The organism is Halorubrum sp. AD140, assembly GCF_034497445.1.
GTDB lineage: Archaea > Halobacteriota > Halobacteria > Halobacteriales > Haloferacaceae > Halorubrum.
Genome location: NZ_JAXRUU010000008.1, coordinates 1 through 53,615 on the forward strand (window position 1 = coordinate 1; position 53,615 = coordinate 53,615).

59 protein-coding genes, 1 other RNA gene and 1 pseudogene (1 of these 61 running past the window's edge) are annotated in these 53,615 nt (G+C 71.0%); 24 read left to right on the top strand and 37 right to left on the bottom strand.

Going from position 1 to position 53,615, the window contains the following annotated elements; all coding sequences use genetic code 11:
• Positions 1–391, top strand: a 391-nt coding sequence (locus U4E84_RS03400) for a hypothetical protein (RefSeq protein WP_322530694.1), incomplete at its 5' end; no start/stop codon positions are given.
• Between the two features lie 40 nt (positions 392–431).
• Here the strand turns inward: U4E84_RS03400 and U4E84_RS03405 are convergent.
• The 3 genes from U4E84_RS03405 to U4E84_RS03415 form a co-directional block, all read right to left on the bottom strand.
• A complete protein-coding gene (locus U4E84_RS03405; protein ID WP_322530695.1) occupies positions 432–2,282 on the bottom strand; it encodes an acyl-CoA carboxylase subunit beta in 1,851 nt (616 codons plus the stop codon).
• A gap of 75 nt (positions 2,283–2,357) precedes the next feature.
• Complete coding sequence (locus tag U4E84_RS03410) at positions 2,358–3,278, bottom strand: class 1 fructose-bisphosphatase (protein ID WP_322530696.1); 921 nt, start codon at positions 3,276–3,278, stop codon at positions 2,358–2,360.
• Positions 3,278–4,081, bottom strand: a complete 804-nt coding sequence (locus U4E84_RS03415; RefSeq protein WP_322530697.1) for an aldolase — start codon at positions 4,079–4,081, stop codon at positions 3,278–3,280. The genes U4E84_RS03410 and U4E84_RS03415 overlap by 1 nt, the downstream gene beginning before the upstream one ends.
• Before the next feature lie 233 nt (positions 4,082–4,314).
• On the opposite strand from U4E84_RS03415, the gene U4E84_RS03420 reads away from it, so the two are divergent.
• On the top strand, positions 4,315–5,178 hold the full coding sequence (locus U4E84_RS03420) for a 3-hydroxyacyl-CoA dehydrogenase NAD-binding domain-containing protein (RefSeq protein WP_322530698.1): 864 nt from the start codon (positions 4,315–4,317) through the stop codon (positions 5,176–5,178).
• A gap of 23 nt (positions 5,179–5,201) precedes the next feature.
• On the opposite strand, the gene U4E84_RS03425 is transcribed toward U4E84_RS03420, so the two are convergent.
• From U4E84_RS03425 to U4E84_RS03440, 4 genes are all read right to left on the bottom strand, one after another.
• Positions 5,202–5,876, bottom strand: a complete 675-nt coding sequence (locus U4E84_RS03425; RefSeq protein ID WP_322530699.1) for a phosphate ABC transporter permease — start codon at positions 5,874–5,876, stop codon at positions 5,202–5,204.
• Positions 5,877–5,942: 66 nt separating this feature from the next.
• Positions 5,943–6,221, bottom strand: a complete 279-nt coding sequence (locus tag U4E84_RS03430; protein ID WP_322530700.1) for a zinc ribbon domain-containing protein — start codon at positions 6,219–6,221, stop codon at positions 5,943–5,945.
• A gap of 32 nt (positions 6,222–6,253) precedes the next feature.
• Positions 6,254–7,567 (bottom strand): MFS transporter, encoded by a 1,314-nt coding sequence (locus tag U4E84_RS03435; RefSeq protein WP_322530701.1) that lies wholly within the window; start codon positions 7,565–7,567, stop codon positions 6,254–6,256.
• Positions 7,568–7,689: 122 nt separating this feature from the next.
• Positions 7,690–9,504, bottom strand: coding sequence for a PAS domain-containing protein (locus tag U4E84_RS03440; protein ID WP_322530702.1), 1,815 nt, complete (start codon positions 9,502–9,504; stop codon positions 7,690–7,692).
• 146 nt (positions 9,505–9,650) lie between these two features.
• On the opposite strand from U4E84_RS03440, the gene U4E84_RS03445 reads away from it, so the two are divergent.
• From U4E84_RS03445 to U4E84_RS03455, 3 genes are all read left to right on the top strand, one after another.
• Positions 9,651–11,057 carry a DNA polymerase IV gene (locus tag U4E84_RS03445; RefSeq protein ID WP_322530703.1) on the top strand — a complete coding sequence of 469 codons (1,407 nt, stop codon included), beginning with the start codon at positions 9,651–9,653 and terminating at the stop codon, positions 11,055–11,057.
• 73 nt (positions 11,058–11,130) lie between these two features.
• The gene (locus U4E84_RS03450) at positions 11,131–11,676 is read left to right on the top strand and encodes an NUDIX hydrolase (protein WP_322530704.1); all 546 of its coding nucleotides are present in this window, start codon (positions 11,131–11,133) and stop codon (positions 11,674–11,676) included.
• A gap of 91 nt (positions 11,677–11,767) precedes the next feature.
• Complete coding sequence (locus U4E84_RS03455; protein WP_322530705.1) at positions 11,768–12,697, top strand: lysostaphin resistance A-like protein; 930 nt, start codon at positions 11,768–11,770, stop codon at positions 12,695–12,697.
• Between the two features lie 41 nt (positions 12,698–12,738).
• On the opposite strand, the gene U4E84_RS03460 is transcribed toward U4E84_RS03455, so the two are convergent.
• The 4 genes from U4E84_RS03460 to U4E84_RS03475 all read right to left on the bottom strand — a co-directional run bounded on the left by U4E84_RS03460 (position 12,739) and on the right by U4E84_RS03475 (position 14,144).
• A complete protein-coding gene (locus U4E84_RS03460) occupies positions 12,739–12,939 on the bottom strand; it encodes a dodecin (RefSeq protein WP_322530706.1) in 201 nt (66 codons plus the stop codon).
• A gap of 63 nt (positions 12,940–13,002) precedes the next feature.
• A complete protein-coding gene (locus tag U4E84_RS03465) occupies positions 13,003–13,341 on the bottom strand; it encodes a hypothetical protein (RefSeq protein WP_322530707.1) in 339 nt (112 codons plus the stop codon).
• Positions 13,342–13,451: 110 nt separating this feature from the next.
• Positions 13,452–13,697: a DUF5816 domain-containing protein gene (locus tag U4E84_RS03470; protein ID WP_322530708.1), complete on the bottom strand. Its 246-nt coding sequence runs from the start codon at positions 13,695–13,697 to the stop codon at positions 13,452–13,454.
• Between the two features lie 81 nt (positions 13,698–13,778).
• Positions 13,779–14,144, bottom strand: a complete 366-nt coding sequence (locus U4E84_RS03475; RefSeq protein ID WP_322530709.1) for an iron-sulfur cluster assembly accessory protein — start codon at positions 14,142–14,144, stop codon at positions 13,779–13,781.
• Positions 14,145–14,291: 147 nt separating this feature from the next.
• Between U4E84_RS03475 and U4E84_RS03480 the strand changes: the two genes are divergently transcribed.
• Complete coding sequence (locus U4E84_RS03480) at positions 14,292–16,661, top strand: glycoside hydrolase family 32 protein (protein WP_322530710.1); 2,370 nt, start codon at positions 14,292–14,294, stop codon at positions 16,659–16,661.
• A gap of 4 nt (positions 16,662–16,665) precedes the next feature.
• Here the strand turns inward: U4E84_RS03480 and U4E84_RS03485 are convergent, their stop codons facing one another.
• A complete protein-coding gene (locus U4E84_RS03485) occupies positions 16,666–18,051 on the bottom strand; it encodes a glycoside hydrolase family 68 protein (protein ID WP_322530711.1) in 1,386 nt (461 codons plus the stop codon).
• Between the two features lie 124 nt (positions 18,052–18,175).
• Between U4E84_RS03485 and U4E84_RS03490 the strand changes: the two genes are divergently transcribed.
• Both U4E84_RS03490 and U4E84_RS03495 read left to right on the top strand, forming a co-directional pair.
• Complete coding sequence (locus U4E84_RS03490) at positions 18,176–18,307, top strand: hypothetical protein (protein ID WP_322530712.1); 132 nt, start codon at positions 18,176–18,178, stop codon at positions 18,305–18,307.
• On the top strand, positions 18,304–19,383 hold the full coding sequence (locus U4E84_RS03495; RefSeq protein ID WP_322530713.1) for a TrmB family transcriptional regulator: 1,080 nt from the start codon (positions 18,304–18,306) through the stop codon (positions 19,381–19,383). Before U4E84_RS03490 ends, U4E84_RS03495 begins: the two co-directional genes overlap by 4 nt.
• A 152-nt stretch (positions 19,384–19,535) precedes the next feature.
• On the opposite strand, the gene U4E84_RS03500 is transcribed toward U4E84_RS03495, so the two are convergent.
• From U4E84_RS03500 to U4E84_RS03515, 4 genes are read right to left on the bottom strand one after another with little or no spacing between them, the layout of a single operon-like run.
• Positions 19,536–20,663 carry an ABC transporter ATP-binding protein gene (locus tag U4E84_RS03500; RefSeq protein ID WP_322530714.1) on the bottom strand — a complete coding sequence of 376 codons (1,128 nt, stop codon included), beginning with the start codon at positions 20,661–20,663 and terminating at the stop codon, positions 19,536–19,538.
• Between the two features lie 2 nt (positions 20,664–20,665).
• The gene (locus U4E84_RS03505) at positions 20,666–21,607 is read right to left on the bottom strand and encodes a carbohydrate ABC transporter permease (RefSeq protein WP_322530765.1); all 942 of its coding nucleotides are present in this window, start codon (positions 21,605–21,607) and stop codon (positions 20,666–20,668) included.
• 56 nt (positions 21,608–21,663) lie between these two features.
• Positions 21,664–22,677 carry a sugar ABC transporter permease gene (locus U4E84_RS03510; protein ID WP_322530715.1) on the bottom strand — a complete coding sequence of 338 codons (1,014 nt, stop codon included), beginning with the start codon at positions 22,675–22,677 and terminating at the stop codon, positions 21,664–21,666.
• A gap of 13 nt (positions 22,678–22,690) precedes the next feature.
• Entirely contained in the window at positions 22,691–24,172 is a 1,482-nt protein-coding gene (locus U4E84_RS03515; RefSeq protein ID WP_322530716.1) for an extracellular solute-binding protein, read from the bottom strand.
• 132 nt (positions 24,173–24,304) lie between these two features.
• Here U4E84_RS03515 and U4E84_RS03520 point away from each other — a divergent pair, with 132 nt between their 5' ends.
• From U4E84_RS03520 to U4E84_RS03530, 3 genes are all read left to right on the top strand, one after another.
• Entirely contained in the window at positions 24,305–24,763 is a 459-nt protein-coding gene (locus tag U4E84_RS03520; protein WP_322530717.1) for a hypothetical protein, read from the top strand.
• Positions 24,760–25,761 (top strand): hypothetical protein, encoded by a 1,002-nt coding sequence (locus U4E84_RS03525; protein ID WP_322530718.1) that lies wholly within the window; start codon positions 24,760–24,762, stop codon positions 25,759–25,761. The genes U4E84_RS03520 and U4E84_RS03525 overlap by 4 nt, the downstream gene beginning before the upstream one ends.
• Positions 25,762–25,826: 65 nt before the next feature.
• The gene (locus U4E84_RS03530; RefSeq protein WP_322530719.1) at positions 25,827–26,132 is read left to right on the top strand and encodes a hypothetical protein; all 306 of its coding nucleotides are present in this window, start codon (positions 25,827–25,829) and stop codon (positions 26,130–26,132) included.
• Between the two features lie 13 nt (positions 26,133–26,145).
• Here the strand turns inward: U4E84_RS03530 and U4E84_RS03535 are convergent, their stop codons facing one another.
• From U4E84_RS03535 to U4E84_RS03585, 11 genes and pseudogenes are all read right to left on the bottom strand, one after another.
• Positions 26,146–26,832 (bottom strand): HAD-IA family hydrolase, encoded by a 687-nt coding sequence (locus tag U4E84_RS03535; RefSeq protein ID WP_322530720.1) that lies wholly within the window; start codon positions 26,830–26,832, stop codon positions 26,146–26,148.
• Complete coding sequence (gene phnE / locus U4E84_RS03540) at positions 26,829–27,629, bottom strand: phosphonate ABC transporter, permease protein PhnE (RefSeq protein WP_322530721.1); 801 nt, start codon at positions 27,627–27,629, stop codon at positions 26,829–26,831. The genes U4E84_RS03535 and phnE (U4E84_RS03540) overlap by 4 nt, the downstream gene beginning before the upstream one ends.
• Positions 27,629–28,429 (bottom strand): phosphonate ABC transporter, permease protein PhnE, encoded by an 801-nt coding sequence (phnE, locus tag U4E84_RS03545; protein WP_322530722.1) that lies wholly within the window; start codon positions 28,427–28,429, stop codon positions 27,629–27,631. Before phnE (U4E84_RS03545) ends, phnE (U4E84_RS03540) begins: the two co-directional genes overlap by 1 nt.
• A gap of 1 nt (position 28,430) precedes the next feature.
• Complete coding sequence (phnC, locus tag U4E84_RS03550; protein WP_322530723.1) at positions 28,431–29,303, bottom strand: phosphonate ABC transporter ATP-binding protein; 873 nt, start codon at positions 29,301–29,303, stop codon at positions 28,431–28,433.
• A gap of 7 nt (positions 29,304–29,310) precedes the next feature.
• The gene (gene phnD, locus U4E84_RS03555) at positions 29,311–30,492 is read right to left on the bottom strand and encodes a phosphate/phosphite/phosphonate ABC transporter substrate-binding protein (RefSeq protein WP_322530724.1); all 1,182 of its coding nucleotides are present in this window, start codon (positions 30,490–30,492) and stop codon (positions 29,311–29,313) included.
• Between the two features lie 257 nt (positions 30,493–30,749).
• Positions 30,750–32,027, bottom strand: a complete 1,278-nt coding sequence (gene hisD / locus U4E84_RS03560; protein ID WP_322530725.1) for a histidinol dehydrogenase — start codon at positions 32,025–32,027, stop codon at positions 30,750–30,752.
• A 102-nt stretch (positions 32,028–32,129) separates the two neighbouring features.
• Positions 32,130–32,339: a hypothetical protein gene (locus U4E84_RS03565; protein WP_322530726.1), complete on the bottom strand. Its 210-nt coding sequence runs from the start codon at positions 32,337–32,339 to the stop codon at positions 32,130–32,132.
• Between the two features lie 20 nt (positions 32,340–32,359).
• On the bottom strand, positions 32,360–33,325 hold the full coding sequence (locus tag U4E84_RS03570; RefSeq protein ID WP_322530727.1) for a phytoene/squalene synthase family protein: 966 nt from the start codon (positions 33,323–33,325) through the stop codon (positions 32,360–32,362).
• A 125-nt stretch (positions 33,326–33,450) separates the two neighbouring features.
• Positions 33,451–33,555: pseudogene (locus tag U4E84_RS03575) on the bottom strand (HVO_2523 family zinc finger protein); the annotation flags it as partial.
• Between the two features lie 166 nt (positions 33,556–33,721).
• A complete protein-coding gene (locus U4E84_RS03580; protein WP_322530728.1) occupies positions 33,722–34,288 on the bottom strand; it encodes a hypothetical protein in 567 nt (188 codons plus the stop codon).
• Positions 34,289–34,372: 84 nt separating this feature from the next.
• Positions 34,373–34,951, bottom strand: coding sequence for an isochorismatase family cysteine hydrolase (locus U4E84_RS03585; RefSeq protein ID WP_322530729.1), 579 nt, complete (start codon positions 34,949–34,951; stop codon positions 34,373–34,375).
• 101 nt (positions 34,952–35,052) lie between these two features.
• Here U4E84_RS03585 and U4E84_RS03590 point away from each other — a divergent pair, with 101 nt between their 5' ends.
• On the top strand, positions 35,053–36,795 hold the full coding sequence (locus U4E84_RS03590) for an Hvo_1808 family surface protein (RefSeq protein WP_322530730.1): 1,743 nt from the start codon (positions 35,053–35,055) through the stop codon (positions 36,793–36,795).
• A 112-nt stretch (positions 36,796–36,907) separates the two neighbouring features.
• Positions 36,908–38,068, top strand: a complete 1,161-nt coding sequence (locus U4E84_RS03595; protein ID WP_322530731.1) for a nicotinate phosphoribosyltransferase — start codon at positions 36,908–36,910, stop codon at positions 38,066–38,068.
• A 31-nt stretch (positions 38,069–38,099) separates the two neighbouring features.
• Here the strand turns inward: U4E84_RS03595 and U4E84_RS03600 are convergent, their stop codons facing one another.
• A complete protein-coding gene (locus U4E84_RS03600) occupies positions 38,100–38,702 on the bottom strand; it encodes a TIGR00296 family protein (protein WP_322530732.1) in 603 nt (200 codons plus the stop codon).
• 332 nt (positions 38,703–39,034) lie between these two features.
• Between U4E84_RS03600 and rnpB the strand changes: the two genes are divergently transcribed.
• The 9 genes from rnpB to U4E84_RS03645 all read left to right on the top strand — a co-directional run bounded on the left by rnpB (position 39,035) and on the right by U4E84_RS03645 (position 45,180).
• Positions 39,035–39,347: RNase P RNA component (rnpB, locus tag U4E84_RS03605), an RNA gene on the top strand.
• Between the two features lie 109 nt (positions 39,348–39,456).
• Positions 39,457–40,503, top strand: coding sequence for a 2-phospho-L-lactate transferase (gene cofD / locus U4E84_RS03610; RefSeq protein ID WP_322530733.1), 1,047 nt, complete (start codon positions 39,457–39,459; stop codon positions 40,501–40,503).
• Positions 40,500–41,339, top strand: a complete 840-nt coding sequence (locus U4E84_RS03615; RefSeq protein ID WP_322530734.1) for a tRNA-dihydrouridine synthase — start codon at positions 40,500–40,502, stop codon at positions 41,337–41,339. Before cofD ends, U4E84_RS03615 begins: the two co-directional genes overlap by 4 nt.
• Entirely contained in the window at positions 41,336–42,367 is a 1,032-nt protein-coding gene (locus U4E84_RS03620; protein ID WP_322530735.1) for a triphosphoribosyl-dephospho-CoA synthase, read from the top strand. The genes U4E84_RS03615 and U4E84_RS03620 overlap by 4 nt, the downstream gene beginning before the upstream one ends.
• Positions 42,364–43,035 carry a DUF447 domain-containing protein gene (locus tag U4E84_RS03625; RefSeq protein ID WP_322530736.1) on the top strand — a complete coding sequence of 224 codons (672 nt, stop codon included), beginning with the start codon at positions 42,364–42,366 and terminating at the stop codon, positions 43,033–43,035. Before U4E84_RS03620 ends, U4E84_RS03625 begins: the two co-directional genes overlap by 4 nt.
• 95 nt (positions 43,036–43,130) lie before the next feature.
• Positions 43,131–43,325 carry a 30S ribosomal protein S17e gene (locus U4E84_RS03630; protein WP_322530737.1) on the top strand — a complete coding sequence of 65 codons (195 nt, stop codon included), beginning with the start codon at positions 43,131–43,133 and terminating at the stop codon, positions 43,323–43,325.
• Positions 43,326–43,428: 103 nt separating this feature from the next.
• Entirely contained in the window at positions 43,429–44,622 is a 1,194-nt protein-coding gene (locus tag U4E84_RS03635; protein ID WP_322530738.1) for a tripartite tricarboxylate transporter permease, read from the top strand.
• Between the two features lie 110 nt (positions 44,623–44,732).
• Positions 44,733–44,912: an HVO_2753 family zinc finger protein gene (locus U4E84_RS03640; RefSeq protein WP_092565370.1), complete on the top strand. Its 180-nt coding sequence runs from the start codon at positions 44,733–44,735 to the stop codon at positions 44,910–44,912.
• Between the two features lies 1 nt (position 44,913).
• On the top strand, positions 44,914–45,180 hold the full coding sequence (locus tag U4E84_RS03645; RefSeq protein ID WP_322530739.1) for an elongation factor 1-beta: 267 nt from the start codon (positions 44,914–44,916) through the stop codon (positions 45,178–45,180).
• 125 nt (positions 45,181–45,305) lie between these two features.
• On the opposite strand, the gene U4E84_RS03650 is transcribed toward U4E84_RS03645, so the two are convergent.
• The 7 genes from U4E84_RS03650 to U4E84_RS03680 all read right to left on the bottom strand — a co-directional run bounded on the left by U4E84_RS03650 (position 45,306) and on the right by U4E84_RS03680 (position 49,848).
• Positions 45,306–45,677 (bottom strand): thioredoxin family protein, encoded by a 372-nt coding sequence (locus tag U4E84_RS03650; protein ID WP_322530740.1) that lies wholly within the window; start codon positions 45,675–45,677, stop codon positions 45,306–45,308.
• Between the two features lie 85 nt (positions 45,678–45,762).
• The gene (locus tag U4E84_RS03655) at positions 45,763–46,761 is read right to left on the bottom strand and encodes a Gfo/Idh/MocA family oxidoreductase (protein ID WP_322530741.1); all 999 of its coding nucleotides are present in this window, start codon (positions 46,759–46,761) and stop codon (positions 45,763–45,765) included.
• An 82-nt stretch (positions 46,762–46,843) separates the two neighbouring features.
• The gene (locus U4E84_RS03660; protein ID WP_322530742.1) at positions 46,844–47,089 is read right to left on the bottom strand and encodes a hypothetical protein; all 246 of its coding nucleotides are present in this window, start codon (positions 47,087–47,089) and stop codon (positions 46,844–46,846) included.
• Positions 47,090–47,153: 64 nt separating this feature from the next.
• Positions 47,154–47,369 carry a CbaC protein gene (locus U4E84_RS03665; protein ID WP_322530743.1) on the bottom strand — a complete coding sequence of 72 codons (216 nt, stop codon included), beginning with the start codon at positions 47,367–47,369 and terminating at the stop codon, positions 47,154–47,156.
• Positions 47,366–49,159: a b(o/a)3-type cytochrome-c oxidase subunit 1 gene (locus U4E84_RS03670; protein WP_322530744.1), complete on the bottom strand. Its 1,794-nt coding sequence runs from the start codon at positions 49,157–49,159 to the stop codon at positions 47,366–47,368. The genes U4E84_RS03665 and U4E84_RS03670 overlap by 4 nt, the downstream gene beginning before the upstream one ends.
• Entirely contained in the window at positions 49,156–49,668 is a 513-nt protein-coding gene (locus tag U4E84_RS03675; RefSeq protein ID WP_322530745.1) for a cytochrome c oxidase subunit II, read from the bottom strand. Before U4E84_RS03675 ends, U4E84_RS03670 begins: the two co-directional genes overlap by 4 nt.
• A 6-nt stretch (positions 49,669–49,674) precedes the next feature.
• Positions 49,675–49,848, bottom strand: a complete 174-nt coding sequence (locus U4E84_RS03680) for a hypothetical protein (RefSeq protein WP_322530746.1) — start codon at positions 49,846–49,848, stop codon at positions 49,675–49,677.
• A 97-nt stretch (positions 49,849–49,945) separates the two neighbouring features.
• Here U4E84_RS03680 and U4E84_RS03685 point away from each other — a divergent pair, with 97 nt between their 5' ends.
• Positions 49,946–50,152, top strand: coding sequence for a hypothetical protein (locus U4E84_RS03685; RefSeq protein WP_322530747.1), 207 nt, complete (start codon positions 49,946–49,948; stop codon positions 50,150–50,152).
• 30 nt (positions 50,153–50,182) lie between these two features.
• Positions 50,183–52,627, top strand: coding sequence for a cation-translocating P-type ATPase (locus U4E84_RS03690; RefSeq protein WP_322530748.1), 2,445 nt, complete (start codon positions 50,183–50,185; stop codon positions 52,625–52,627).
• Between the two features lie 32 nt (positions 52,628–52,659).
• Here U4E84_RS03690 and U4E84_RS03695 read toward each other — a convergent pair whose 3' ends face one another.
• Positions 52,660–52,902 (bottom strand): Rdx family protein, encoded by a 243-nt coding sequence (locus tag U4E84_RS03695; protein WP_322530749.1) that lies wholly within the window; start codon positions 52,900–52,902, stop codon positions 52,660–52,662.
• Between the two features lie 60 nt (positions 52,903–52,962).
• Positions 52,963–53,615 carry the 3' portion of a heme o synthase gene (locus U4E84_RS03700; RefSeq protein WP_322530750.1) on the bottom strand. Its footprint extends 748 nt past the window's final position, so 653 of the gene's 1,401 nt are visible here — the last part of the coding sequence; the start codon falls outside the window, past its right edge — the gene reads right to left on this strand; it ends in the stop codon at positions 52,963–52,965.

Below are 53,615 nucleotides of genomic sequence, written 5' to 3' on the forward strand. Positions count from 1 at the left end.
GGTCGCGGTCCTGCCGGTGTTCGCCGCCGCGGTGGTCGGCGCGACCGTCGGCCAGTCGGTCGTCTTCGCCGCCGTCCGTCGGTTCGACGTGGACCCCACGTCGCTCCCCCTCGTTCCGGTCGGCGACGACGCGATCGACGGCGCCGGCCGCTGGTTCGACCGGTGGGGGCTCCCCGCGGTGGCGGCCTCGAACGCGGTCCCCGGCACGCGCGGCTGGCTCGCCCTCCCCACCGCCAACGCCTCGTCCGTCTCCGCGCCGCGGTTCGCCGCCGCGTCGATGGTCGGATCCGCCGCGTACGTCGGCGCGCTGCTGGCGGTCGGCGTCGCGGTCGCGCTCGGATTCGGGAGCGCGACCGACCTCCTCGGCGCCGAGTGGGTCGCGGCGCTGTAACGGCGCGGTCGACAGCGCGCCCGCACGCCCGTGCGTCTCGTCAGATGACCGTCCCGTGCTTCTTGTCCGGCAGGTCCTTCGTCACGTCCTCGTAGAACGCGAAGCGGGCGGCGAGCTCCTCGCGGAGCGTCGACGGGGGGACGATCTCGTCGATGACGACTTCGCTGGCCATCCGATGGATGTCGATGTCCTCGCGGTACTCCTCGCGCAGCCGCGCCTCGGTCTCGGCGCGCTCTTCGGGGTCGTCGATCGCGGCGAGCTTCCGGGCGTACACGGCGTTTATCGCGGCCTCGGGCCCCATGATCCCTATCTCGCCGGAGGGGAGCCCGATCACGCTCTCGGGGTCGTAGGCCGGGCCGCCCATCGCGTAGATGCCCGCGCCGTACGCCTTCCGGACGACGACGGTCTGTTTCGGCACCGTCGCGGAGGAGGTGGCGTAGATCATCTTCTTGCCCTTCTCCAGTATCGCGTCCTTCTCCACCTGCGAGCCGGCCATGAAGCCGGGCGTGTCACAGAGGTACAGCAGGGGGACCTCGTAGGCGTCGCAGGTCCAGATGAACTCGGCCGCCTTCTCGGCCGCGTCCGGGAAGATGGCGCCCGACCGCTCCGTCGGCTGGTTGGCGACGACGCCGACGGGGCGGCCGTCGATCCGACAGAACGCCGTGAGTATCTCCGGACCGTACCCCTCCTTCAGCTCGAAGACCGACTCGGCGTCGGCGATCCGGTCGAGCAGGTCGCGGGCGTCGTACGCGCGGTTCGGCGACTCCGGGATGAGCTCGTCGATGCCGTCGGGCGAGTACTTGGGCGGCTTCGTCTCTCGCTTCGGGGGCTTCTCGCCCGCGCTGTCGGGGAGGTAGCCGATCAGGTCGGCGACGAGCTCCCGGGCGTGCTCCTCGTCGCGGGCGACGAGGTCGGCCGATCCGGACTCCTCGGCGTGGACGCGCGGGCCGCCGAGGTCCTCCATCTCGATCTCCTCGCCGGTGACCATCTTCACCATCCGCGGCGAGGCGATCGCCATCGCGGACATCCCCTCCACCATCACGGTGAAGTCGGCGAAGACGGGGGTGTAGGCGGCGCCGGCGATACAGGGGCCGTACAGCACGCAGATCTGCGGGACCGCGCCCGAGAGCATCGAGTGGTTGTAGTAGTACTTCCCGATCCCCTCGCGGTTGGCGAAGAAGCCGGTCTGCTGGTCGATCCGTCCGCCCGAGGAGTCCATCAGGTAGAGGACGGGCTTGCCCGTCTTCAGGGCGCGCTGTTGCATCCGGAGGAACTTCTCGACGCCCTTCGCCGCCATCGACCCCGCCTTCACGGTGAAGTCGTTGGCCATGAAGTGCACGTCGCGTCCCTCGAACTCGGCCGCCCCGGTGAGCAGACCGTCGGCTGGGAGGCGGTCGCCGCCGGCCTCGGTGCCCTCGTCGCCTCCGCTTTCCCCGTTTCTGTCGTCCTCGCCGTCCCCGCCGGCCCGTCCGGGCGCGTTCGGGTGCCAGTCGTCGAAGGCCGCGAACTTCCCGTCCTCGAAGTGGATCCCGGCGGGGTCGCTCTCGGTCGCGCTCGCGTCGCCGGCGCCACCGGTTCCGCCCTCCCCGCCGAACCAGAGGTCGAGCCGGTCGCGGACGAACAGCTTCCCCCGCTCGGGCAGTCGCTCGCGGTACTTCTCCGGACCGCCCTCCAGGATGTCGTCGATCTCCGCCCGGAGGTCGCGCTCTCGGTCAGTGGGTCCGCGGTCGTCGTCGAGGGGGTACGCCGTCTCCGGCGGCTCGGCGCTCGCGGCCGGCGCGTCGCTCCCGCCGACGTGGACGTCGACGTCGACGCCGAGGTGCTCCGCGAGCGACTTCGCGATCGCCTCGGCCTCCTCCGGCGTCGCCGCCGCGCCGACGTGGACTTTCATGGACGCAAGATTTGCGGTAGATCCTAAACAGTTTTCCATGCGGGTTCGACCGGCGCCGGACGAGACGCGGCGGGGTCACGCCAGCGCCGCCTGCAGCCGCTCGACCAGCTCCTCGTTGCCGACGTAGAGGGGCACGCGGTCGTGGACGCCCTCGGGTTTGACGTCGAGGATGTCGATCTCGCCGTCGGTCGCGGCGCCGCCCGCGCGCTCGACGATGTAGGCGATCGGGTTCGCCTCGAAGGAGAGCCGGAGCTTCCCCTCGGGCGTGCCGACGAGCGCGGGGTACGCGAAGATCCCGCCGTAGGTGAGCACCTGGTTCACGTCGCCGACCATGGCGCCGCCGTACCGGAGCTTCAGCTCGTCTTCGATCTCGCGGGCGTAGGCCGTGAAGTCGTCCGGCCAGTCGGGGACGCGTCCGCCGAATCCGTAGACGAGGGGGTCCGGTGGGAGCCGCAGGTCGTCCTCGACGACCGAGCGGGAGACGCCGCCGTCGTCACCCGCGGTCTCGCGCTCCACCACCTCCTCGCGGACGCCCGACGCGTCGGCGACGACCATCGTCGTGATGGGGCCGTAGAGGACGTAGCCGGCGGCGACCAGGTCGCGTCCGGTGGCGGGCAGGGGGGCGTCGTACACCCCGACCACGGTGCCCATCGCGTTGTTCGACCGGAGGTTCGAGGAGCCGTCGAGGGGGTCGATCGCGACCGCGTAGGCGCCCTCGCCGACCGCGCCGCCGGCGTCGACGGCGGCCTCGCGCTCCTCGCTGACGAACGAGCCGACGCCGTCGACCGCGGTGATCGCCTCGGCGAGCAGCTCGTCGGCGTACAGGTCGCCGGCCATGACGCGCTCGCCGGACGGATTGCCCGTCCCGCTCTCGACGCGGCGACCGGGGAGCGCGGCCCGGATCTCGGGGGCGGTGGCCGCGACCGCGTCGAAGACGGCCTCGACGGTCGGGTCGGCGCGGTCGCCGCTGTCCGCGACGGGAGTTGGGTCGGTCATCAGTCGTCGCTCTCGGCGACGGCGAGCGCCTCCGCGGGGTCGGCCTCCTCGAAGACCACGGCCTCCAGCGCGTCGAGGATGCGCTCGGGGTCGTCGCGTTGGAAGACGTTCCGCCCGACGGCAAGCCCGGTCGCCCCCGCGTCGATCGCGTCCGAGACGTTCCGGAGGAACGCCTTGTCGTCGCGCATCGTGCCGCCGGACATCACGACCTTCGTGGGGCCGGCCATCCTGACGGCCTCGCCCATCGCCTCGGCGGAGCCGGGGTACTTCACCTTCACCACGTCGGCGCCGAGCTCCAACCCGAGTCGGGCCGCGTAGGAGATGGTGTCCGGGCTCGTGTCGTTCTTGACGCCCTGTCCGCGCGGGTACGACCACATGACGACGCCCATGTCGTGTTCGCGGGCGCCCTCCTGTGCGCGCCGGAACTCCTCGGCCATCTCGACCTCGTGGTTCGACCCGCCGTAGAGGGTGAACCCGATCGCGTCGGCGCCGAGCCCGGCCGCGTACTCGGCGGTGCAATTGACCGGACTGTCGGGCTCTCCCATCCAGAGGTTCGAGGTGCCGTTCAGCTTCAACAGGAGGTTCACGTCCTCCTCGTAGTCGGGGTAGTACGCCTCGGCGACCCCCTTCTGTACGGCGAGCGCGGTGACCGCGTCGTGGCTGGCGAGCTCGAACAGCCGCTCCGGGTCCGCGGTCGCCGGGTTCGGGTCGAAGTCGACCGGGCCGTGTTCGAGCCCGTGGTCGTACGCGAGGATGAGCGACTTGCCGTCCCGCGAGATAGCGTCGTCGGCGTGAGGAAGCATCGGTTCATACTCCCGTTACATCAGTAAAAAACACTGCGGTCGTTTCGATGGACGTAAAGAAACGAATTCGGCGCTCTCCGCGCCGCTCACTCACCTCTGCGACGAATCTCTACTCGTTAAAATAACTACTCAAATAGTTAATTATCAGGCGTTCGTAACGAACGCCGTCGGAGCGCGTCGCCGCCGACCCCGAAGCCGCAATACTTACCAGCCGCGACGCGGCAGCGATTCCCATGCGGGAGCTATCCGATATCGACGTCGTCGGCGTGGTGGGGGCCGGCACGATGGGCAACGGGATCGCGCAGGTCGCCGCGACCGCGGGCTACGAGGTCGTGATGCGCGACGTCGAGGACGAGTACGTCGAGCGCGGGCTCGACAGCGTCGCGAACAGCCTCGACCGGCTGGCGTCGAAGGGCGCCCTCGACGAGGAGCCTGCGGCGATCCGCGGCCGGATCGCGGGCACGACCGACCTCGAGGACCTCGCGGCCGCGGACGTCGTCGTCGAGGCCGCGGTCGAAGACATGGACGTGAAACGCGAGATATTCGCCGATCTCGACGAGGTGACGGACGACGACGTCGTCCTCGCTACCAACACCTCGACGCTGTCGATCACGACCGTCGCGAGCGCCACGGACCGCGCGGGCGACGTGGTCGGCCTCCACTTCATGAACCCGGTCCCGATCATGGACGGCGTGGAGGTCGTCGTCGGGGAACACACCGCGGCGGCGGTGGTCGAGTTCGCGCACGCCTTCGCCGCGGACTTGGGCAAGGAGACGTGGGAGTCCGACGACAAGCCCGGCTTCGTCACCAACCGGATCCTGATGCCGTGGATCAACGAGGGCGTCCGCGCCTTCGACGAGGGCGTCGCCGACAAGGCCGACATCGACCGCGGGATGACGCTCGGGACGAACGTTCCGATGGGGCCGCTCGAACTCGCCGACCACATCGGGCTCGACGTGGTCCTCGACGCCAGCGAGACGCTCCACGCCGAGCTCGGCGACCGGTACACGCCGGCGTACCTGATCAAGCGCAAGGTGGCGGCCGGCGACCTCGGGAAGAAGACGGGGCGCGGGTTCTACGAGTACGGGGACGAGTAGGACGAGCGCGAGGCCGGCCCGGCTCAGGCGCCCTTCGCGTTCCGGTCGTCGTTCGCGGTCCACCGCCGCGCGCCGGGCAGGAGCCCGACCAGCCTCGTCACGTAGCCGAATCGGAACAGCCCGATCTGCGAGAGCGCGCCGAGGACGAAGACGGCGAGGAACGCCGGGGCGCTGACGTCGAACAGGAGCGGCTCGACCGACGGCCCGGCGGCGGCCGCGTTCAGCGTCGCCGGGGTGAGAGACCGCGAGGCGAACGCCGCGCCGAGAAACGCCGTCGAGACGACCAGCGTCGTCCGGCTCAGGACGAAGCCGAACAGCGCGCCGACCGCGACGCCGGCGAGCGTCGCGCCGACCAGCAGGAGCGTCCCCTCGATCCCGGCCGCGTCGGCCGCGTAGAGCGGTCCGACCGCGAACCGGCCGGCGAAGCCGCCGACCAGCCCGCCGATGGCGACGACGGCGAAGGAGAGGCCGGCGTACGCGAGGAAGCCGCCGACCGCGGCGCCGAGGGCTACCGCCGTGCCGGTGAGCACCAGCCCGTCGACCGCGACCACCCCGGCGAGGTTGGGCGCGGCGAGGTAGCCGGCCCCGCCCCCGACGAGCACCCCGGTCAGCGTGACGGCGTAGACGGAGACCGCGGCGCCGACGAACGCGAGGAGCAGTCCCGCGCCGACGAGGCCCGCGTCGAGTACGGTGAACATACCGCCGACTTCTCGTCGGTGATATTTAAAATCCGCTGGACCGGTCGGGGACGGAGACGAGGGGTCTCACCGCGCTCGCCGCCCCGCCTGCCGGTCGACGTGGCGTGTGTACCCGCCGACGGCGAGGCCGAAGCCGACGACGAGCAGCAGGAAACCGAGCAGCCGGCTCGTCCCGATCGTCAGCATCGCGAGGAGCAGGCCGAAGGCGAACGCGAAGACGCCGCCGACGATCACTCCGACGTCGACGAGCGGCGACGGCTGGACCGCCTCGCAGTGGGGACAGAGCCGGGCGTCGCTGGGGATCGGCTCCCGGCAGTCGACGCAGTGGACGCGGTCGCGCGACACGACCTGCCGTTCGGGCGCCGGTCATATATACGTCAGTCCGCCGCGACCGCCCCGGCGTCGTCGCTCGCGCCGAGCGTCTCCTCGACCTGCGTGACGACCGCCGCGAACGCGACGACCGCGAGCGCCGCGCCGACCGCGAAAGGGACGACGAACCCGAAGCCGACGAGCCAGCCGGACGCGAGGGGTCCGAGCGCGATTCCGAAGCCGAACCCCATCGTGAGCACCGACAGCGTCGTGCCGGACTCGCCCTCCCGAGCGAGGTCGCCGGCGAGCGCGAGCGAGGGCGCGAAGACGCACGCGACCGCGACCCCCTGCGCCAGCCGGACGATCGTCATCGCGATCGGGTCGGTGACGATCCCCTGCAGCAGCGTCGTCGGCACGAGGAGCACGAACCCGGCGAGCAGGAACGGGCGTCGACCGATCCGGTCGCTGGCCTGCCCCACGGGCACCTGCAGGAGCACGTTCGCGATCGTCACCGCGGCGAACTGGAGCCCGAACCACACCGGCGCCTGGTCGAGCCGGACGTTCACCTGGTTCTGGAGCGTCGCGAACAGCGCGATACACAGCCCCATCGCGACCGTCGCCAGGCCGAGCGCGAACACGGGGTCGAGCAGGCGGTCCTCGCCGCGCACGCGGACCGAGAGGTCGTCGCTCGCCTCGCTGGACTCGGCGGCGTCCCGGACCAGGAGGAAGACGAGGGCGAAGCTGAGGTACGCCCCGCCGCAGGCGGCGGCGAACGCCGCGTCGAATCCGTTGACGACGGGGAGCCCGATCGGCGAGAGGTCGTACGGCCCGGCCTCGACGACGGCGCCGGCCAGCACCGGTCCGAAGCCGAAACCGATCAGCCGGAAGGTGTTGTACACGCCGAAGTTGCCGCCGCGGTCGGTGTCGGCCGACGCGTACTCGTTGACCAGCGCGACCGTCGCGGGGATGATGAGCGCCGCGCCGAGCCCCTGTATCGCCCGCAGGACGACCAGCTGCCAGTAGGCGCCCGCGACCGTGTAGAGCCCGCTCGCGGTGCCCAGAAGGAGGATCCCGACCAGCACGAACGGCCGACGGACGCCGGTCCGGTCCGAGAGCCGTCCGGTCACCGGCTGCGAGAGGCTGTTGAGGAAGCCGAAAAGCGAGAGCACGAGGCCGATGAGCAGCGGCTCGGTCACCGTGACGGACGCCGCGCCGACGCCGACCTCGGTCCCGAGGAGCGCGCCGACGTCGATCAGGTCGCTCGCGATGTACAGCGGCAGCACGACGATGAGGAAGGAGTTGCCGGCCGCCCCGACCATCCGGGCGAGCGCGAGCACGATGACTCGCCGATCGGTGTCGACGACGCCGGAGCGCAGTCCCATCTCTCTCCGCTTCGGTCGGGGTCACAAAGGCGTTTGCGAACGGCGGGAGTCGATCCGGTTCTCGGCGGCGACGCACGCTCCCGCCGCGGCGGACCGCTCTCCGACCCGAAACGCGACGCCGGCTACGAGGGGCGTCGGACGCCGCGGATCTCGAACCGCGCGCCGCCGTCGTCGGCGTCGACCGCCTCGACGGTCCACCCGTGGGCGGTGGCGATCTCCTGGACGATCGCCAGCCCGAAACCGGTGTTGCCGGCGACCCCACTCTCACCGGGCTCGAAGAGGGCACCGCGAACGGACTCGGGGATCCCGGGCCCGTCGTCTTCGACGTAGAAGCCGTCCTCGAGGTCGCCGACGCGGATCCGCACCCCGTCGCCGGCGTGTTCGACCGCGTCGGGCTCCGCCCGACTGCCAGTCGAGCCGTGCTCGACGCTGTTGCGGACGAGGTTCTCGAACAGGTTGCGGAGCCGGTCCGGGTCGGCCAGCACCTCGCCGTCGGCCTCGTTCGACAGCGACGCCGAGCCGGTGTCGACCGTCTCCCAGCTGTCGGCGGCCACCTCCGCGAGCGCGACCGGCTCCGGATCGCCGACCGTCTCCCCCTCGCGGGCGAGCGTGAGGGTGTGCTCGACGATCGACTCTATCCGGTCGAGCGCGTCGACCGCGGCGTCGAGATGCGACGGGTCGTCGGTCGCGTCTCGCGCCAGCTCGACGCGTCCCTGCGCGACGTTGAGCGGGTTCCGGAGGTCGTGCGAGACGATGCCCGCGAAGGCGTCGAGCCGCTCGTTCTGCCGTTTGAGCGCCGCCTCGCGCTCCTTGAACGCCGTGATGTCCTCCTGGAAGCCGACCCACTCGGAGACCGACCCCTCGCCGTCGCGGATCGGCGCGACGCTGACGCGGTTCCAGAACGGCGTGCCGTCCTTCCGGTAGTTCAACAGCTCGACGCTCGCCGGCTCCCAGGCGTCGATCGCCTCGCGGAGCCGGGCGACCGGCTCCTCGTCGGTGTCCTCCCCCTGCAGGAACCGGCAGTTGACGCCCACCGCGTCCTCGCGGTCGTAGCCGGTCATCTCGACGAACCGGTCGTTGACGTACACCATCGGGTTGTCCGGGAGGTCCGGGTCGGTGATCGCGATGCCGACCGGGGCCTCGTCGAGCGCCCGGTTCTTCGTCTCCAGCTCCTCGCGGCGCTCGCGCTCGTCGGAGACGTCTCGGAGGATGCCGACGCTCCCCTCGAACGACTCGCCCTCGTACGGGAGCGCGGCCATGTGGTCCCGGCAGGAGATCGGCTCGCCCTCCTTCGGGGCGATGTCGACCGAGAAGCGCTCCACGTCGGGGCCGGAGCTCGAGAGGACACGTCCGAGCCGGCCCTCGGCCTCCGCGACGGCGTCGTCGTCCTTGATGAGCCCCGGCGTGCTGCCGACAATCTCCTCGCGGTCGTAGCCGGTCAGCTCCGTGAACGGCTCGTTGACGAACCGGAAGACGCCGGTCTCGTCGACGACGTAGACCGGGTAGCCGAGCGCGTCGATGACCGTCGAGTAGCGGTCGGCGATCTCGCGGGTCCGGTGCTCCGCGACCGCCTGCTCGACCCGGTTCGAGAGCCGCCGGAGCTGCTCGGGACCTCCCTTCTGGAAGTAGCCGGTGACGCCCGCGTTGAGCGCCCGGCTGGCGATCTCCTCCGATCCCTTCCCGGTGTAGAGGACGAACGGGAGCCGAGGGTGCTCCGTGCGGATCGCCTCGAAGAGCTCCAGCCCGTCCGTGCCGGGCATCTCGTAGTCGCTGACGACGCAGTCGAACTCCCCGTCGTCGAGCCGGTCGAGCGCGGCCGACGGCTCCGCGACGCTCGTCACCGCGACGGACTCCAGCTCGCGTTCGAGGTACGCCTCCGTGAGGTCCAGCACGGACGGATCGTCGTCGACGTGTAACACGTCGATCCGTTCGGACATGGCACGGGCTTCGGACGCTCCCGGTAAACGAATGTCGACTCACATGTCAGTTATGAGGACGCCGGTATGCCGCCAGGGTCGCCGCCCGTTCCACTACCGCCGCGCGTGGCTGATTCTTAAGGCGGCGCGGCGCGGAGCCTTCGGCGATGGTGGGCGGAACGCTCCCCGGGACGGCGACCGACGAGGCGGACGGGAGCGACCGCGTCGTGTTCCACGTGGACATGGACTGCTTTTACGCCTCCTGCGAGCGCCTCCGTCGGCCCGAACTCGCGGGCGAGCCCGTGGTCGTCGGGATGGGGTACGAGGACGGGGAGTCGATCGGCGCGGTCGCGACCGCGAGCTACGAGGCCCGCGCGTTCGGCGTCGAGAGCGCGATGCCGATATCGGAGGCGCTCGACCTGCTCCCCCGACGGACCGACGCCGACCCCGACGACCCGAACGCGCCCGACCCCGAGGAGACGGGCCGGTACCTGCCCGTCGACCTCGACTGGTACAAGGAGGTCGCGAGCGACGTGAAGGCCGTCCTCCGCGACTGCGCCGACACGCTCCGCGAGGTGAGCATCGACGAGGCGTACCTCGACGTCACCGACCGGACCGCGTGGGACGTCGCCGAGGGGGAGAGCGCCGCGGCCGGCCCCGCCGAGGCGCGGACCCTCGCGGAGGGGTACGCTCGGCACGTCAAACAGCGCATCGAGCGCGAGGCCGGGGTGCCGGCGAGCGTCGGCGTGGCGCCGAACATGTCGACCGCGAAGGTCGCCAGCGACGCCGACAAGCCCGACGGGCTCGTGGTCGTCCCGCCCGGCTCGGTCGAGTCGTTCCTCGCGCCGCTGTCGACCGCCGAGATCCACGGGGTCGGTCCGGTGACGGAGCGGACGCTCGCCGAGATGGGGGTCGAGATCGCCGCCGACCTCGCCGCCGCCGACCCCGACCGCCTCGCCGACGAGCTGGGCGAGCGCGGCCCCGAACTCCGTCGGCGCGCGCGGGGCGACGACGACCGCGAGGTGACCCCGACCGGACTCCCCAAGAGCCTCTCGCGGGAGTCGTCGCTGCCGCCGACCGCCGACCGGGAGACGAAGCGGGAGACCGTGGCGGCGCTCTCGGCCGACGTGGCCCGCCGCGCCCGCGAGCGCGGGTGTCTGTACCGAACCATCGGGATCAAGGCGGTCGAGCCCCCCTACGACGTCAACACCCGCGCCCGGAGCCTCCCGGGGCCCGTGGACGACCCGGAGCTCGTCGAGGAGGTGGCGCTCGACCTCCTCGACGAGTTCGCCGAGGACCGGGTCCGCAAGCTCGGCGTTCGGGTCTCCAAGCTCGACTTCGCCGAGAGCGACCAGACGACGCTCGGCGGGTTCGAGTCGAGCGACGGGGCGGTGAGCGACCGCGCCGGCTCGTCGGGTTCCCGGGCGACCACCGCGGACGGCGACGGCGGTAAGCTCACCGACTGGGTCGGCGGCGAGCCGACCGCCCGGGACGGAGGCGAGTCCGACGCGGAGCGGAACGCCGCCGACCGCCGGACCGACGACGGTCAGGCGTCGCTCGGCGACTGGTCGTGAGGGACGGGGATCGGCGCCGCGGGGGCGGCGTCCGAGTGAGGGGATTTAGGTTCCCGAGCGCCGACCCGGAGGCATGGACGACCTCTCGTGGGAGACGCTCGACACCGACATCGACTACCGCTGTCCCGGCTTCGACGTGCGCCGGGACGAGGTGCGCTTCCCGGACGGGGAGACGGACGGGTTCCACTACGTCGAGGAGCCGCCCGCGGTCGTGGTACTCCCGTTCACGCCGGCGGGCGACGTGGTCGTCATCGACGAGTGGCGACAGGCGGTGGGACGCGTCAACCACGGGCTCCCCGCGGGATCGGTGGAGCCGGAGGACGCGGACGACCTCGAGCGCGCCGCCGCCCGCGAGCTCGCCGAGGAGACGGGGTACGAGGCCGACTCCTTCGAGCGACTGACGACGGTGGAGCCGACGAACGGGATCGCGAACTCGGTCCATCACCACCTCCTCGCGACGGGCTGCGAGCCGACGGCCGAGCGCGACCTCGACCACAACGAGTCGATCGCGGTCGAGACGGTCCCGTACGACGACCTGCTCGCGGCCGTCGTCGACGACGGGCTCCGAGACGGCCGGGCCGTGACCGCCGTGCTGTGGTACGAGCTGCTGTACCGGTGACACGGCGGTCGTCGCGCCGACGAGATCTGACCGCCCACGCCGAAGGCGAGACACGAACAGCCCTATTATGGGTCGGCTCGTAGACGGGACGATGTCAGACCCCGCTAGCGACGACGCGAACCGACCGGGCCGCGTGTCCTCCGACGGCGGCGAGCCGAGCGACGGCTCGACCGCGACGGCCGGGACCGACGACCCGCCGTCGACCGCCGCCGCGACCGACGACGCAACGACGGCCGACGGTTCGGACGGCCGAAGCGTCGCCGTGGCCGTCGCCACGGCCCTGCTCTTGGGGCTTCTCGGCCCGGCGATAGCGATCCTCAGCGGGGGCGTGGTGCTCGGCGTCAACGCCCTGACCGGGGGACTCCCGCTCGCCGCGGCCCTCGCGCTCACGCTCGTGTTGGGGCAGTACGTCGCGTTCGGCGGGCTGGCGGTCGTCTATCTCACGTGGCGGGGGTTCGACCGGGCCGGGATCGTCTCGTACCTCGGCGTGCGGCGCCCGAGCCTGAGGGACCTCGGCCTGATCCTCGGCAGCTGGGTGCTGATCCTGATCACGATCATGGTCGTCTCGGTCGTGATCCAGCTGCTGGGGACCGAGGCGGCCTCGAACCAGAGCGCGGAGCTCGCGATGCAGAACCCCGCGGTCATCCCGCTCCTCGTCGCGGCGTCGTTCCTCGTGATCGCCCCCTCCGAGGAGATCCTGTACCGCGGCGTCGTGCAGGGGCGGCTCCGGGAGACGCTGCCGGCGGCGCCCGCAATCGTCATCGCCTCGGCCATCTTCGCGTTCGTCCACGTGATGGCGCTGACCGGCGGCGCGTCCGCGCGGCTCACCACCGTTTCCATCCTCTTCCTCCCCAGTCTCGTCTTCGGCGCGGTGTACGAGTACACCGAGAACCTCGTCGTCCCGATCCTTCTCCACGGGCTCCACAACGCCGTCATCTTCACGCTGCTGTACGTCTCCATCGCGTACGCCGACGAGATTCAGCGGGCCGCGGAGGGGGGCGCGACGCTGCTGCCCCTGTAAAGCGGGTCGCGATTCCCCCGCGACGGTTCCCGGTCGGCGCCTCAGTCGGACAGCTCGAACGCGACCTCGACCTCGGCCTGATACTCCCGGTCGGCCGCGCTCTGTAGCTCGACGCCGAACTCCCGTACCTCCGCCCAGTAGACGTTCTCCAGCGTGTCCTCGGCGCGGTCGATCGCGTCGTCGGCGGCCGCGTCGAAGCTCTCCTCGCTCGTCCCGATCAGCGTGATCTTCTTGAACACCATGTCACGTGTCAGTTCGACGCACGCTACCATAAAAGATGGCGGTGGAGTCGACGCGAACCGCCGTCAGGGACTGCCCGGCGCGCCTTCCATCACGGCGAAGTCCGAGCCGTCGGCCTCGATGCCGATGACCGCCCAGTCGTACGGGGGCTTCCTGGAGACGAGGCGGTCGCGCAGGTCGCCCGCGCGGTCGCGCCACGTGACGAAACAGCGGAGCCGCGGGGTGTCGCCGCCGTCCGCGAGATACGGGTCCAGATCGTCGTCCTCCATACACAACACCGTCACGAGCACGCGTCGCCACTTCCGCTCTGCGACGAACTCCTGTCCGCCCTCGGAGACGGTGTATCCGAGTTCACGAAAGACGTCTCTGGCCTCCGTCGTCGGTGGGATGCTCGCAGTGGCCATCTGTATCGACGTTCGCCGGCTTCCGTGATAAAGTTTCTCACGATTCTGTAAGACCGGCCATTCGTGGGGTCACGCGGCCGTTCGCTCGCAGTGTCCTCGCGCGAGTCCGATCACTCGTGTGCCGCGTCCCACTCGTCGGGCTTCCGGAGGTTGCCGCACGCCGTACACTGGATCCGACCCATGGTGTCCATCGCGGTGTCGAACGACCCGCAGTTGCCGCAGCGGAACCCCCATCGGGTCGATCCGTCGGCGTCGGCGAAGACGACGTAGAAGGGGCCCTCGGCTCCGCGCTCGACCATCGTCCGGTCGGTGTACACCCGCTCGCCGTCGGTCGTCGTCGACGCGTCGAGACTCATGCGCGCCACTACCGGTCGGAGGCGGTTAAAAACGTGCGTCGCCGGCGACGTGGGGAGGGTCGGGGCGACCGGCGCGTCGCCCTAGGTCCGGAACGACTCGCCGCAGCCGCACTCGGAGACGACGTTCGGGTTCTCGACCTCGAAGCCGGCCGCCTGCAGGCCGCGCTCGTAGTCGAGCCTGCTCCCGCCGATGTAGTTCCGGCTCGCGGGGTCGACGAACACCCGCAGCCCGTGGTGCTCGACGACCAGATCGTCCTCTTCCGGCTCCGTGTCGAACCGCATCCCGTACGACAGGCCCGCACAGCCGCCCTGCTGGACGAACAATCGGAGTCCGGCCTCCTCCGTGTCGAGGCCCTCACCCTCTAGCAGGGCGAGCGCCTCCTCCGCGGCGTCGGGGGTCACCTCGATCGCCGGGTCGCTCCCCGTCTCGACCGTTTCGGTGCTCATGCGAACCAGTTCCCGTCGCAGGATAAAAACCCTGCCGGCGGATCGCCCTCCGCCGTGGCCGCCGACGGTTACGTTCCCGGCCGGTCGTTCGATCGTCGCCGGCGGTCGGACGACACGGTTTTGACTCGGTACCGAGTGAGCACGCGTATGACGGAATCGCCGTTCCGCGTCGGCGTGCTCGCCGCGGGGGACCTCTCCGACGAACAGCGCGCCGCGGTCGACTGGCTCGACGCCCTCGACGGGGTCGCCGCGGAGGTCGTCCCCTTCGCCGCTCTCGAGGCGGCGCTGTCGAACGGAACCGACGGGTCGGCCGCTCCCCGCGCGAACGGGTCCGGCGTGGCCGCCCCGAGCGACCCCTCCGGATCCGGCGGGGTCGCCGCTGCCGCGGACAACAGCGAACCGCTGGCCGGGTCGTACCCCGGTCCCGGCGTCGGCGACAGCGACGCGCCAGTCCGGCGGTTCGACGTCCTCTGGTGGCACCGGGCGGCGCCGCGTCCCGACGCGGACCCCCTCGGCGACGCGGCGGCCGCGATCGACGCCTTCCTCGCCGACGGCGGCGGGCTCCTCCTGACGCTCCGCGCGATGGCCTCGGTCGACCGGCTCTCGGTCGAGTCGGTTGCTCCCGACCGCGTCGGCGAGGAGGCGCTCGCCGAGCCGACCGGCGTCCTGTGGCGGTCGACGTACGCCGACCACCCGGCGCTGGCGTCGCTGGAGGGGCTCCGTCACCCGCTCCGCGCCCGCGGCGCGGTCCCGGCGGTCCGCTACGAGCGGGTCCTCCCCGAGCGCGGCGAGGTGCTCGCCTCGACCGTCCGCGGCGACGCGGACGTCCCCGACGAGATGACCGCGGTCTCGTGGACCGTCGGCGACGGCGCGGTCCTCGGGCTCGGCGCGCCGGTGCTGTTCGGCGCCCCGCCCGCGGCGGACGACGAACCGACGGCCGACGCGCTCGCAGCGACCCGCGACCGGCTCGTCGCCGGGTGCCTTCGGAGCCTGGCGGTCGACGGGGGGACGCCCGGACGACCGACCGACGCGGGCGACGTGCGCCGCCTCCGCGACCGCGTCGCTGCCGCCGGCGAGGACGGCCCCGGCGGGCGACCGAAGTACCACCTCACGCCGCCGGCGAACTGGCTGAACGACCCCAACGGACTGATCCGGTGGAACGGCCGGTACCACGTCTTCTACCAGTACAACCCCGCCGGGCCGTTCCACAACACCATCCACTGGGGACACGCCGTCAGCGACGACCTGGTGACGTGGCGCGACGAGCCGGTCGCGCTCTCGCCGTCGCCCGACGGTCCCGACCGCGACGGCTGCTGGTCGGGCTGTGCCGTCGACGACGACGGCACCCCGACGCTGCTGTACACCGGCGGCAACGGCCGGGACCAGCTCCCCTGTCTCGCGACGACCGACGACCCCGGACTCCGGACGTGGGAGAAGTACGAGGGGAACCCCGTGATCGAGGCGCCGCCGGCCGACCTCGACGTCCTCGAGACCGACCACTGGCGCGCCGAGTTCCGCGACCACAACGTCTGGCGGGAGGACGGCCGCTGGCACCACCTCGTCGGCACCGGGCTCGCCGACGGCGGCGGTGCCGCCCTCCTGTACACCGGCGAGACGCTCACGGAGTGGACCTACGAGGGCCCCCTGCTCGCGGGCGGCCCCGACGCCGGCGCGGTGTGGGAGTGCCCCGAGCTGCTGGACCTGGGCGACCGCCGGCTCCTCCACGTCTCCGACTACGAGGACGTGGTCTACTTCCTCGGCGACGTCGAGGACGGGGAGTTCGTCGTCGAGTCCGAGGGGGTACTCGACCACGGCGACTTCTACGCGCCGCAGTCGCTGACGGACGCGGCCGGGGGAGGAAACGGCGGCGGCGACGAGGGGAACCGAACGCTCACGTGGGGGTGGCTGCCCGAGGCCCGTGACGTCGAGGCGCAGTGGGACGCCGGCTGGTCCGGCGCGCTCTCGCTCCCGCGCGTCATCGAGACCGGTCCCGACGGCGGGCTCCGGCAGCGCCCCGCCGACGAGGTGACCGAGCTCCGAACCGACCGGCTCGCCGCCGACGAGACGGTCGAACTCGCGGCGGGCGACCGACGACGGCTCGACGTCGCGGGCGCGGCGATCGAGCTCCAGGCGGAGATCGCGCTGGACGACGCCGAGGCGGTCGAGCTGTCGGTGTTCGAGACGCCCGACCGCGCCGAGCGCACGCCGGTTCGCTACGAGCGGGACGGCACGCTGACCGTCGACCGCGCGCCGTCGAGCGGGGACGGCCGCGCGTTCGCCGACGCGCAGTCGATGTCGGTGCCGCCGTACGACGAGCCAATCTCGCTGCGCGTCTTCCTCGACCGCTCCGTGGTCGAGATCTACGCGAACGACCGCCGCTGCCTGACGAGCCGAGCGTACCCGACCCGCGAGGACGCGGTCGGGATCTCGGTCGCCGCCGAGGGCGGACGCGCGTCGATCTCGTCGCTGTCGGCGTGGGAGATGGGCGAGGCGATGCCGACCGACGGCTCGGACTGACAGGTCAGTTCGCGTCGTCGCCGTCGTCGGTCGCGTCCATTCCGCCGCTCGCGCCGCCGAGGAACGCCGCGTACTCACCGACGCCGCCGCCCTCGCGGATCTCGCCGGGTAGTTCGTCGCCGCCCGGGAGGCCCGACCCGTCGGCGGGCGGGAGCGGCTCGTCCGGAGTCGGGATCCGCCACGCGCCGAGGGTCCCGAGCAGCCGGGTGCGGTCGCCGTCGACCGCTAGCCGAAGCGTCGGCGCGAGGGTCCCGCCGAAGCGGTCGCGCTGGTCGGCCTCCGGGAGGTCCGCGATCGCGTCCAGCGAGTCGCCGTCGAAGTCGTAGTAGTTGAGGAAGCTCTGGACCAGCACCTCCTCGTCGTGTGCGAACGCCATCCACGAGTACGCCTGGAACGGCGCGTCCGGCGGGTTCGTGGCGACGAGCCCGGAGCCGTTCAGGGGCCGGTACCCCCCCTCGAAGGCGTCAGCGACGAAGCCGTACAGGGCGTCGGGTCCCGTCACGCCCGGCGCGAACGTGTGGACGTGACTGCAGACGAACAGGTAGTAGCGCCCGTCGCGGACGACGACGTGCGGGCGCTCCAGCTCCTGGTTCACCTCCACCGCGTCGAGCAGCGGCGGCCGGAGCTCCCACGACAGCGGGTCGCCGGACTCCGAGACGGCGACGCCGACGCAGCCGTTGAACTCCCGTCGATGGGTCGTCTCCGCGTCGTCGCCCGGGCGCTCGGGCGCGGGTGCGTTCGCCTCGAACAGGAGGTACGTCACGCCCGTCGCCGGGTCCTCGAAGAACCACGGGTCGCGGAACGTGTAGATCATCCCCCGCGACTCGTCCTCCGTCTCGTACCACTCGCCGTCGGGCCTCAGCAGGGTCTCGTGGGTCCAGGGGCCCGCCAGCTCGACGCCGTCGGCCGACGCGGTCACCGTCCCGCCGTGCGCGACCGCGATCCGCTGGGTGTACGTCATCTCGTCCGCCGTCTCGTCGCCGGCGGCGGTGTAGTAGAGGTAGCAGTCGCCGCCGTCGTACAGCGCGGAGCCGGCCCACTGCCGCTGACCGAGCGCGCCGCCGTCGAAGACGGGCCCCGCGTCGTGCCACGTCTCTCCGTCTCCCGAGTAGAAACACCGGATCTCGGCCACGTCGTGTCGCTTCCCCGGGAGCAGGTCGGCGGGGGCCGTCAGCGAGAAGGCGAGGCGCCACCCGTTCACGTCGGCGATCTCGCCGTGGCGGTCGCGGAGCAGCCACGTGTCCCAGACGTGGAGGTCCGGAAACGGATCGACGGTCGGCGGGCCGGCCGACGGCGCGACGTTCCCGTGGCGGCGCCCGATCGACGCGGCCTGCTCTCTGGTCCATCGCGACCGGGAGGCCCCGCCGTCGCTCCCCGACGTCTCGTGCATACGCTCCCTCCACGACGAACCGAATAAAGCCTTTTCAGTCGGAACGGTCGAGCGCGGCTCCGCCGGAGGCCGGCGCTCGGTCGCGGAAATAAAACGTTTTATCACGGCCGTGGTAGTCTAGTTCATGGTAGAACGACGCATCGCCTGGGGCTGCCGAATCCGTGACCCCGACGAAGGAGTGATTCCGGTCCGGGTCGCCGTCGATCGCGTGGGGGCGATCGCCACGGACCGACGTCGAAACGGGGACGGAGGATGAACGTGGATCGCACCGAACTCACCGAAACGCTGGAGGACGCGGGGCTCTCGCCGTACCAGGCCGACGCCTACGTGACCGTCTTGGAGCTCGGCGCGGCGCCGGTCACCCGCGTCGCCGACGCCAGCGGCGTCCCGGACCCGCGGATCTACGACGTGTTGCGCGACTTAGAGAGCGCCGGCTACATCGAGACGTACGAGCAGGAGTCGCTGTACGCCCGCGCGAACAGCCTCGACGCGATCATCGAGGACCTTCGAACGCGAGCGAGTCGCTTCACCGCGGCGACCGAGGAGATCGAGCGACGCTGGAACGAGCCCTCCGTCGAGCAGTCGACCGTCAGCATCGTCACGCGGTTCGAGACGGTGATCAAGAACGCCGACGAGTTCATCCGCAACGCCGAGACGCAGGTGAACGTCTCGCTCGGCGTCGAGCACTTCGAGCGGCTGCGCCCGGCGCTGCGGGACGCGACCGACCGCGGCGTGCGCGTCAACCTCTCGATCCACACGCCGAACGGGGACACGGCGGACCTGCCGCCCGCCGAGGACCTCGCCGACGTCTGTTCGGAAGCCCGGCATCGCCGGCTTCCGTCCCCGTTCGTGGCCATCGTCGACCGGACGAAGACCTGCTTCGCGCCCCACGCGGGGTCGACGAACGAGTACGGCGTCCTCGTCGACGACCGCACCCACACGTACGTGTTCCACTGGTACTTCCTCACGACACAGTGGGACACGTGGGAGACGATCTACACGGCCCTCGACGACGAGCCGCCGATCGATTACATCGACATCCGGTACTGCATCCGCGACGTGGCGCCGCTCCTCCGCGACGGCGCGACGGTCCGGGTCCGGATCGAGGGCGCCGACACCGAGAGCGGCGTCGACCGCGTCGTTGAGGGCGTCCTCTCCGACGTCGTGGTCACCGGCGACGACGAGGCGGTCGGCGCGGACACCGTCGCCAGCTACGGCGGCCGGGTCGGGCTCGTCGTCGACACCGAGGACGGCCCCGTCGAGGTCGGCGGGTGGGGCGCGATGGTCGAGGCCGTCGAGGCCCACCGGATCACGGTCGTCGGCGTCGACTGACCTCACGGAAGCGACGCTCGTCGCCATCGCAGACTCCGAAGCGACGCTCGTCGAAGCGCGTCGGTCGGAGGAGGGGACGGGGGGAACGAGAGGATCGAATCGCTCGCGAGAGCGGGCGGCGCGACGCTTACTCTAGCGCGTGACCGCGTCGCTCACTCCAGCGAGTGAGTGATCGCGTCGCCGCTCGCCCGGTCGAACAGGTGGACGTTCTCGCGGTCCATCACGATCTGTACGTCGTCGCCCTCCTCGACGTCGGTGTCCGGCGTGAGGTTGATGAGCAGCTGCCCCTCGCCGCGTCCCTCGGCGCTCGCCTCGACGTCGCGGTCGAACAGCAGGTAGGCGTTCACCTCCTTGCCCATCGGCTCGATGACGTCGACGACCGCGTCGAACGCCTTCGTCGGCGAGTCCGCCTTCCGGGAGTTCCGCTCCAAGAAGACGTCCTCCGGGCGAACCCCGGCCGTGATATCCTGTCCCGGCGTGACTCCGTGGGCCTCCGGATCGAAGTCGATCTGCGTGTACTCGGACTCGAACCCGCCGTCGACGGCCTCCCCTTCGATGAAGTTCATCGCGGGCGACCCGATGAAGCCGGCGACGAACCGGTTCTTCGGCTCGTTGTAACACTCGAGCGGCGGCGCCAGCTGCTGGAGCACGCCGCCGTTGATGACGGCGATGCGATCGGACATCGTCATCGCCTGCGCCTGGTCGTGGGTGACGTAGATGATCGTCGTGTCCAGCTCCCGGTGGAGCCGCTGGAGCTGGGTGCGCATGTGGACCCGCAGCTCCGCGTCGAGGTTCGCCAGCGGCTCGTCCATCAGGAACGCGTCCGGGTTGCGGACGATGGCGCGCGCGATGGCGACGCGCTGGCGCTGCCCGCCGGACATCTCCTTTGGCATCCGGTCCATCATCCCCTCGAGCTGGACGATGTCGGCCGCCTCCTCGACGCGCCGATCGACCTCCTCCTGCTCGTACTTCCGGAGCCGGAGCCCGAAGGAGATGTTGTCGTACACGTCCATGTGCGGGAACAGCGCGATGTTCTGGAACACCATGGAGATCCCCCGGTCCTTCGGCGGGAGGTCGGTGACGTCGCGCCCGCCGATGCTCACCGTCCCCTCCGTGGGGAGCGTGAGCCCGGCGATCGTCTCCATCGTGGTCGACTTCCCGCAGCCGGAGGGACCGACGAAGGTGACGAACTCGCCATCTTCGATCTCCAGGCTCAGGTCGTCGACTGCCGTTACGTCCTCGTACCGCTTCGTGACTCCCTCTAGTTTGACTGATGCCATTGTTACTCTTTCACCGCCCCGGTCGTTAGTCCGCTCACGATCTTCTCCTGTGCGACGACGACGAGTATCGCCACCGGTAGCACCGCGACGATGCTGGCGGCCGCCATGAGGTTGTACAGCACCTCGAACTCGCCCTGGAACCGCAGTATCCCTTCGAGCATCGGCGCCCAGCTCCCCGGCTGCCCGTCGGTCATCAGCGAGCTGAAGAAGTACTCGTTGTACACCGAGATGAACGTCAACACCCCCGCGGTCGCGACGCCGGGCGCGGAGAGTGGAACGATGACGCGGAACAGCGCGCCGAGCCGGGTGGTTCCCTCCACACGGGCCGCGTCCTCCAACCCGTCCGGAATCTGCGAGTAGAACGTCATCAGGATGAATATCGACAGCGGCAGGAAGATCGCCGACAGCGGGATGAAGATCGCGTACGGGGTGTTGTACAGCGACCCGGCCGACAGTAGCGGCCGCAACACGTCGAAGTTGGTGTTGAACAGCCGGTTCAGCGGGATGAAGAACGCCGCCGGCGGGAAGAAGGACGTGACGAGCACCAACAGCAGCAGCGGGTTGCGCCCCCGGAACCGGAGCCGGCCGAACACGTAGCCGGCGAGGCTCCCGACGAGCAGCACCGCTACGGTGGCGATCGTCGCGATCAGGAAGCTGTTGAACACGTACCGGTGGAACGGCAGCGTGGTGAATATCTCGATGAACGCCGCCGGATTGAACCCGGCTGGCAGGAGCACGCCGACGTCGGAGAGGTTCCCGCGCGGCGTCACCGCGACGACGAACAGCCAGTAGAACGGGAACAGCGTCGTGACGAGGAAGAAGATCGTCGCCACGTAGAACGCCGCTCGGTACGCCCGCTCCGGGTTGGTGATCATCTTCGCCGCCCACGCCTCAATGATCCCGCGGTCGAGTTCCGGCTCGTCACGGCCAGCCTGCTCGGCCATCTCGACGGTCGGGTCGGTCCCGTCGGCCGACTCGCCGTCGGTGGGGCCCGTCGCGCTCATGCGACACCCCCCTCGCTGTTGCGCAGCGCGAGCAGATACAGCAGGACGAACCCGCTGATGACGATGGCCGTCATGAACGCCACCGCGGAGGCCGTCGCCCAGCGCCGGCTCTCTTGGAGCGCGATGATGACCAGACACGTCAGCGACGGCACGGTCTCACAGCCTGCCGTGGAGTCGATGAGCCCGTAGATCCGCATCGCGTCCATCGTTCGGAACAGCATCGCGACCAGCAGCGCCGGCGCGACGAGCGGCAGGGTGATGTACCGGAACCGCTGCCACGGCGAGGCGCCCGACACCTTCGCGACGTCGTAGAGCCCGCGGTCGATGCTCTGGAGCCCCGCCAGGATGAGGAGCGCCATGAACGCGGTCGTCTTCCAGATGTCGGCGACCAACACGATCAGGAAGGAGTCCGTGCTGCTCGACAGCGGGTTGCTCCCGAACACGCCGAGCCACTGCATGAACTCGGTCCCGAACCCGATGGTCGGGTTGAATATCAGGAAGAAGATCATCCCCTGGATGACGATCGGTATGGCCCACGGGATGATGATCGACACCCGGACCCACCGGCGACCGTAGAAGTCCTGGTCGAGCACGAGCGCCTGCCCGAAGCCGATCAGCGTCTCGAAGAAGACGCTGACGACCGCGAACGCCAGCGTGACGAAGATCGCCTGCTGGAGGAACGGTGCGCCGAACCCGACGAACGGGAACGAGTCGGAGAGTTCCAACGAGATGAACTGCTGCGTGAACGGCGTGTCGCCGGTCAGCAGGTCGACGTAGTTCTCGACCCCGACGAACTCGCCGAAGGGGTCGGCCGCACCGAGCGCGTTCGCGAGCAGCGAGAACCGGAACGTCTCGATCAGGGGGTAGAACGCCACGAGCGCGAGCAGCGCGAACGCCGGGAGCAACAGGACGTACGCGTACACCTCCTCGCTCTGCGTTTCCAGCCAGTTGAGCGGGCGGGCGAGCACCGATCCCCCGCCCCCGCCGTCCGATCGCGTGTCGGTTGACATGCTCGTTTCCTCGTTATTCGGCCAGGTCCGACTCGAGGTCTTCGAGCGAGCTCTCCAAGTCGGACATGGCGTCTTCGGGCGACTTCTCGGCCTGATAGGCGGCCGAGACCTCGGAGGCGACCTGCGGGCTCTGGTCGGGCCACGCCACCGTGACGGGTCGCGGCACCGTGTTCTCGCCGGTCACCGCGAGCGTGTCGAGGAAGTCGCCGAGCGCCCCGACGTCGTCGGGGTCGGCGTTCTCGGTCACGGACGGGTCCGGCGGGAGATACCCGCCCTCGGCGAAGTTCGACTCCATGACCTCCTCGTTGGCGAACGCCTCGAGCACCTGTACGGCGTCGTCGAGCCGCTCGCTGTTCGGGTTGATCGTGAGGTGCCAGCCGCCGAGCGCCCCGGCGGGGCCGCCCGTGCCCTCGTACTCGCCCTCGCCCGCTTCGACGCCGTACGGAAGCGGCATCACGTCGTAGTCCTCCGCGTCGAAGTCCTCGGAGTCGAGGTTCAGCGGGATCGCGTACGGCCAGTTCCGGTGGAAGATCGCGTTCCCGGACGTGAACGGTTCACGCGACGGCTCCTCGGTGAACGAGAGGAGGTCCGTCGTGCTGATCTGCGGGAAGTCGGGGTGCGCGTACTCCGCGTCCGGTCCCTCCATGAACGACCGCATCATGCGGATCGTGTCGAGGACCGGTTCCTCGTTGACCGTGATCGGCCGGTCGCCGATCGGTCCGAAGAGGTTCTCGTGGTCGCCGAAGTACGCGCCGCCGAAGGACGTGATCGTTTCGCTGAACGTACAGCAGGCGAGCCCGACGTAGTTGTCGGCCTGCGTGGTGAACGCGTACTCGTAGTCGCCGTCCTCGCCGTCGTTCTGCTCCCAGACGTCGGCGGCCATCTCGGCGAACTCCTGCCAGCTCATCGGCTCCGTCGCCCAGTTCTCGCCCTCGGGGTCGTAGCCCGCCTCCTCGACGAGGTCCTTTCGGTAGTGCATCACCGGGTAGTCCGGGAACAGCGGGAGTCCGTAGAGGTCGCCGCTCTCCGGGTCGCTCGCGGTGTTCACCGCACTCGGGAGGTAGTCGTTCTCGACGTAGTCCAGCGTCTCGGAGGAGAGCTCCTCGCTCAGGTTCACCAGCTGCCCGCGCGCGATGAACGGGATCGTCCAGCCCGAGTCCATCATGAAGATGTCGGGGCTCGACCGTCCGGCGTCCAGCGCAGAGGTGAACTCCGACTGGCGCGCGCCGGACTCGAAGTCGCCCGGCAGGATCTCGACTTCGATATCCTCGTCGAGCCCCGCCTCGTACAGGCTGTCGGTGACCGTGTCGGCGATCCCCTCCCACTCGCCGTCCATCGTGATCTGGATGGGATCGTCGCCGTCGCCACCGCCGCCGCCCCCGCCCGAACAGCCGGCGAGCCCGACCGCCGCGCCCGCCGCCCCGGTCGCTTCGATGAACCGCCGTCGCGATACCCCCACGCGATCGCCCTCGTGCTCCGTGCCTGTGTCGACCATTACAGCTGTTGTTACAAAATACACCCGTATATAATTATTGATGCCAATAGAGAGATCACCGATGAGCGGCCGCGCGCTCGCGACGGTCCAGCGGAACGGCTATGGGTCCCGAGCGTCGAGTGGGTGGCATCCATGGGCACCACCGGAACGGTCGCGAGGCGCATACGAGACGGGACGATCCAGTGGCTAGAGCGGGTGTTCTTCGGCGGCGCCGAGCTGTCGGTGCTGTCGACGCCGGCGTTCGTCGCCGTGCTCGTCCTCCAGACGCGCTACCCCGACGCGATCCCGATCGCCGGGCTGCTCGCGATCGGTACCGGGAGCGTCGCTATCGCGCTGTTCCGGGCCCGTGCCGTCGACGTCGGCGCGTGGCCGCGCCGGGGCGAGCTGTCGTCGGCGCCGCTCCGAGTCGGCTACTTCAGCGCGCTCTTCGCGGCCGCGACCGTCGGGGTCGGGGCGGCCGCGGGCGCGGTCGGCTCGCTGTGGCTCGCGCTGCTCGGGGGCGTCGTCCAGCCGCTCGGACTCGCGGCGTTCCCGCGCGTCTACCGCGCCGTCCACGGCGAACCGCTCCAGCACGCGGCGGCAGAGCTATGAGCGGCGACTCGTCTCTCAGCGAGGCGCTCCGCGACGCCCTGGCGGCCGTCTCTGTGCCGGAACACACCGGCGAGAACCGCTGTCTCCCGTGCACGCTCGTCAACGCGGTCGGCGTTGCCGTCGTCGCCGCGCTGCTCTCCCGCCGCCGCCGCTCGCTCGGGCTCCTCGCGGCCCTGCTCGGCGGGGCGGCGATCTGGCTCCGCGGCTACGTCCTCCCCGGCACCCCGCGTTTCGCCCCGCGGATCGTCGCGCCGCTCCCGTTCGACATCGGCCCCGACCACCCGGACGGCCTCGACTCGGACTCGCTTTCGAGCGCCGGCGGCACGTCGACCGAGGACGACCCCGAACCCGCAGCGGCGGACGACTCCGCGTCCGGTGCCGAGGACGACTCCGCGTCCGGGGCCGAGGACGACTCCGCGTCCGGGGCCGAGGACGACCCCGCGTCCGGTGCCGGGGACGACCCCGCGCCCGCCGTCGACTCCGGCGGGGTCGGCGACGGCGACCAGACCGATCCCGAGGCCATGATGGCGGCGCTCCTCGACGCCGGCGCGCTCGTCGAGGAGGAGGAAACGCTCGTGCTCGACGAGTCGTTCCGCTCGGCGACGTACGACCGGATCCGCGAGCTCCGCGAGGGGCCCGAGGAGGACCTCGCCGAGCGCGCGGCCGCGATCGCGGGTCCCGACGTCGAGGGACAGGTCCACGACGGACGGATCCTGCTCGCCGGGCGGCGCGACGCGTGGCTGAGCCGACCGACGGCCCTCGCCGAGACGGCCGCCGCGGAGGTCCTCCGCGAGCGCGGCGTCGACGACGCGGTCGCCCGGACCGTGGCGCGGCCGCTGTGTGCGTTCCTCGACACGTGTCCCGCCTGTGACGGCCCGGTCAGGGAGACGACGCTGCGACACTGCTGTGGCGGCCCCGGCGGCGTCAGCGGCAACCCGGAGCGGCCCGTCCGCGCCTGTGCCGACTGCGACGCCGTCGTCTTCACCGACTTCTCCTGAGCGCGCCGCGCTCCCCGTGGGAGCGCCGCCGACAGCTACAATTCGCTCCGCCCCGATCGCTACGTGTGAGTGGCGTTACCACGGTCGAGCTCGCCTTGCGGGTCGTGGTCGCGGCGGTCGCCATCGTCGGGCCGACCGTCCTCTACCTCGGGCTCTGGCGCTTCCTCGCGTGGCTCCGGGACGACGCGCTCGTCGACCGCCTCGCGGCCCGCGGCGCGGTCGAGGAGCCCCGGCCCGCCGCTGTCGACGTGCTCGCGTCCGCGACCGCCGGGATCGACGGGCGGCGCTGTCCGGCTTGCGGCGCTCCGGTCGTCGCGGGCGCGACGCGGTGTCGGAGATGTCGGGCCGAGATCCACGGGAAGGACGGGTAGCCGTCGATCGGTGTCAGCCTCCGTCGACGAGCGAAACGAGCTCGTGGAGGCTCTCGATCTCGTGGTCGGGTTCGACGTGGAGGTCGAGGGCGGCGTTGTGGGTCCGGCGGAGGAAGACCGCCTCGAGGCCGGCGCGCTCGGCGGCGATCACGTCGGTGGCGCGGTCGCCGACGTAGAGCCCGCCGGAGGCGTCCAGCGCGTCGAGCGCCTCGTTCAGGTAGAAGGGATCGGGCTTACGCCGGCGGAACCCGTCCGGCCCGAGGTCGCGGCCGCGGACGAACTCGAACGTGTTGAGCTGGAAGTGGTCGACGACGAACTCGACGGTCGGGTGGTAGTTGTTGCTCACCAGCCCGATGGGCGTCCGGTCGGCCAGCTCATCGAGCGCGTCGACGTCGGGACAGAGGCGTCTGGCTCCGGCCGCGAGCCGCTCGACGGCGCGCTTCGCGCTGCGCTCTTCGCGCGCCCGATAGAGCGTCGCGGAGTCGACGCCGAGCTCCTCGCAGGCGGCGCGGAAATCGTCGTCGTACTCGTACGTTTCGAGCGAGCGTCGGAGGTCGCCGGTCACCCCCATCTCCCGTTGCTCGAGGACGTCCTCGAGCGCGCGACTGTGAACCGCGTCGTCGGTCCCCCAGCCGTCGAGGACCACGCCGTCCATGTCGAAGAGCAGCGCGTCGGACGCGCCCGAGCGGAGTCCGTTCATCGGGTGAGCCTCCGGGTGTACGCCGAGAGCGCCTCGCTCACGAAGACGACACCGAGGATGATGATCAGTATCATCGCGACGGACTGCCAGGCGAACGCGTTCACCGCGCGGAACAGCTCGACGCCGATGCCGCCGGCGCCGACGAACCCGAGGATCGTCGACTCGCGAACGTTTATGTCCCAGCGATACACGCTGAGCCCGACGAGCGCCGGCTTGACCTGAGGGAGGATCCCGTAGGTCAACACCTGCGCCGGGGAGGCGCCCGCGGCGCGGACGGCCTCGACCTGTCCGAAGTCGATCTCCTCTATCTCCTCGCCGAGCAGCTTGCCGAGGAATCCGATCGACCGGAACGCGATGGCGACGGCGCCCGCGAGCGGGCCACTCCCGAACACGACGACGAAGATCAGCGCCCAGATGATCGTGTTCACCGACCGGCTCACCGTCACGATCAGCTTCCCGAGCCAGTAAGTCGCCGCGTTCGGCGTCGTGTTCTCGGCGGCGAGCAGCGCGACGGGAATCGTGAGCACGAGCGCGCCGACGGTGCCGAGCGCGGCGATGTGGACGGTCTCGATCAGCGGTCCGACGATCTCGGGAGCGTACGCCACGTCCGGCGGGTACATCCGGGTGAGCAGGTCGCCGACCTCGCGGGGGACGGTCCCGACGTTGGTGATCCCCATGTCGAGGAACTCCCACGACGCGACGAAAACGACGAGTGCCACGAGCACGCCGAGGAACCGTCCGATCCGTCGCCGCCGGTCGAACCGGCCCCACGTCGGCTCGGCGTCGATCCCGGCCATCACTGGTACCTCCGTCTGACGACCGCGCTCACTCCCTCGGCGACGAGGACGACCGCGATGATCGCGACGAGGATGGCGGTGACGTACTGGTAGGAGTACCGGTTGAACGCGGTGAGGAGGACCGAGCCGATCCCTCCCGCGCCGACGATCCCGACGACGGTCGACGCCCGGATGTTGATGTCCCAGCGGTAGACGCTGAGCCCCGCGAACCGCGGGATGATCTGGGGGACGACGCCGTAGATCAGCGTCTGGACCGGCGACGCACCCGTCGCGCGCACCGCCTCAACGCTCCCCATGTCGATGTCCTCGATGTCCTCGGCGAGCAGCTTCGCGAAGAAGCCGACCGTCTTGAACGTGATCGTGATGATGCCGGCCAGCGGGCCGAGCCCGACTGCCTTCACGACGAGGATGGCGACGATGATGACGTTGAGCGCCCGCGAGAGGGAGATGAACCCGCGGTTGAGGTAGTACAGCGGCCGCGGCGAGAGGTTCTCCGCGGCCATGAACGCGACGGGGATGCTGAGGGCGATCCCGGTCACGGTCGACACCATCGCCATGGCGACGCTCTCGAACATCTTGTCGACGATCCGCTGGGACTGTCGCGGCGTCGCCTCCGGCGGGAAGAAGTCACCGAGCAGCGTCAGCCCACTGCCGATCCCCTGGGCGATCCGGGCGGGATCGGCGCCGATCCCCCACGCGGACCAGAGGAAGAAGGCGACGAGTCCGACGTACGTGGCCCACTTGAACTCCCGGCGGCCGAACGCCGTCGGTCGTCGCCAGCTGCGACGTTCCGTCGCCATCTCAGGGGCCCCTCGACGCCGGCCCGTCCAGCGGCCGGCCGTCCCCCACCGCGCCGTCTCGGTCGACGCGGTCGGCGACTCCTCCGCCATCATCCGCTTCGGACGTCGAGCGCGACGCGTTCGACCCGGGTGATTCGCCGCCGCGGTAGACGCGGTCGAGCGCCGCGTCGTCGAGCTCGTCAGTCGGCCCGTCGAAGACGAGCTCGCCGTCGTGGAGCCCGACGATGCGGTCGGCGTGTTCGATCGCGAGGTCGACCTCGTGGATGTTTATTAACACGGGGACCTCGCGCTCGGCCGCGATGTCGGTGAGCAGTCGCATCACGGTGCTCGACGTCTCTGGGTCGAGACTCGAGGTCGGCTCGTCGACCAAGAGGATCTTCGGCTGCTGGACGACCGCGCGGGCGATGCCGACCCGCTGGCGCTGCCCGCCCGACAGCGCGTCGACGCGCTTGTTCTCCATGTCGCCCAGCCCGACGCGCTCCAGAAGCTCGTACGCGCGTTCGATGTCCTCCGGAGGGAACGACCGCCGAAACGCTCGCCAGGCGGAGACGTACCCCAGCCGCCCGGTGAGGACGTTCTCCATCACGGTGAGCCGTTCGACTAGGTTGTACTCCTGGAAGATCATCCCGATGTCGCGACGGGCCTCGCGGAGCCCGTCGTCGTCGAGCGCGGTCAGGTCGGTCCCGTCCAGTTCGACCGTCCCTCCGGTGGGCTCCGTGAGCCGGTTGACACACCGGATGAACGTGCTCTTCCCGGCCCCGCTCGGACCGATCATCGCGGTCGTCTCGCTGCCGTCGACCGCGAGATCGACGCCTTTCAGCGCCTCGTCGCCGGTCGGGTACGTCTTCCGAAGGTCGGTCACGTCCAGGGTCATCGACTGGTCACTCGCTCAGCGATCCTTCGGTGTACTCGACGCCGTTGTACTCCTGGATGACCATGATGTCGTACCAGTGACGCCGGTACTCGATGGGTTCGAACACCGCGTACCCGGTGCGGTCGGCGTACGCGGTCCCCTCGAAGTCCGAGTCGAGCCAGGCCGCCTGGATCCCCTCGGCGATATCGGGGTGGAGGTTGTACCGGTACGCGATCGGTCCGTTGGGGAACGGGTCGGACGCCCAGACCACCTTGAAGTCGTCGAAGCTGAGGTCGCTCTCCGCCTCGACGGTGTCGAGGAAACAGGTCGAACAGATCGGCCCGGCGTCGTAGTCGCCGGCCGCGATGCCCCGGGTGGTCGCGGAGTGGTCGCCGGAGAAGTTGACCTCGTAGTCCTCGTGGGCGGTCACGTCGAAGTACTGATCGAAGAGCGCCGACGGCGCCTGGTGGCCGGAGTTCGACGCCTCCTCGGCGTGGGCGATGCGGACGTCGTCGTTCGCGAAGTCCTCGACGCTCTGGATGTCGTCCGCGTCGGCCCGGGTCGTCGCGAACAGGCGGTAGCCGAACGCGTCCCCGTCGATGCCGGCCGCGAACGGAACCGCGCCACAGAGGTTCACCGCGAACGCGGTGGTCCCCGTCGAGAAGTTCGCGATGTGGGCCCGCTCCGAGCGCATCGCCTCGACGGAGGCGGCGTAGTTGTCCACCCGGTTGTACTCGACCGGCAGTCCGGTCTCCTCTTCGATCCGCTCGAAGACCGCCTCGAAGTCCTCCTCGTAGCGCCCCTGAACGTCCTCGCTCGGACTCTCGGTGAAGACGAGCGTCTCCGGCTCGAGCCACTCGCTCTCGTCTTCCGGCGCCTCGCGGACGGGTTCGCCGTGCGGGACCTCGTCGACGTCGCGGTCCCCCATGCTCTCTAAGTCCGTGCGGCTGCCGCGCTCGTACCCCTCGTCGATGAGGAGCGAAGAGAGGTAGTTGTTCTCCTCCCAGTTCGGCTCTTCTGGGTCGAAGGAATCGGAGAGCATCGAGTCGCCGGAGCCGCCGCCTCCGCCGTCCTCCGAGCCGCCATCGGAGTCATCCTCACTCGCCCCGCCGGAACAGCCGGCCAGCCCCGCGATCGCCGCCGCTCCGCCGATGCTGAGGAACCGCCGCCTCGAACTCGACCCAGATCGTTCACCGGTGTTTTCCACCATGTGTCCTAACCATCCGAATTCAGCCTCAATAAGCCTGCTATGAGCTATATAGCGCCGATCCGTCCAGTCTATTCCCGACCGTTGTTCTCTTGATACTCGGTCCCACTCGTGCGTCCTATGGGCCCGAACGTTCGGAGAGTACCGCTATATAGTGCAACGTCGTCCGACCGCGGAAGGAGACGACCCTGGAAGGAGGCGATCACGGAGGAAAGCGAGCACGAAGGGAAGCGACCGCGGACCGGGTCCGTTCGGGCCCCTCACTCGAACCGCTTCCGGACGCTCTCGGCGTGCGCCTCCAGCCCCTCGGCCTCCGCGAGGGTCGTGATCGTGTCGGCGAGGTCGTCGAGCGCGTCGCGGTCGAGCCGCTGGACGGTCGAGGACCGCAGGAAGGTGTCCACCGAGAGCCCGCCGTAGCGCTTCGCGCCGCCGTTCGTCGGCAGCACGTGGTTCGTCCCCGTCGCGTAGTCGCCGGCGGCCACGGGCGAGTACGGCCCGAGGAAGACGGAGCCGGCGTTCGCGATCCGGTCCAACAGCGCCTCGTCGTCGTCGGCGACGATCGAGAGGTGCTCGGCCGCGTACTCCTCGGCGAACAGCACCGCCTCGGGCATCGACCGCGCGTGGAGGACGCCGGAGGCGTCGTTGTCGAGGGCGGCGCGAATCGTCTCCTCGCGCTCGCGCCCGGCCGCCTGCGCGTCGACCGCGTCCGCCACCGCCTCGGCGAGCTCGGCGTCCGCGGTGACCGCCACCACGGAGGCGTTCGGGTCGTGTTCCGCCTGCGCGACCAGGTCGCTCGCGACGAGGTCGGGGTCGGCGGTCCCGTCGGCGAGCACGAGCACCTCGCTCGGTCCCGCGAGGAAGTCGATCTCGACGTCTCCCTGGACGACCGCCTTCGCGGCGGTGACCCACTTGTTGCCGGGGCCGACCACCTTCTGCGCGCGCGTCACCGTCTCCGTGCCGTACGCGAGCGCGGCGATCGCCTGCGCGCCGCCGACCTGGTACACCGCGTCGGCGCCCGCCTCGTGGATCGCCGCGAGCGTGACCCGGTTGAGGTCCTCGGCCGGGGGCGTCGCGACGGCGACGTGGTCGACGCCCGCGACCGTCGCGGGGACGACTCCCATCAGCGCGCTGGAGGGGTACGCGGCCGCGCCGCCGGGCACGTACACCCCCGCGCGGTCGATCGGGCGGAACCGGCGCCCGAGCTCTCGGCCGCCGAAGTCGTCGCGCCAATCCTCGGGGCGCTGCCGCTCGTGGAACTCGCGGACGTTGGCGGCGGCCTCGCGCACCGCGTCGAGGACCGGGTCGTTCGCGTCGTCGAGCTCGGCGTGCGCGCGCTCGGCGTCGTCGGTCACGTCGATGTTGCCGACGGTCACGCCGTCGAACTTCTCGGCGAACTCCCGAAGCGCGACGTCGCCCTCCTCGCGCACGCTGTCGACGATCTCGGTCACGTCGTCGCGGACCGCGTCGACGCCGGCGTCGCGCTCGAAGAAGGCGCGCCGCTCGGCCGGCGAGAGGTCGGCGACGGTTCGTACGTCCATGCGCCCCCTCCGAGCCGCGGTCAAAAGGGCGTTCCGACTCGGCGCACCCGTGAGTGCGAGGGGCGGGAGCGGATCCCGGTCACTCCAGTCGCCGAACCCCGGTCACTCCAGTCGCCGAACCCCGGTCACGTCCAGCGTCGCGAGGGCGACGAGGACCGCCAGCAACCCGGCGGCGGCGAAGAGGATCGGCGCCGACAGCGCCACGGCCAGCTCGTAGGACGCGACGAGCCGGGTCGTGCCGCGGACGACGAACGACAGGAACACGAGCCCGAACGCGAACAGCGCGAGGCCGACGAAGCGGGATCGGTTCACTCGGTTCTCCCGGCCCCCGCTCAGTCGGAGTGCGCGACGCGGGGACCGTGCGAGCCGTGCTCGCGACGCTCGCGACCGCCGCCGAAGCCGTGACACACCTCGTAGAACACCGCCTCGGGGTCCCTGTTCCACTGCCACTTCCAGCGCGTCCGGACGAGCAGCGAGAGCTTGCGGGCGAACGAGAGCTCGGGCGTCGTCGACACCGTATCGTAGCCGAGGTCGCGGACGAGCCGGTGGTGGTCCGCGTACAGCACCGCCGCGAGCAACACCGCCAGCTGGCAGTCCGCGGGGAGGTACTTGATCCCCGCGACGCCCTCCTCGTAGAGCCGCTCGGTCCGAACGAGCTCTTCGCGGATCGCGGCCGCGACGTTCTCGTCGAACTCCAGCCTGAGGAGCTGCTCCGCGCTCGCCCCGTGGCGTCGAAGGGTCTCGAGCGGGAGGTAGATCCGGTCGCGCTCGACGACGTCCTCGCGGACGTCCCGGATGAAGTTCGTCATCTGGAACGCCTCGCCGAGCCTGGTCGCGTGCGGGAGCGCCGCCGCCTCGGTCTCGGGGTCGAGGTCCATGATCGCCGTCATCATCCGTCCGACGGCGGCCGCGGAGCCGTCCATGTACGCCTCCAGCCGGTCGTACGTCTCGTACCGGTCGGTGTCGACGTCGCTCGCCATCGCGTCGACGAACGAGTCGACGTCCTCGCCCGGAATCCCGTGTTCCTCCCGGACCGCGGCGAACGCGTCCAACACGGGATCGTCCGTCGGCTCCTCCCCGAGGGCGGCCCGCCGAAGCCGGTCGAGCTCCGCCCGCTGTTCGGCCGGCGGTGCGGTGTCCTCGGCGTCGACGATCTCGTCGGCGATCCGGAAGAATCCGTACAGCACGTACGTCGGGTGGCGGATCCGCTTCGGGAGCAGCCGGGTCGCGACGTGGAACGTCTTCCCGGTTCGACGCTGGATCCGCTTCCCGCGGGCAACCTGTGTCTGCTCTACCATGCTGACCCCTGACGGCCGGCGAGGAGGGTCGAGAGCGGGTCGCCGATCATAGAATACAGGTCGGACTCCAAGAACATAACAGTTGGCACAGCCCCGATGGACGTCCGACAGTCGCTCGAAGTCGGTCAGTAGAACGTGTCGCTGCAGTCGTAGACGACACCGTGCGCCGGGCAGACGTACTTGCAGTGACGGTGATACATCGGCGTCGAACACAGCGGACACGGGCGACCGGCGACCTCGGCGGTCTCCGTCGACTCGTCGTCCGTCTCGCCGCCGCTCGCCTCGTCGCCGCTCGTCTCGCCGCCGACGTCGTCCGCCGCGTCTCCGACGTCGCTCATGGCTCTCGGGAGGGTCGCGAGGGGCATAACCGTGTTCCCCCGACGGCGCCGGCGCCGCTCAGGCGTCGGCCAGCGACTCGTACACCGACTCCGCGACCCGTCGCTCGTCGAACGGGAGCGTCAACACGCCGCCCCACTCCTCGTCGGTGAGCGCCGCCACCGTCGACTCGTCCAGCTCGACCCGCCTGACTTCGGTCCCGTCGAGGGCCATCGACACGACGAACCGCCCCGGTTCGTCGGCCACGCCGGAGGCCTCGAGTTCCCCCTGGAACGCGTCGACGCCGTCGTCCCCGAGCGCCGCGTACACGAGGTGCTCGTCGCCCTCCTCGCGGACGCCCTCCACCCGGTCGAGGTCGCTCGCGTCGAACAGCCCCCTGTCGTCGTCGCCGTCGCGAAGCAGGCGCGCCTCGAACGGGGCGTCCGGGTCCGCGTCGACGGCACCGTCCGCTTCGTCCCCGTCGTCCGCCTCGCCGACCGCCTCGTCGCCCGGTCCGCCGCCGTCCGATCCGGGGCCGCCGTCGAGGGCGTCGCCGTCCGCCACCGCCGTCGCTCCAGCGAACCCGACGGCGCCGACGGCCAGCGCGGCCCCGACCCCGCCGAGTATGCCGCGTCGAGAGAGCTCCATGCGCGACCGTTCCCGGCGGGGGTGAAAAGGGTTACACGCCGATTCACGCGGCTGATAACGACACGGAGGTGGAGTGCCCGCGAACTACGCCCCCTCGAACGCGACGGCCTCGCGGGCCGTCGTCTCGCCGAACAGCCAGTCCGCGTGGTCGACGGCGTACTCCCGGTGCTCCTCGGTGAGGTAGCCGAGCGCGTCCTCGACGACGACGGGCCGGTAGTCGCGGAGCCCGGCGCTGCCGGCCGTGTGAAGGACGCAGACGTTCGCGAGCGTCCCGCAGATCAGGAGGTCGCGGATTCCGTGGGCGTCGAGGTGGCCCTCCAGGTCCGTTCGGTAGAACGCGTCGTACGTGTGCTTTACGACGACGTGGTCGTCCTCGCGCACGTCGAGCCCCTCGACGATCTCGGCGTCCCACGTCCCCTCGACGACGTGCTCGCCCCAGCGGTCGAACTCGTCGTAGTAGTGCGTCTCCGCGAACTGCTCCGGCGGGTGGACGTCGCGAGTGTAGACGACGCTCGCGCCGGCGTCGCGGGCCCGCTCGACCAGCGACGCCACCGGCTCGATCGCCGCTTCGCTCGGCTCGGCGTACAGGCTCCCGTCGGGATGACAGAATCCGTTCTGCATGTCGACGACGATCACCGCGGTCTCGCTCGGATCGTACGGCATGGCCGGACCTTGGACGTCGAGGGACAAAAGCGGAACCCGGACTCGGGGCCCGTCGCCCCCAGAGCGACAAACTACTTACCGGACCGGGCGTAATCGACCCTATGCGACGGGTTCTCACCCTCTCGGTCGTCGCCGCGATCGCCCTCCTCGCGCTCTCCGCCGGCGGCGTCGCCGCCGGACCGACCGGACCCGCCGACGTCGCCGACGGGGGCAACGCACACAGCGCCACCGCCGAGGAGTGCGAGACGGGCAACGACACCGAGCTCGTCGGCTGCTGGAACGGCACCCACTACGAGGAGGAGCTCTCGTTCAACCAGAGCGACGGGCTGAACGAGTCGGAGCTGGAGGCGCTGACGCACCTCACGATGGCGCGCGTCGAACACCTCCGCGAGCGGCCGTTCCGGGAGGACGTGCCGGTCGAGACGGTGACGCGGTCCGAGTTCTCGAACGAGTCCACCGGCGTCACCGACGAGAACGACTCGTCCGGCGAGGAGTTCCGGCGCTGGAACGACCAGGTGTGGGAGGCGCTGTTCGTCGTCGGCGAGGACGAGGACGCGAACGACGAGATCGACTCCGTGTTCGGCGGCGCCGTCTCCGGGTTCTACTCGCCGTCCGAGGACCGCATCGTCCTCGTCGTCGCCGACGGCGAGGAGGACGAGGTGCAGGTCGACTCCTCGACGCTCGCACACGAGCTCGTCCACGCGATGCAAGACCAGTACTACGACCTCACGCGACCCCGCTACGTGGGCACCACGCAGGACGGCGACCTCGCGGTCGACGGGATCGTCGAGGGGGAGGCCGTTCACGTCGAGGAGCTGTACGCCGCCCGCTGTGCCGACGACGACTGGCGCTGTCTCGACGGGCCCGACGACGGCGGTGGAGGCGGGTCGGGCGCCGACTACAACTTCGGCATCCTCCAGACCGTGCTCCAGCCGTACTCCGACGGCGCGCTGTACGTCGAGGAGCTCGTCGACGAGGAGGGCTGGGACGCGGTCGACGAGGCGATGACCGAACCGCCGGAGAGCACCGCCGAGGTGATCCACCGGAACCCCGACTACGAGACCCGCGAGGTGGAGTTCGAGGACGCGGCGACCGGCGACTGGGAGACGTACCCGGACCAGGGCGCCGACGGCGCCGAGACGGCGGGCGAGGCCTCGATGTTCGTCATGTTCTGGTACCAGAGCCTCGAGTACGGCCACCCGGTGCTCGAACCCGGGGAGAGCGCCCAGGAGAACGTCCGGATCCACACGCAGCCGGACGAGGAGCTCCGGACCCGCGCGAACTACAACTACGCCCACGAGTCGACGGACGGCTGGGCCGGCGACGAGCTCTACCCGTACCGCGACGGCGACGGCGAGGACGCCCGCGACGGCTACGTGTGGGTGACGGAGTGGCAGACCGACGCCGACGCCGCGGACTTCCGCGAGACGTACCTGGAGATGCTGACCGCCCACGGCGACGCCGCCCACGACGAGGGCGAGGTGTACGAGATCGACGACGGCGACTTCCCCGGCGCCTACGGCGTCGAGCGGGACGGCACCACCGTGACGATCACCCACGCGCCCGAGCCCGCCGGCGTGCTCGAACTGCGCCCCGACGCCGACCTCGAACTCCCCTCGACCGACGACAGAAACGACGGGGACGACGGGAGCGACGGTGACGGGAGCGACGGGGACGACGGCGACGAAGGGAGCGACGGGGACGACGGCGACGACGGCGCAGACGGAGACGACGTGTCGTCCGAGCCGGACGGCTCGACCGACGACGGAGTTCCCGGGTTCGGCGTCGTCGCCGCCCTTCTCGGCGTGCTGGCGGCGGTGTCGCTCCTCGCGCCGCGGGACTGAGTCGGCGTCGGCGGCGGCGGACGCGCGGACGGGGACGCCGGACGCCTCGGGTCGCCGCCGGGTCGGCGCGGGAGCCGGACCGTTTTTCCTCCCTCGCGGGCGTACTTCGCGTATGACCGAGTTCGACATCGTCGACGCGGCCGCGATCCGCGAGGGCCGGGCGACGGACGCGTACTTCGAGCGGACCGAGGCCGCGCTGGCGCACGCGGGGCGAAACCCGCGGGTCGTCGCCGAGGTGACCGCCGACCAGTTCCCCGACGGCGACTTCGAGCTGTTCGCGGGGCTGAAAGACGCCGTCGCGCTGCTCTCGGGCCGCGACGTCGACGTCGACGCGATCCCGGAGGGGCGGCTGTTCGACGGCGGCCCAGTGATGCGGATCGAGGGCCCGTACCTGACGTTCGCGCGGCTGGAGACGTCGCTCCTGGGGTTCCTCTCGCACGCCTCCGGGATGGCGACCGCCGCGCTCGACTGCCGGGTCGCCGCGCCGGACGCGTCGGTGTTCTCGTTCGGCGCGCGCCACGTCCACCCCGCGATGACGGCGGCGGTGGAGCGCTCCGCGCTCGTCGGCGGGTTCGACGGCTTCTCGCACGTCGCGGCCGGCGACCTGCTCGGCCGCGAGGCCTCGGGGACGATGCCGCACGCCCTCGCGATCTGCTTCGGCCGCGGCGAGCAGGAGGCCGCGTGGCGCGCCTTCGACGAGGCCGTCGACGAGGCGGTCCCGCGGATCGCCCTGTGTGACACCTACTCCGACGAGGTCGACGAGACGCTCCGGGCGGTCGCGGCGCTCGGCGACCGGCTCGACGGAATTCGGCTCGACACCACCGGCTCGCGTCGCGGCGACTTCAGACACATCGTCCGCGAGGTGACGTGGGAGCTGAACGCCCGCGGCCACGCCGACGTCGACGTGTACGTCTCCGGCGGGCTCGACCCGACCGACCTCCGCGAGCTGCGGGACGTCGTCGACGGGTTCGGCGTGGGCGGCTACGTCTCGAACGCCGACCCGGTCGACTTCGCGCTCGACGTGGTCACCGTCGAGGGCGAGCCGGCCGCCAAGCGTGGCAAGCTCTCGGGGGCGAAGGCGGTGTACCGCACCGCCGACGGCGCGCACGCGGTCGGGCTCGCCGACCGCTCGGGTCCCGCGGACGCGGAGTCGCTCATGGAGCCGGTGATCCGCGACGGCGAGGTCGTCGCCGACGACGCGTTCGACCTCGCGGCCGCGGCGGAGCGGGCGCTCGCGGACGCGCAGGCGGTCGGTTACGGGACGGACGAGTAGGAACGGAAACTGACGGGTCGGCCTCGGGCGGTTACAGCTCCTCGACCGCGCCGCCGTCGGCGCGCTCTCGGAACACCTGTCCCTCGATGAGCGTCACCATCGTCTCGTCGTCGTCCCAGGCGTTCGGGGCGAGCTTCGCCTTCCGGCAGGCGCGCGAGAGGAACTCGGCGCCCGACCAGCTGTTCTCGACGGGGACCGTGGGGTAGAGCCAGCCGTGCGAGTTGCCGCCGTCGACGGCGACGCCGTGGGTGCCGATCTTAAGGTCGGCGAGGGGGTCGTTGGTGAGCACGGTGTTCGAGACGACGAACACGGAGACGGTGATGTTGTCGAGCTCCTTGGGTTCGACCTCGGAGCCGCAGGAGTCGTCGGAGGCGGCCTTGATCGCGGCCTCGACGATGGCGTGACCGAGCTGGTCCGACGTCTCCCACGCGCCGGCACAGCCGCGGAGCCGACCGCGGCCCCGGGTGGATTCGAGTCTGACGAATGCGCCGGTGCGGGCGTAGAACGCCTCGCGCATGCTTCCGGGCTGTTCGCGTTGTCCGTGTCGGACGAACGACTCGACCGCCTCCCGCGCGAGTTCGACCGCTCGAGCGCCGTCGTCGTACGACAGCTGAACGGTCTGAGCCTCAGACATGAGTGTCCATTACGCTCGTGACGACTTGAACGCTTCCCTTGCGAATTTGTCGCACGGTAGCCCACGGATTCGCCTCGGCTTCTGCCGACGTGGCCGGCGTAACGGGGCGTGATCGCCGTCGATTAGGTTGCAATTACTGCAGGTTGGGACGCGGCTACCACGGATTGGGTCGCGGCTACTGCAGGTTGGGTCCCGGCTACCACGGATCGGGTCGCCGTCATTCCGGATCGAGCGGCGGTGGTCTCTCCGGATCGCCGTCGCCTTCGCCCGGCCGCGGTCTCTCGACCGTCCGACCGGATCCCTTATTCGCGACCGGGAGCAACGTCGGATCGGACAGAGGGAGCCCGACTCCCGTGCCTCTGGCATGAGGAAAGTCCCCCCACCGGCCGGACGGGCGACCGGGCACACGCCCGGAGTCGGAGACGGCTGGCTCTGGAACAGCAACGACACCCCCCGCCCCGACCGATGAGTCGAGCGAACCGACCCGTGAGGGAAGGGAGTTAACCCGACGAGGGTCGACGGGCGGGAACGGATGGAACGGCGAATCCTCGCCGGTGCAAGTCCGCGCCACAAGGTAGTCCGGCCACGGCGCGGACGCTCAGCCGAATGTCGGGACGAACCGAAGGGGGCTTACTCCCCTCAGTCCGCTTCCACGCGCGAGCGACGCGTCCGTCTCTCCGGTCTGCCAGACCGCTCGCCGACGCGCGTCACCGCGGAGGCGAGGATACAAATCCGTCGCCCGCGTTTCGCGGGTATGGTCACGTTGCTCGCCGGCGGCACGGGGACGCCGAAGCTCCTCGACGGGGCGACCCGCGTGTGGGACCCCGGAGCGGTGACGGTCGTCGCCAACACGGGCGACGACGTCGAGCTCGGCGGTCACCTCGTCTGTCCCGACGTCGACACCGTGCTGTTCGCCGGCGGGGACGTCCTCGACCGCGAGACGTGGTGGGGGATCGCTGACGACACGACCGCGACCCACGCGGAGCTGCGCCGGCTCGCCGAGGAGATCGGTCTCGGAACGACCCCCCGGTACCTCGACGCCGACGTGCAGACGACCGGCCGCGAGATCGCTCGCTGGCGGCGCTTCTCCGGCGTCGGCGAGTTCATGGAGATCGGCGACCGCGACCGCGCGGTCCACGTCACGCGCACGAGCCTGCTCGACGAGGGGCGCACGCTCACCGAGGCGATCAGCCTCCTCGCGGACGCCTTCGGTCTCTCCGTCGAACTCCTCCCGATGTCCGACGACCCGGTCGCGACGCTGGTCCACACCGCCGCCGGCGAGACGATGCACTTCCAGGAGTACTGGGTCGCCCGCCGCGGCGAGCCCGCCGTCGCCGACGTCGAGTTCCGCGGCGCCGAGGACGCCGAACCGACCGACGCCGTGCTGGACGCGCTCGCCGACCCGGTCGTGATCGGCCCCTCGAACCCGGTGACGAGCATCGGCCCGATGCTCGCGCTCCCCGGGTTCGAGGCGGCGCTGGCCGACTCCCCAATCGTCGCCGTTTCGCCGTTCGTCGGCGACGAGGTCTTCTCCGGCCCGGCGGCCGACCTGATGGCCGGCGTCGGCCGCGAGCCGTCGACCGCGGGCGTCGCCGACGCGTACCCGTTCGCGGACGCGTTCGTCCTCGATGCGGCCGACCCGACCGACCTCCCCGATCGGCACGTCGAGCGCACCGACACCCGGATCGACGACCCGGACGACGCCGAACGCGTCGCCCGGGCCTGCGAGCGCGCGCTGGCGGCGGTGACGGACGCGACGACCACGGAGGCGACGACTACGGACGCGGAGGTGACTGAGTGACGACGAACGGAGACGCTGGCTCGGCTCCGTTCCTCGTCGCCGCCAGCCTCAGCGGCGCGGCCGACGCGGACTGGGCGCGCGCCGCGGCCCCCCACGTCGACGCCGCGGTGCTCGGCGGGATCGCGCTCGACCCGTCGAGTCGGGCGGCCGCGCGCGACCTCGTCGACCGCGGGCGGTCGGAGTTTCTCCCAGAGGACCCGCTCGCGTGGATCGACGGGCAGCTGGACCGGCTCTCCGACGCGCCGGTCCGCCCCGGCGTCCACGTCCGGAGCGCGACCGTCGAGCCGGTCGGCGAGGCTGCGATGCGCTGCGCCGAGCGGGACGCGGTCTGCGAGATCAACGCGCACTGCCGACAGCCGGAGCTGCGGGCGGTCGGCTGCGGCGAGTCCCTCCTCCGCGATCCGGGCCGACTCGCCGAGTACGTCGCCGCCGCGGCCGAGGCCGGCGCGACGACGAGCGTGAAGGTCCGCGCCGAGGTCCCCGGCGTCGACCTCGTCGCCGTCGCGGACGCGGTCGCGGAAGCCGGGGCGGACTGGCTCCACGTCGACGCGATGGACTCGGAGGCCGTGGTCGGGGAGCTGACCGCGGACGCCGACGCGGGCCCGAGGACGGACGACGAGGCGGCCCGAGCCGACCTCACCGTGATCGCCAACAACGGCGTCCGCGGCCGCGAGACGGTGGCCGAGTACGCCGCCCACGGGGCCGACGCCGTCAGCGTCGGACGGCCGACGGAGCGCCCCGCGGAACTCGCGCGCGTCGCCGAGGCGGTTCGCGCGTGGCGCGACGGCGAGCTGTCGGTCGGCGAGTGGGCGGGACGACCGGGGGCGTCGCCGTGACGCGCGACGACGCGACGGGCGACGTCGCGGACGACAGCCCGGACGGCCGCGGAACCGACCGCGACCCGGTCGACGACGCGACCCTCGCGCTCCTGCTCGAAGTCGCCGGCACCCCCAAGCCCGGCAACGTCGACCGCCGGCGGGACCTGGGTGACCTCCGGTTCGAGTCGTTCCTCGGCGGCGCGGTCGGCGCCCGCGAGGGGCTCGAACTGGCCGGGAGCGGCGAGGCGTCCGTCGGCGACGCCTTCGAGCGCGCGGTGGCGGGGATGGCCGACCGCGCGGGGACGAACACGCAGTTCGGCTGTCTGCTGCTCCTCGTCCCGCTGCTCCGCGCGACCGTCGCGGGCGACGACCCGTCCGCGGACCGTCCGCCCTCCTCCCTCACCCCCGCCGCCGTCGACCGCGTGACCCGCGAGACGACCGTCGACGACGCGGTGGCGTTCTACCGCGCGTTCGAGCACGTCGACGTCGCGGTCGCGGACCCTCCCGCGGGCGCGACCGACCTCGACGTGCGTCGCGGGAGCGACGCGGCGCCAGCGCTCCGCGAGCGGGCGATGACGCTCCGGGACGTGATGGCGATCTCGGCCCGTTCCGACGGTTCGGGGGATCCCGACGAGGTCCCCGATCGCAACGCACAGGAGTGGGTCGGGGGGTTCCCGCGGACGTTCCGCGCCGCCGAGTGGATCCGGACCGATACGGGACCGCTGACGGACCGCGCCGCGCGGGCGTTCCTCGGGCTGCTCGCGGCCGAGCCCGACACGCTGGTCGCCGCGACCCACGGCCCCGAGACGGCCCGCGAGGCGAGCGCTCGGGCCGCCGCGCTCCTCGACGGAGCGGGGATCGGCACCGACGGACTCGCCGTCGCGGCCGACCTCGACGTCGCCGCGGTCCACGGGGCCGACCTCGACGCCGCCGAGGCGCTGGCGACGGCGTTCGTCGACGAGGGGATCAACCCCGGGACGACCGCGGACCTCACCTGCGCGGCCCTGTACGTCGCGCTCCGACGCGGCGCGGGGGTGGCGCCGTGAGCGACGGGAACGCCGCCGACCGGGAGGGCGTCGCCTCCGCCCCCGACGGCTGGCCGGTCGCCCTCCGCGGCGTCACCGAGTCGGTCGTGACGACGCTCGGCCCGAACGGCCGCTGGAACGTCGCGGCGCTCGGGCTCCACGCGCCGGCCGAGCCCAACGCCCCCGTGACTGCGCGGACCTACGGACGCACGCGGACGTGGCGGAACTTCACCGAGCGCGGCGGCGGCGTCGTCCAGTTCACGACGGATCCCCGGACGTTCGTCGACGCCGCGCTGACGGTCCGCGAGGCGGACGACCCCGTACTTCCGACGGCCGACGCGTGGGTCGAGGTGACCGTCGAGGAGGTCGGACGCGAGACAGAGGGGGACACCACGGTCCGGACGTGGGCGCTCGATCCGGTCGAGAGCGGGACCCGCGACGAGCGCGTGCCGACGGTCAACCGCGGCTTCGGCGCGGTCGTCGACGCGACGGTGGCGGCCTCGCGGCTCGACGTGTCCGGCTTCGACGCCGACGAGCTCCTCGACCGCCTGACGTACTTCGCGGACGTGGTCGAGCGGTGCGGCGGGCCGGCCGAGCGCGAGGCGTTCGCGCGCATCGACGAGGCGACCGGCTGGCGAGCGCTCGCGGACAAGCGGGGGGGCGTCGACGGGTGCGCCGACGACGCGTGAGCGACCGCGCAGCGCGACGGGCCGCCGTGATACCGCCTCGCGGCCGCTCGCGGCGGAACGAACCCTTTTAGTTCGGCCCGGCGGTATCGCTCGGTATGGCCATCAAACCCAAGTACATCAAGCAGCTCGGGAACGTCCTGCTGGAGCAGTATCCCGACTCGTTCAACACGGACTTCGAGACGAACAAGGAGAGCGTCACGGCCCTGACCACCGTCGAGTCGAAGGGCGTCCGCAACCGGATCGCCGGCTACGTCACTCAGAAGAAGGCGCAGGCGGCCCAGAACGCGTAAGCGAGTTCGATTATCGACCGCTCGTCTCACCGCACGTCGAGCGGCGGCGCTGTGTCCCCGATCACCCCACGCTTATCACCCAAGCCGGGGCCACCTCGCCGCGATGGACGCACTCGTCCGCCCCGTCGTCGACCCGGCGTTCGCGGCGGCCGCGCTCGCGTTTCTATGTGGAGGCGTGACGCTCGGGACGCTCAGCGGGCTCGTTCCGGGACTCCACGCCAACAACTTCGCGCTGCTGCTCGCGGGGCTCGCCCCCTCGATTCCGGCCGACCCGCTGCTCGTCGGCGTGGCGATGCTCGCCGCGGGCGTGGTCCACTCGTTCCTCGACATCGTCCCTGCGCTCGCGCTCGGCGTCCCCGACGCGGCGACGGCGGTCGCGGCGCTGCCGGGACACAGGCTGGTGATCGCGGGTCGCGGGCGCGAGGCGATCCGGCTCTCGGCGGTCGGGTCCGGGCTGGCGGTCGCGCTCGCAGTCCCCCTCGCCGTCCCGATCACGTGGGCCATGGCGCGCGGCTACCCGTCGGTGCGGGCGCACCTCCCGCTGCTTCTGGCCGGCGTCGTCGCCTTCCTCGTGCTCACGGAGTCGTCGAAGCAAGCCGCAGTCGGCGGGTTCCTCGCGTTCCTCGCGAGCGCCGCGCTCGGGTTCGCGCCCCTCGCGCCGCTGTTCGCGGGGCTGTTCGGCGCGCCCGTGCTCGTCGACGCGCTCGGCGGCGAGGGCGTCCCGCCGCAGGCCGACGCCCGGATCACGATGGGCCGCCGGGACCTCGGCGTGAGCGCCGGCGCCGGGTCGCTCGCGGGGGCGGTGGTCGGCTACGTTCCCGGCGTCTCCGCGGCGATCGCCGCCGTCGCCGCGCTGCCGGCGGTCCCGCGCTCGGAGGGCGACCGCGGGTTCGTCGTCGCCACGAGCGGCGCCAACACGGCGAACACGATCTTCGCGCTGTTCGCGCTCGTCGCGCTGGGCACGCCGCGGACGGGCGTCACCGTCGCGATCGACCGCGCCGAGGTCCCCTTCGCGCTCCCGATCCTCCTCGTCGCCGCGGGGACCGCCGCGGCCTGCGGCTTCGCGCTCGTCCTGCTCGCTGGCGACGCCCACCTCCGCGTCGTCGGGAACGCGGACTACACCCGCCTGTCGATCGGCGTGCTGGCGCTGCTCGTCGGCGTCTCCTTCGCGTTCGCGGGCGCGTTCGGCGTCGGCGTCTTCCTCGTCGCCGGCGCGCTGGGGCTCGTTCCGCCGCGGATCGGCGCCCGGCGGGTCCACCTGATGGGCGTGCTGATCGGACCGCTGATCGCGGGCTGACGCGGGGAGCGACGAGCCGGACGTCCGCGGCGCTTGCGCGTGCGAGACGGGCACAGGGCGGCCGACCCCAAAGAACAACGGTTAAAAGTCGCGCGGTGGTGGTTCTGTGTATGAGCGAGAGTGAAACGCAGGGCACCCGACAGTGTGTCTCCTGTGGTATTCAGGTGGCCGGTATGAACGCCGCGCGGTTCTCCTGTCCGGACTGCGGGGCGACGATCCACCGGTGCGCGAAGTGCCGGAAGCAGAGCAACCTCTACGAGTGTCACGACTGCGGCTTCCGAGGGCCCTAGCATGGGAGACGTCGCCGCCAAGATCAAGGTCATGCCGAACAGCCCCGAGGTGGACCTCGACGACCTCCAGGACCGACTGGAGGAGTCGCTCCCGCAGGGCGCGAAGATCCGCGGCTTCCAGCGCGACGACGTCGCGTTCGGCCTCGTCGCCCTACTGCCGACCGTCATCGTCCCCGACGGCGCGGGCGGCACCGAGGCGGTCGAGGAGGCGTTCGTCGACGTCGAGGGCGTCGAGTCGGTCTCCGTCGAGAACGTCGGTCGGCTGTAGGACCGTTACCGCCGCGTCCTCACCCGGTGTTCGGACGCGTTTCCGTTCCGTTCCGTTCCGTTTCGCCCTCGACTCGGTAGCGACGCGCCCGTCGCCCGCTCCGTAACCGGGCACTCAGCGACCGCTCACTCGACGTGCTCGCGGACCCACGCCGCGAGCTCGTCGCCGGGAACAAACCCCTCCGCGCGGCGCGCCACCGGCTCGCCGTCCACGAACAGCACGAACAGCGGGACGCTCCGCACGTCGAACCGCTCGACGAGCGGCGGGTCGTCCCGCGGGTTGATCAGGCCGGCGTCGACGCCGAGGTCGCGGGCGACGTTCGCGAGGACGGGCTTCATGCCGTCACAGAGGCTGCACCCGTTGGTGTAGAACTCGACGAGCGCGGCCTCCCCGTCGGCGACGAACGCGTCGAGGGCGTCCCCGTCGGCGAGCGACGTCGGACCGCGGATACTCCCGTCTCCACCCGCTTCGGAATCTCCGACCGTGGTATTGGACATTATACACACTATTGGTGCCGAGTGCAGATAAACGCTCGCTCGACGCGAGCCGCTCGTCGAGCGGTTCGACGCGCGCCGCCGCGTTTCACGATACGTCGACCGGGCAGCCCTCGGCGGCGCTCTCGGCGAGCGCGTCGATGACCCGCATGTTCGCGACCGCCTCCGCGCCGTCGGTCAGGGGGGCGGTGTCGTCGGCGACGCGGTCGGCGAAGTGCTCCACCTGCAGCCGGTACTGGTCCACGGGGTCGAACGTCTCGACGCCGCGCCGACCGTCGATCTCGTAGGTCAGCTCCACCGGCTCGTCGTCGGGCGCGTCGAACGCCCGCTCGACCGCGATCCAGCCGTTCGTCGCGTCGATCCGGTACCGCTGTACGAGCCGCGTGTCGAACCCGGAGCCGATCCGGGCCGACCGACCGTCCGCGTACTCCAGCACGCCCGCGAGCTCCGTGTCGACGCCGGCGTCCCGGGTGTCGTTCGCGTGCGCGTACGCCCGGTCCGGATCGCCGAGGACCGCCCTGACGAGCGACACGGGGTAACAGCCGACGTCCATCAGCGATCCGCCGGCGAGCGCCGGGTCGAGTCGCACGTCGTCAGGGCGGTCGTACAGCGGGAACCGGAACGTCGAGGTCACCGTGCGCACGTCCTCCAGCTCCCGCTCGGCGAGTTCGAGGGCTCGCTCGGTCCGGGGGTGGTACCGGTACATGAACCCCTCCATCAGCGTGACGCCGCGCGCCTCACAGCGGTCCGCGACCGTCCGCGCCTCCACCGCGTCGACGGCGAGCGGCTTCTCGCAGAGCACGTGGAGGCCGGCGTCGGCCGCGCGCGTCGTCCACTCGGCGTGGAGTCCGTTCGGCAGCGGGACGTAGACGGCGTCGAGCGCGTCGTCGTCGAGGAGGGCCTCGTAGGAGCCGTAGCTCCGCGGTATCGACGCCGCATCGGCGAACGCCGCCGCCCGGTCCGCGTCGCGCGACGCGACCGCGCCGACTGCGTGGTCGCTCGCCGCGATCGCCGGGATGACCGCCTTCCGAGCGATTCCCGCGGTGCCGAGCACGCCGAAGGTGAGCGGGTCGGTCCGTGTTGGCATACGGGGCTATCGACGCCCCGGGAGGTGAAAAGGGTCGGTGACGCCGCCCGAGACCGGCCCGCCCGCGACCGTCCGCGCCGCGCTACCGGTCCGGCGGCTCGGGATTCACGAGCGGCGAGTCCTCGTTGACGCACTCGGAGCGGCCGCAGACGCCGGCGTCGGCGCCGGCCTGCGACACTCCCGGGGCGAGCGACTCGATGTCCCAGGTCACCTCGTGGTCGGTCGCCGACTCGTGGTCGTCGAGCGCGGCCCGCGCGGCCGGGAGCCGGTCGTACCCCGCCTCGAACGAGCAGTCGGCACACCGCACCGTGACGCGCGTCCGGTCCATACTGGACGTTGTCCGGGCGACACATAACGCTCGCGGCTCGGGACGGCGGGAACGAGCCGCGCCGCTACGCCGGCTCGTCGCTCTCGGGTTCGGCCCGCCACCCGCCCGTCAGCGTGACGAGCCACAGCACCACGCCGGCGAGCGCGAACACGGCGCCCATGTACGGGATGAGCGGCAGCTCGACGCCGAGGAAGTCGAGCACCGTCCGGAGCTCGTAGACGATCACGCCGAACACCGCGAGCGCGACGAGGAGCCCGCCGCGGGTCATGTCGACACTCATCGGACCACCCCGACGAGCGAGGCGGCGGCGTCACCGACGGCTCCGACGAGCGGGGTCACCGCGCCCGAGAGCGCGTCGAGCGCGGGCGCGAGCCACACCGGGTACGTGTCGACGCCCGGACCGAGCAGCCCGCCGCGCTCGACGATCGCCGCCAGCGGGAGCGCGTACGCGAGGACGACGAGCGTCAGCGCGATGCCGACCCACAGCCGGAGGTCGTCGAGCACCCAGGGGGCGTCGTCGGGCCCGGACAGCGCCGGCGACAGCGACTCGCCGATCCCGGCGATCCGCGGGTTCCCCATCGTGAGGACGACGTTCCCGAGGAACAGCACCGTCGAGACGAAAAGCAGCGTCCCGCCGATGGCGATCTGGACGTTGAGCTCCTCGAACCCGCCGAACATCGCCGGGTAGTCGAAGCCGGAGTACTCGGGCTCCGCGGTCCGGCGCGGGACGCCCAGGATCCCCTGCGCGTGCATCGCGTTGGACATCAGCGCCATGCCGATGAACCAGAGGACGACCTGGAAGAGCCCGATCGGTCGGCTGTATATCGGCTTGTTGGAGATCTGCGGCCAGATCCAGTAGGTCGCGGCCATGAACGTGAGCGCCACGGCGGTTCCGACGGTGAGGTGGAAGTGCCCCGGAACCCAGATCGTGTTGTGGATCATGTAGTTGATGTTCATGCCGGCGTTCACCATCCCGGAGAACCCGCCGGCGGCGAACATCAGCCCCGCGAGCATCATCCCGGTGAACTCGGGCTTGCGCCACGGGAGGTCGGTGAGCCAGCCGAGCAGTCCCGTCCCGCCGCGCTGTCGCGCGCCGTACTCCACGCTCGCGACGACCGTGAACGCCGTGAGCAGGCTCGGCAACAGGAGGAACATCGTGTTCGTCATCGAGATGAACTTGAACCCCTCCGCGATCCCCGGATCGAGGTACTGGTGGTGGATGCCGACGGGGGTAGACAGGAGGAGGAACAGCACGAATACGACGCGCGCCAGCGGGTCGCTGAACAGCCGCCCGCCGGCGATCGTGGGCAGCACGGTGTACCACAGCAGGTACGCCGGCATCAGCCAGAAGTACACCACCGGGTGGCCGAAGAACCAGAACAGCGTCCGGGTCAGCGTGGGGTTCACCGACTCGATGAGTCCGAGCGACCACGGCAGCAGGAAGATCAGGACCGACGCGGCGACGGCGGACGACGCGATGTACCACATCGCCATCGTCGTCAGCACCATGAACGTCTGCAGCGGGATCCGCTCGTCGGGGTGCTCGCGCTTCCAGGCGAGCCACGTCCGGAACCAGTCGGCGCCGGCGATCCACGTGCCGACGATGAAGACGGCGAGCCCGGCGTAAAACAGCGGGTGCGCCTGCAGCGGCGCGTAGAAGGTGAACAGCACGTCGGCGCTCATGTCGAGCGCGTCGGTGAAGCCGGCGAGGATCGAGACGCCGGTCATCGTCATCCCGACCGCCATGATCGCGTACCACGTCCACGTGATCCTGATGTTCACGAGCGGTCGACCGAGGCTCCGCACGACCGCCCACGTGAACAGCCCGACGAGGAAGAATATCGTGAAGCTGATCACCAGGAACACCCCGTGGGCGGTCAGGACGGTGTAGTACTCCGTGGAGTCGACGAGCCCCCGGAAGATACCGGTCCGGTGGAGCGTCTGGACGATACCGAACAGCGCGCCGAGCGCCAGCGCCAGAAAGGAGCTGAGGAGCGCGGCGCGGACGATTCGCGCCTCCTGGGGGAACTCGTCGACGAAGCTGCGGTCGCCTTCGATCGCCTCGCTCATTCCTCGTCACCTCCGGCCTGTTCTTCGTACTCGGACTGGCTGACGACCTCGAAGGAGCCCTCCATCCCGTGGTGGCCGCCGCCGCAGTACTCGTTACAGAGGACCCCGTACTCGCCCGGCTCGTCCACCTCGACGGTGAGCTCGGCGACCTCGCCGGGAATCACCATCGTGTTCGCGTTCGTCCCCACGACCTCGAAGCCGTGCGTCACGTCTTGAGAGGTGACGTAGAACGTCACCGTGCTGTCCTCGGGGACGACGATCGGGTCGGGCTCGAACGCGAACTGGTAGGCGACGACGTACGCCGCGTACTCGTCCTCGCCGACCTGCTCGACGCGCGGCTCGGAGAACCGGTCGTCCTCGTCGAGGGCGGTGGCGTCGATCGGCTCCTCGCTGTCGGTCACCATCGCGACGCCCGGCCCGACGGCGCCGTAGGTGACCGTGCCGATGAGCAGGAGAATGAGCAGGATCGACGCCGCGAGCCAGAGCTTCTCGTAGGCGTGAATGTGCATCCGTGATCACCCCACGACGACCAGATCGCGTCCGAGGAACTCGATGTAGTAGATGTACACCCACGCGAGCAACAGGATGACGAAGTAGATCCCGATTAGCGCGAGGGTTCCGATCGGGTCGAACTCCTCGTCACCGCTCACATCGTCAGTCGATGCGTGTGCGGCTTGGTTTTGCCCCATGGACCGGATTATACACTGAGAGATATATAACGTCTATCCGTTCTCGGGGGCTGAAAACACGGACGATATATATCCCCGCCGGCCCGAACGTTTCGACATGGAATTCTCGCTCCAGCGGGCCCTGCTCCTGGTGTTGGGCGGTCTCATCCCGGCGGTGGTGTTCCTCGCCGACCGGGCGGAGATCGTCGTCGCCGTGACGCTCGTGAACGTGCTCATCATCTGGGGGAGCCTCCAGGTCGCGACCGGCGGGAGCCTCCGCCCCGGTTCGGGCGCCTCGGACGCGTCGGATCCGGAGGAGGCGTAGCGCCGCCGTCGGAGGCCGGACCCGAACCCAATGTCGAACTGCACCCTCTGTGACCTGCCCACGGGCGACGATCCCCACGTCGCCCCCGACGTGGACGGCGAGTACTGTTGTCGCGGCTGCCTCGCGGTCGCCCGCTCGCTCGACGACGTGGCGGACCCCGCCGACCTCGACGAACGTCGGCCGGACGCGACTCCGGCGGACGACTTCGACGGCGAGACGACGTTCCTCCACGTCGACGGCATGCACTGCGCGACCTGCGAGTCGTTCCTCGAGCTGACCGCCGGCGAACAGGAGGGCGTCGCGGCCGCCGCGGCGAGCTACGCCACGGACACGATCCGCGTCGACTACGATCCCGACGCGGTGAGCGCCGAGGAGCTCCCGGAGCGCCTCTCCGTGGCGGGCTACACCGCCAGCGACCGGAGCGATCCGAAGCCGGCCGGTGACGACGCCGCAGTCGTGCGGTTCCTGATCGGCGGCGGCTTCTTCGGGATGATGGCGATGCTGTGGTACGTCCTCTTCCTGTATCCGACCTACTTCGGGTACGAGCCGATCCTCGAGCTCGGCGGCGTCTCCGGCACCTACCTGTTCGCGCAGGTGTGGGTGTTCGCCTCGATCGTCCTCTTTTACACCGGCTTCCCGATCCTGCGAGGCGCGTACGTGAGCCTCCGGGCGCGGCGGCCGAACATGGACCTGCTGGTGTCGCTGGCGGCGGCCAGCTCGTACGCGTACAGCACGCTCGCGCTCCTTCTCGGCCGCACCGACCTCTACTTCGACGTGACGATCGCCGTGGTTCTGGTGGTCACCGCGGGCAACCACTACGAGTCGCTGATCAAGCGGCGCGCGACCGGAATGCTCTCGGAGCTCGCGACGGCCGGCGACCGGACCGTCCGTACCGAGGACGGCGAGACCGTCGCGGCCGAGGCGGTCGAGCCGGCCGACCGGCTCCTCGTCCGGCCCGGCGAGCGCGTGCCCTTCGACGGGACGGTCGTCGAGGGGACCGCCGCCGTCGACGAGGCGCTCGTCACGGGCGAGTCGCTCCCGGCGACGAAGCGGGAGGGCGACGAGGTCCGCGGCGGGACCGTCGTCACCGACGCGCCGGTCGTCGTCGCCGTCGGCGAGGACGCGACGAGCACGCTCGACACGCTGGTCCGGCTGCTGTGGGAGATCCAGAGCTCGCGGTCGGGCATCCAGCGGCTCGTCGACAAGCTCGCGACCGCCTTCGTTCCGCTCGTCATCGCGGTCGCCGCCCTCGGCGCGGCGGCGACCTTCGCGCTCGGCTCGGCGCCTGTCGACGCCGCGCTGGTCGGGCTCACGGTGCTCATCGTCTCGTGTCCCTGCGCGCTCGGGCTCGCGACGCCGCTCGCGATCGCCGCCGGGATCCGCGACGCGGCCCGCCGCGGCATCGTGATCGTCTCGGACGCCGTCTTCGAGGAGGCGGCCGACGTCGACGTCGTCGTGCTCGACAAGACGGGGACGCTCACCGACGGCGAGATGCGGATGCTCGACGCCGTCACCGACGGCGCGTCGCCGGACGAGGTGCGTCGCCGGGCGGCGGCGGTCGAGCGCGCCTCGGCTCACCCGATCGCCGAGGCGATCGTCGACGGAGTCGTCGTCGACGAGGGACCGACCGGCTCGCGACGCGGAACCGAGCGCGACGCCACGCTCGCGACGGACGGCGGCGTGGCGAAGGCGGCCGGAACGAGCGTTCTCGACGACGCCGACGGACCGATTCCGTCGGCCGCCGACGTGACGGTCACCGACAGGGGGGTACGCGGCCGAGTCGACGGCGACGAGGTCGTCGTCGGGCATCGGTCGCTGTTCGACGGGGCGGAGTGGACGGTCCCCGCGTCGCTCGAGGCCGCCGGCGAGACGGCTCGGGACGAGGGTCGCGTCCCCGTCTTCGTCGGCTGGGAGGGGTCGGTCGTCGGCGTCCTCGTCGTCGGCGACGAGGTCCGCGACGGCTGGGAAGAGGTCGTCACCGACCTCGCGACCGGCGGACGCCGCGTCGTGGTGCTCACCGGCGACTCGCCCGCCGCCGCCCGGCGGTTCGAGACCCATCCGGCCGTCGACGAGGTCTTCGCGGAGGTGCCCCCGGAGGCGAAAGCCGAGACCGTCCGGCGGATCGCGGCGACGGAGCGGGTCGCCATGGTCGGCGACGGGAGCAACGACGCGCCGGCGCTCGCGGCGGCCGACCTCGGCGTCGCCGTCGCGAGCGGCACGGACCTCGCGGCCGACGCCGCGGACGCCGTCCTCCTGGAGGACCGCCTCTCCGCGATCCCGGAGCTGTTCGCTGTCACCCGCGGGACGAACCGTCGGCTCAAGCAGAACCTCGGCTGGGCGTTCGTCTACAACGCGGTGGCGATTCCGATGGCGATTTCGGGCGTGCTCAACCCCCTGCTCGCCGCGCTCGCGATGGCGACGAGCAGCGTCCTCGTGGTGACGAACTCCGCGCGGCCGGTTTACGAGGACGACTGACGCTGCGCGTCACGCGTCGGCGTCGGTCGGTGTCACGGCGTCGCGCCGACGTACGGCCTGACGGCGCGCACGATCGCGTCGACGTCGTACTCGTCTTCGGCCTTGTCGAAGACGACCTCGTCGTCCGCGCGCACGACGAACGCGCCCTTCTCGCCCGTCACCAGGGCGACCTCGTCGAGCCCCTCGCCGAACTGTTCTAAGAGCGCCCGCGACACGTCCTGCGCGCGGTTCAGCATGCCGCACGGGACGCAGTACTCGATCTCCACTCGGGTCATACGGGGTGCGTTTCGCGTCGAACGGTCTTAACAGTGTGGCGCGCGTCACCGGGCGTCCGATCACACCACGAGCGCGTCGAACACCACGGCGAGAAGCAGCAGGCCGAGATAGGCGTTCGAGGCGTGAAACGCGCGAAACGCCGCCGTTTCCGTCTGTTCGTAGTGAAGCCGGACGACGGCCCACAGGAACACCGCGCCGAGCGCGACGCCGACGGCGGCGTAGAGCGCGCCGAGCGGCTCGGCGACCGCCGCGAGCGCGACGGCGGCGACGAGCGTCGCCCCGAGGTACCAGACGATGTGACGGCGCGTCGCCGTCTCGCCGCGGACGACGGGCATCATGGGGAAGCCGCCGCGCTCGTAGTCGTCCTTGTAGGCCAGCGCGAGGTTGTAAAAGTGCGCGGGCGTCCACAGGAAGATGACTAAGGCGAGCAGCAGCCCGCCGCCGCCGACCTCGCCGGTGACCGCGGCCCAGCCGATGAGCGCCGGCAGCGCGCCGGCCGCCCCGCCGATGACGGTGTTCTGCACCGTCTTCGGCTTCAACACGAGGGTGTAGACGACGCTGTAAAACAGGATGGCGACCAGTCCGAGCGCCGCCGTCAGCGGGTTCACCGTCCAGAACAGCCCGAGCGAGACGGCGCTCAAGAGCAGACCGAACGCGAGCGCGTTGGACACCGGCACGAGGTCGGTCGCGAGCGGGCGGTCGCTGGTGCGCT

Excerpts from the sequence above, each read along its gene's own strand:
- U4E84_RS03405 (WP_322530695.1), bottom strand. The coding sequence starts at position 2,282 with ATGAAAGTCCACGTCGGCGCGGCGGCGACGCCGGAGGAGGCCGAGGCG.
- U4E84_RS03410 (WP_322530696.1), bottom strand. The coding sequence starts at position 3,278 with ATGACCGACCCAACTCCCGTCGCGGACAGCGGCGACCGCGCCGACCCG.
- U4E84_RS03415 (WP_322530697.1), bottom strand. The coding sequence starts at position 4,081 with ATGCTTCCTCACGCCGACGACGCTATCTCGCGGGACGGCAAGTCGCTC.
- U4E84_RS03420 (WP_322530698.1), top strand. The coding sequence starts at position 4,315 with ATGCGGGAGCTATCCGATATCGACGTCGTCGGCGTGGTGGGGGCCGGC.
- U4E84_RS03425 (WP_322530699.1), bottom strand. The coding sequence starts at position 5,876 with ATGTTCACCGTACTCGACGCGGGCCTCGTCGGCGCGGGACTGCTCCTC.
- U4E84_RS03435 (WP_322530701.1), bottom strand. The coding sequence starts at position 7,567 with ATGGGACTGCGCTCCGGCGTCGTCGACACCGATCGGCGAGTCATCGTG.
- U4E84_RS03440 (WP_322530702.1), bottom strand. The coding sequence starts at position 9,504 with ATGTCCGAACGGATCGACGTGTTACACGTCGACGACGATCCGTCCGTG.
- U4E84_RS03445 (WP_322530703.1), top strand. The coding sequence starts at position 9,651 with ATGGTGGGCGGAACGCTCCCCGGGACGGCGACCGACGAGGCGGACGGG.
- U4E84_RS03450 (WP_322530704.1), top strand. The coding sequence starts at position 11,131 with ATGGACGACCTCTCGTGGGAGACGCTCGACACCGACATCGACTACCGC.
- U4E84_RS03455 (WP_322530705.1), top strand. The coding sequence starts at position 11,768 with ATGTCAGACCCCGCTAGCGACGACGCGAACCGACCGGGCCGCGTGTCC.
- U4E84_RS03460 (WP_322530706.1), bottom strand. The coding sequence starts at position 12,939 with ATGGTGTTCAAGAAGATCACGCTGATCGGGACGAGCGAGGAGAGCTTC.
- U4E84_RS03465 (WP_322530707.1), bottom strand. The coding sequence starts at position 13,341 with ATGGCCACTGCGAGCATCCCACCGACGACGGAGGCCAGAGACGTCTTT.
- U4E84_RS03470 (WP_322530708.1), bottom strand. The coding sequence starts at position 13,697 with ATGAGTCTCGACGCGTCGACGACGACCGACGGCGAGCGGGTGTACACC.
- U4E84_RS03475 (WP_322530709.1), bottom strand. The coding sequence starts at position 14,144 with ATGAGCACCGAAACGGTCGAGACGGGGAGCGACCCGGCGATCGAGGTG.
- U4E84_RS03480 (WP_322530710.1), top strand. The coding sequence starts at position 14,292 with ATGACGGAATCGCCGTTCCGCGTCGGCGTGCTCGCCGCGGGGGACCTC.
- U4E84_RS03485 (WP_322530711.1), bottom strand. The coding sequence starts at position 18,051 with ATGCACGAGACGTCGGGGAGCGACGGCGGGGCCTCCCGGTCGCGATGG.
- U4E84_RS03490 (WP_322530712.1), top strand. The coding sequence starts at position 18,176 with ATGGTAGAACGACGCATCGCCTGGGGCTGCCGAATCCGTGACCCCGAC.
- U4E84_RS03495 (WP_322530713.1), top strand. The coding sequence starts at position 18,304 with ATGAACGTGGATCGCACCGAACTCACCGAAACGCTGGAGGACGCGGGG.
- U4E84_RS03500 (WP_322530714.1), bottom strand. The coding sequence starts at position 20,663 with ATGGCATCAGTCAAACTAGAGGGAGTCACGAAGCGGTACGAGGACGTA.
- U4E84_RS03505 (WP_322530765.1), bottom strand. The coding sequence starts at position 21,607 with ATGGCCGAGCAGGCTGGCCGTGACGAGCCGGAACTCGACCGCGGGATC.
- U4E84_RS03510 (WP_322530715.1), bottom strand. The coding sequence starts at position 22,677 with ATGTCAACCGACACGCGATCGGACGGCGGGGGCGGGGGATCGGTGCTC.
- U4E84_RS03515 (WP_322530716.1), bottom strand. The coding sequence starts at position 24,172 with ATGGTCGACACAGGCACGGAGCACGAGGGCGATCGCGTGGGGGTATCG.
- U4E84_RS03520 (WP_322530717.1), top strand. The coding sequence starts at position 24,305 with ATGGGCACCACCGGAACGGTCGCGAGGCGCATACGAGACGGGACGATC.
- U4E84_RS03525 (WP_322530718.1), top strand. The coding sequence starts at position 24,760 with ATGAGCGGCGACTCGTCTCTCAGCGAGGCGCTCCGCGACGCCCTGGCG.
- U4E84_RS03535 (WP_322530720.1), bottom strand. The coding sequence starts at position 26,832 with ATGAACGGACTCCGCTCGGGCGCGTCCGACGCGCTGCTCTTCGACATG.
- phnE (WP_322530721.1), bottom strand. The coding sequence starts at position 27,629 with ATGGCCGGGATCGACGCCGAGCCGACGTGGGGCCGGTTCGACCGGCGG.
- phnE (WP_322530722.1), bottom strand. The coding sequence starts at position 28,429 with ATGGCGACGGAACGTCGCAGCTGGCGACGACCGACGGCGTTCGGCCGC.
- phnC (WP_322530723.1), bottom strand. The coding sequence starts at position 29,303 with ATGACCCTGGACGTGACCGACCTTCGGAAGACGTACCCGACCGGCGAC.
- phnD (WP_322530724.1), bottom strand. The coding sequence starts at position 30,492 with ATGGTGGAAAACACCGGTGAACGATCTGGGTCGAGTTCGAGGCGGCGG.
- hisD (WP_322530725.1), bottom strand. The coding sequence starts at position 32,027 with ATGGACGTACGAACCGTCGCCGACCTCTCGCCGGCCGAGCGGCGCGCC.
- U4E84_RS03570 (WP_322530727.1), bottom strand. The coding sequence starts at position 33,325 with ATGGTAGAGCAGACACAGGTTGCCCGCGGGAAGCGGATCCAGCGTCGA.
- U4E84_RS03580 (WP_322530728.1), bottom strand. The coding sequence starts at position 34,288 with ATGGAGCTCTCTCGACGCGGCATACTCGGCGGGGTCGGGGCCGCGCTG.
- U4E84_RS03585 (WP_322530729.1), bottom strand. The coding sequence starts at position 34,951 with ATGCCGTACGATCCGAGCGAGACCGCGGTGATCGTCGTCGACATGCAG.
- U4E84_RS03590 (WP_322530730.1), top strand. The coding sequence starts at position 35,053 with ATGCGACGGGTTCTCACCCTCTCGGTCGTCGCCGCGATCGCCCTCCTC.
- U4E84_RS03595 (WP_322530731.1), top strand. The coding sequence starts at position 36,908 with ATGACCGAGTTCGACATCGTCGACGCGGCCGCGATCCGCGAGGGCCGG.
- U4E84_RS03600 (WP_322530732.1), bottom strand. The coding sequence starts at position 38,702 with ATGTCTGAGGCTCAGACCGTTCAGCTGTCGTACGACGACGGCGCTCGA.
- cofD (WP_322530733.1), top strand. The coding sequence starts at position 39,457 with ATGGTCACGTTGCTCGCCGGCGGCACGGGGACGCCGAAGCTCCTCGAC.
- U4E84_RS03630 (WP_322530737.1), top strand. The coding sequence starts at position 43,131 with ATGGCCATCAAACCCAAGTACATCAAGCAGCTCGGGAACGTCCTGCTG.
- U4E84_RS03635 (WP_322530738.1), top strand. The coding sequence starts at position 43,429 with ATGGACGCACTCGTCCGCCCCGTCGTCGACCCGGCGTTCGCGGCGGCC.
- U4E84_RS03640 (WP_092565370.1), top strand. The coding sequence starts at position 44,733 with ATGAGCGAGAGTGAAACGCAGGGCACCCGACAGTGTGTCTCCTGTGGT.
- U4E84_RS03645 (WP_322530739.1), top strand. The coding sequence starts at position 44,914 with ATGGGAGACGTCGCCGCCAAGATCAAGGTCATGCCGAACAGCCCCGAG.
- U4E84_RS03650 (WP_322530740.1), bottom strand. The coding sequence starts at position 45,677 with ATGTCCAATACCACGGTCGGAGATTCCGAAGCGGGTGGAGACGGGAGT.
- U4E84_RS03655 (WP_322530741.1), bottom strand. The coding sequence starts at position 46,761 with ATGCCAACACGGACCGACCCGCTCACCTTCGGCGTGCTCGGCACCGCG.
- U4E84_RS03660 (WP_322530742.1), bottom strand. The coding sequence starts at position 47,089 with ATGGACCGGACGCGCGTCACGGTGCGGTGTGCCGACTGCTCGTTCGAG.
- U4E84_RS03665 (WP_322530743.1), bottom strand. The coding sequence starts at position 47,369 with ATGAGTGTCGACATGACCCGCGGCGGGCTCCTCGTCGCGCTCGCGGTG.
- U4E84_RS03670 (WP_322530744.1), bottom strand. The coding sequence starts at position 49,159 with ATGAGCGAGGCGATCGAAGGCGACCGCAGCTTCGTCGACGAGTTCCCC.
- U4E84_RS03675 (WP_322530745.1), bottom strand. The coding sequence starts at position 49,668 with ATGCACATTCACGCCTACGAGAAGCTCTGGCTCGCGGCGTCGATCCTG.
- U4E84_RS03680 (WP_322530746.1), bottom strand. The coding sequence starts at position 49,848 with ATGGGGCAAAACCAAGCCGCACACGCATCGACTGACGATGTGAGCGGT.
- U4E84_RS03685 (WP_322530747.1), top strand. The coding sequence starts at position 49,946 with ATGGAATTCTCGCTCCAGCGGGCCCTGCTCCTGGTGTTGGGCGGTCTC.
- U4E84_RS03690 (WP_322530748.1), top strand. The coding sequence starts at position 50,183 with ATGTCGAACTGCACCCTCTGTGACCTGCCCACGGGCGACGATCCCCAC.
- U4E84_RS03695 (WP_322530749.1), bottom strand. The coding sequence starts at position 52,902 with ATGACCCGAGTGGAGATCGAGTACTGCGTCCCGTGCGGCATGCTGAAC.